We start from the raw sequence: 57,671 nt of genomic DNA, 5'->3' as shown, positions 1-57,671 counted from the left end.
CGGGTAGCGACACCACCGCCGTTATTACAGGCGATAGCCAATCAACGCTGTTGAAAACTGACACCACCGCCACTGGTACGGTAAGTCTGTTTGACCCTGACAACACATCGCAGCCGACGCTTCCCTCTCAAGTGTTTATCGGCAACTATGGCACCCTAACCACCAACAGCGATGGCACATGGAGCTATGTCGTCAATGCTTCAGCGGTTGCAACGCTTAACGATGGTGAGCAGGCGCAGGACAGTTTTACGATAACGGCCTCTGATGGTTCGCAGCATCAAATTGTAATGACAGTCACGGGCGACGAGGACGCGCCAGTCGTCTCGGGAGATTTCACCGCAGCGGCCACTGAAACCGACAGCGACGAGGCAGTTGCATCGGTCACGGGTACACTCGCCATCAGCGATGCAGATAACGCCGATACACCCAGCTTTGCTGATACCACGGTCAGCGGCAACTACGGCGCATTGGTGCTTACTGGCGGTCAATGGGTATATACCTGAACCGCGATGATTCTGGCCATCTTACTGCCAGCGATACGGTCACCGATACGCTGACACTCACTGCAAGCGATGGTACAGAACAACAAATCATCATCACTATCACGGGAAGCGATACAACAGCCATTATAACAGGCGATAGCCAGTCGACCTTGTTGAAAACTGACACTAGCGCCAACGGCATCGTCACTATTTATGACCCAGATGCGCCAACCCAGCCAACGATGCCTAATCAATCGTTTACAGGGAGCTACGGTACCTTAACCACCAACAGCAACGGCACATGGAGCTATGTCGTCAACCCAAATGCGGTCGCGGTGCTGAACGATAACGAGCAGGTTCAGGACAGCTTTACCATTAACGCTTCAGATGGCTCTCAACACCAGATGCAGATGACAGTGACAGGTGACGAAGACGCGCCAGTGGTCTCTGGTGTGTTTACTGCCGCCGCGACCGAAACCGACAGCGACCAAGCGGTGGCCTCCGTCGCGGGCACGCTGTCAATCAGCGATGCTGACCGCAGTCACTCACCTGTGTTTAACAACACGACATTGAGCGGTACCTACGGCGAACTGGTACTGGCCAATGGCCAGTGGACATATACTCTGGATCGCGCAGGTCATGCGGGTCAACTCACCACAGGTGACATCGTCACCGAAACAATGACGCTGACCGCTACCGATGGCACCGAGCAAACAATCAGTATTACCATCACAGGTACTGACACCACAGCGATTATCAGTGGCGACAAGCAAGCGACGCTGCAAAAGACCGATACCAGCGCTAGCGGTACCGTGAATCTGTTTGACCCTGATGCGACAACACAACCCACACTGCCTAACCAAACACATGTAGGTACTTACGGTATCCTGACCACCAACAGCGATGGCACATGGAGCTATGCTGTTAACCCAAGCGCGGTGGCCACGCTGAATGATAATGAGCAGGTTCAGGACAGCTTCACCATTACTGCTTCTGATGGCTCGCAGCATCAGATAGTTATGACGGTGACAGGTGATGAAGACATCCCTGTCGTCACAGGTGATTTCATCGCAGCAGCGACTGAAACCGACAGCGATGAGGCCGTCGCCTCGGTGTCAGGCACATTGGGGATCAGCGATGCCGACCGCAGCGATTCGCCCGTGTTCAATAACACCACAGTGAATGGCACCTACGGCGAACTGATACTGACTAATGGGCAGTGGACCTACACTTTGGATCGTGCTGGCCAGGCCGGCCAACTGACAACGGGTGATACTGTTACAGAAACAATCACTCTCACCGCTACCGACGGCACTGAGCAAACAATCGGTATTACCATTACAGGTACCGACACCACCGCCATTATCAGTGGCGACAAGCAATCTACACTGCTCAAGACCGATACCACCGCCAGCGGTACTGTCAGCCTATTTGATCCCGATGCGTCAATACAACCCACGCTGCCTAACCAAGCGCACACAGTACTTACGGTACTCTGACCACCAACAGCGATGGCACATGGAGCTATGTCGTCAACCCAGATGCGGTCGCGGCGCTAAACGATAACCAGCAGGCTCAGGACAGTTTCACTATCACCGCCTCTGACGGCTCGCAGCATCAAATAGTGATGACAGTGACTGGGGATGAAGACGCACCTGTTGTCTCCGGTGTTTTCAGTACAGCCGCCACAGAAACGGATAGCGATGAGGCAGTGGCCTCGGTCTCTGGGACGTTAGGGATCAGCGATGCCGATAATGCAGATAGCCCCAGTTTTACGGATACCACGGTGGATGGTACCTACGGCTCATTAGTGCTAACCAGCGGCCAATGGTCTATACTCTGAATCGCGATGACTCAGGCTACCTCACTGCCAGTGATACCGTCACAGACACGCTGACCCTCACCGCCACTGACGGTACTCAGCAACAAATTACCATCAGTATCACAGGTACCGACACCACCGCCATCATCAGTGGCAACAAGCAATCTACACTGCTCAAGACCGAAACGACCGCCAGCGGCACTGTCAGCCTGTTTGACCCCGATGCGTCAACACAACCCACACTGCCTAACCAAACGCACATAGGTACTTACGGCACACTGACGACCAACAGCGATGGTACTTGGAGCTATGTCGTTGACCCCAGTGCCATTAAAGCACTGAATGACGATGAACAGACTCAGGATACCTTTGCTGTCACGGCGTCTGATGGCTCAGAGCATCAAATCATCATTACAGTAACAGGTGATGAGGATGCATCCGTCATTAGCGGTGTGACCAGCGGAAGCGTTGCTGAAGATGATGCAGATCTCATCGCTCAGGGTCAGCTCTCGATTACAGATGAGGACACCAACGATAGTCCGAGCCTCATAAACACAACACTTACGGGGCAATACGGTACATTTGATCTTAATAATGGGCATTGGACATTTACCGCCAATAACAGTGCTCTGCAACCCTTAGACCAAGGTCAGACTGCGCAGGATACGTTTACCGTCAACGCCAGTGACGGCAACTCGGAGCTCGTCACTATAACATTGACAGGCGTCGAGGACGCCTCGTCAGTCGGTGGCACTCATACCGGATCTGTGACCGAAAATAGCCTCGGACCTTTCTCAATTTCTGCCGGAGCATTGGCAACAGGTGCGACAACCACCAGCAATACGTCAAGTCATATCCAAATCGCAGGCGTCCCCTACATACTGACAACTAACGTTGGTTACAACGGCCTAGTGACATTTCACCGTGTCGAAAACGACGGTTCGGTCACTGAATCAGACCGCATGTTTTATGACTCATCGCAGGGTACCGTTGCCACGACCTTGTCTGGAAGCATTACGAGCGATGTTCAGAGTTTTGGCCTCCCACTCGACGCCTTGGGTAACGGCCTGACTGCATCGAACATCTATGATGTGACTGGCCAGACAACCCTCTTTCTGACATCACAAAACAGCGGATCCATATCGGTGTGGCACATCTCCGACACTGGAGAGTTATCTTTCCATGGCGGGAAAACATTTGGCCACTCACAGCCTTCTACAAATGGCGGGATAGTTCGCGAAAATATCCTTTATGAAGCGCCGGGTGGCACCTTTTACATCTATGCCACGCGTCCACAGAACGACCGTATCGATGTCCTTACTTACAACCCAACAACGGGGGCTATCAGTGAAACGGGAACCACTATTTCTGCCGGAGACAATGTATCCAGTCTGGATTTACTGACGCATGGCGGTAATACCTATCTGTTCTCCGCATCAAACGATACGCTCAACGTTTATGCCATTGACGAAAGCAATGGCGGGCTGACGCTGGAAACCAGCAACACATTCGACCTAGGCAGTAACCACTCAGTCAATACTCACCAAACCGAAAATGGTGACAGTTTCATTCTCGCCAGCGGCGATGACAACAAAATATCGCACCTTTACCAGCTCGAAAACGACGGCTCAATCACCCAGCGAGACTCCTTAGATTCGGGTTTTTCCTATCATTCGTCTCCGACAGAAGTTGATAACCATCTGATCTTTGTGTGTGAGAGCGAATCAGGCGGTGTAGACCTTTTCACCATCGGCGCAAACCATCGATTCCAGCACTTGAAGCACCTCTCAGGCTTTGACAATGATGACGCTGTACCGCAGCTGGTTGTAACGGAAAACGGCAACTTCTATCTGGTGGATATCAACGGTGTGTTCACCTCACAAGCGCTGACCATCACTGATCTCACGCCGCAAGCCACTGGAACACTGACCATTTCAGACCCAGATGCTAACGACACACCGACATTTCAGAATACTAACGTTGACGGTACGTACGGCTCCTTATCACTGACAGATGGCACGTGGTTTATAGCGCAGCAGCACATAGCGTTGCGCCCCTGACTGACGGACAAGTAGTTCACGATACCCTGACGCTCACTGCAACAGATGGTACTCAGCAAAATGTCGTCATCACCCTCACTGGCGTTGATTTTAATGCGGCAACATCTCTAACCAGTCTTGCGGGTGACGGCATTATTAACAGCACGGAGGCCTCAGGCACCGTAAATATTGAAGGTCAGTTTGGCCATGCCATTGCTGGCGATACGGCAGAGTTCGTGGTTAATGGCAGTGTTTTCACTTATACATTCACCGAAACCGACATCCAAAATGGTGGTACGTTTACCATCGCCGTGAGTGGTCAAGATCTTGCTACGGTTACCACAGCAACACTCATGCTGATACGAGACGGTCAAACACTGCTTGAGAATGATTATACCTACTCGGTGGACACCGACGCCCCTCAGACACCCGCAACATCTGTGGCGCTTTCACAAATCGGAAACGCAACAAACACAATTGGTGCGGCAGATCTAAACAATGGCAACATCACTGTCGCGGGTTCCATTTCCGGCGAATTTACCACGGGCGACACTGTGACAGTGTCGGTAGCCGGCAGTGTGATCGCGACAGGGACTATCGCATCGAGCGGCGTATTTGATTTCGCAGTTGAAAATAGTCTGTTGATATCTGACACATCACTGACCGTGACTGTCAACGCCACTGATGTCGCTGGGAATGTCGGCCAAATCACTCATACATCTGCTTACACCTTTACCCTCACAGACTTCCTCAGCATCAATCCAATCAGCAATGACAACACCATTAACCTATCTGAATCAGGCGCAACTCTCCCAATATCTGGTCAGTTCTCACTCGCTCAAGTGGGTGACATTGCTCAAACCACGATTAATGGTCAGCAGTACAGCCATACTTTGACCTCTGACGACATCTCGAATGGCGGAGTGTTCTCTCTTGATGTAGCAGGATCGGTACTCGCTGATAACAACAACCTCACGGTCGAGATCTTCCGAAGTTCACAGAAACTTTTCAGCAAAGAACATAGCTACAGTACTGACTTGACTGCCCCCGGAGAGCTTGTCGAAGGCTCACAAGCAGTAGTCAACACCTACACATATAACCAACAAATAAAGCCGACTATCGCCAGTTTTTCTGACGGCAGCTATATCGTTGCATGGCAGTCGTTTGGGCAAGACGGAGACAGATGGGGAATATACGGTCAGCGATACGACGCATCGGGCACAAAACTGGGTAACGAATTCCAACTGCACAATAACACCTATAAAGATCAGGAAAGGGTAAAAATCGCCGTTTTCTCTGACGATACATTTATCATTGTTTATGACACCAATGCTAGCGATGACCACAACATAGCTGCCAGAAAGTTCAGTTCAGATGGTACGCCTCTGGGTTCTGAGTTCATCATCAATACCAACACCTATGGGACACAAGCAGAACCGGATATTACAGCACTGGCGAATGATCGCTTCGCTGTCACATGGCGCACCTCTGACGGCTCAGGAAATGGTGTTGCTTGCCAATTATTTAACGCCGACGGTTCAACGGTTGGCAATGAAGTACTGGTAAACACCTACACAACCAGCGGCCAAGAATGGCCGCAAATTGCACCTTTTTCTGATGGCGGCTACGTCATCACCTGGCAATCAAATGATCAAGATGGTCAATACAAAGGCGTATACGCACAACGCTTTGATCACCTTGGTAACAAAGTCGGTGTTGAAACACTTGTTAATACGACAACATCAGGCGAGCAAAGCGATCCTGCCGTCACGGCCCTCAATAATGATAGCTATGTGATCGTATGGCGAGACTATGATATTGCCGCAGGCACCTTCGATATTCAGGGACAGATTTTTTTGTCCGATGGCACTCCCTTAGGCAGCGAATTCCAGATTAATACCACCACTTCAATCAACAGTGACGACGAGCAAATAGACGACCCTCATGTTACCCATTTAAGTGATGGTGGCTTTGCAGTGACGTGGTCTGAAATCGTTTATACGTATAGCGAGAGAAATATTTATCTCCAAAGGTTCTCTGCGTCAGGTGACAAGGTAGGCGATGAAATCGCGGTATCCGAGAGCATAGGTGCACCCCAGGCGTCAGAGCCTTTCCTAACCACCACAAACAACGGACAACTGTTAGTAACATGGAGTCTTGATACTGGCGGAATTGATGACATCGTTGTCAAAAACTATACCTTATCTACAAGCCTGTCGATAACTGAGGTCGCTGGCGCTGATTTCATTGTTACAGAAAATGAGCTTGTCGCTGACAACGTCACCATAACAGGTAAAGCGAACGGTGAATTTTCTGCCGGAGATGCCGTCACAATCTGGGTTACGGGGACACAGATTGGCACAGGTAGCGTTGACGCCAATGGCGACTTTACAACAACAGTGCCAATCTCGACTCTTGTCGACACCAGCACATTAACAGTGAAATTGGCGGCATCTGACACGGCAGGCAATGTCAGCTCGATTTCATCAACCGCCGACTTCGCCATCGATCACGACAGCTTCCTTACCATTGATTCGGTCACTCCCGATAACATTGTGAATATTGCTGAGTCGCAAACGACTGTTGCAGTCACAGGTCTGTATTCAATTGCCAGTGCGGGTGATGTTGTTGATGTAACCTTGAATGGTGCGACCTACAGCCATACCGTTACCACGGCGGAAGCCAACGCAGGTGGGTATTTTACCCTCAGTGTGAATGGCTCTGATTTAGCGGCAGACAACAGCCTATTAGTATCTTTGAGTCATGGCGGTGCGCAAATTACGTCACAAACAACCGCCTACACTGTCGATGTTTCCGCACCCACAGCCTTAACAATAGGTAGTGAGCAAACCGCCAATACCTACCTCACAAACAATCAGCTCTACCCAGCCTCAGCCTACTTTTCTGACGGAAGTTTTGTCGTACTGTGGGAATCCGCATTGCAAGACGGCGACGGAATGGGCATTTTTGGCCAGCGTTACGATGCTTCTGGCAATAAAGCAGGAGCTGAATTTCAGTTAAACATCAGTACAACAGATTATCAGGACTCGGTTTCTGTCACTGTATTTTCCGATGATACATTTATCGCGGCTTGGAAATCCGAGCATCCCAGTGGTTCCAATACGACAGAGTTTGTTGGAAGAAAATATGACAGTGATGGCACACCACTGACTGGGGAATTCACTCTGAAGTCTTCATCAGAGTCTCAATATCAACCCCAAATCACCGCCCTACCAAACGACAGTTACATAACCACATGGGTGTCTAATGAAAAAAGCGCTACTTCAGACATCGTGTCACAGCATTTTGATGCAAATGGCAACAAGCAAGGTAGCGAGATTATTGTCTCTTCAGACACAAGCCGTAACCAGTGGGATCCAAAAGTTGCTGTATTCTCTGATGGTGGCTATGTCGTCACATGGTACGCATGGAGTGTGTATGATGGCGGTAACCTAGACTACCGGGTCTTCGCACAACGTTTTGACAGCAGTGGTAACAAACTTGGTGGTGTTGACACCGTTCACACCACACACAAAGGGGATAATCACTACCCTGATATCACGGTGTTAAAAGACGACAGTTACGTCATTGTCTGGCAAAGTGAAAACGATCGCTCCAACCCCACAACATACGACATTCATGGTCAACGCTTCTACAAAGACGGCACGCCTTTTGGTAGCGAATTTAAAGCCAATGCTGTGACAGCAGACTATGGCCAAAATGAGAAACTACAACGCCCATCAGTCACTGGTTTGAATGACGGCGGCTATGCTATTGCCTGGGAGTTTAAAGACACCTCACCCGATACCAGCAATATCCTCCTACAGCGGTTCTCACCCATCGGTGAGAAAATCGGTGATGAGTTGACCGTATCGACAGGCGAGGCTGGCTACACGGCACGACCACAACTATCGACTAACCCTGATGGCACCGTATTGGTTGCATGGGGCGAAAAAGTTGCTGGCTACGATGATGTTAAGACCAGAGCCTATTCGATGTCGACACACTTGTCGATCGAGGGTATTGGTAGCTCGGATTATATCGTTGACAATGCTGATCTCAGCGCAGGTAATATACCCGTTTCAGGTAAGGCAATCGGCGAATTTTCTGATGGAGACACAGTGACAATCTGGGTGGACGGTACTCAGATCGGCTCAGGTAACATCGATGCGTCCGGCAATTTCTCTGTCGGCGTGCCACTTTCCAGCATATCGTCACACACGGAACTAACGGCAAAACTGTCCGCCTCTGACACCGCTGGCAATATAGGTATCATACCAGCCACATCGTCTTACTCGATTGATATTGACAGTTTTCTGATTATCAATGCCTTAACTGGCGATAACACGATCAACATTACCGAGTCACAAGCCAGTGTCGATGTCACTGGTCAGTATGTATTAGCGAAAACTGGCGATACTGTTGATGTCGCGGTGAACGGCAACACATACACTCATACATTTACTAGCACGGAAGTTGCCGCAGGGGGTAGTTTTTCCATCTCGGTGAATGGTTCTGATTTGGCGGCCGACAGCGATATTGCAGTCTCGGTTTCAAGCGGGGGCTCAGACGTTGTCAGCAGAACACACCCATACAACATAGATCTCACCCCACCCTCTGTGCTTGGTGTCAGCGAAACCGTCACCGCTAACACGTATTTACCCAGCTTTCAGGGATTTCCAACCCTTGAGCACTTTTCCGACGGTAGCTATGTGGTGGCGTGGCAATCTTATGACCAAGATGGTGATGAATATGGTATTTTCGCCCAACATTTTGATGCCAAAGGGAACAAATCTGGCAGCGAATATCAATTAAATACCTCAATCGTCGATTTCCAGTCTGATGTCAGTCTCACCGTGTTCTCTGACGATTCCTTTATCGCAACTTGGCATAGCTATCACAATGGCGTTTCGAAGCCAGACCATGTTATGGGAAGAAAATTCAGTCAGGACGGCACCCCCTTGACTGACGAACTCAATTTCAATGTCTCCACATCAAGTAATTACCAACCGCGGGTCACAGCACTAGCCGACGATAGCTATGTGCTCTCATGGCACTCGTCAAGCGTCATCAAATCTCAGCGTTTTGATGCCGATGACACAAAGCAAGGCAGTGAAACAACCGTCAATACCTCACCAAATGCACGTTATGCTGAGAGTGATGCCTTCTCTGACGGCGGCTACATCATTACATGGTTTGCAGGCGATAATGTCGACGGACAATATGATGGTGTTGTCAAACAGCAGTTTGACAACAGTGGCAACAAAGTAGGCAGTGAAACCGTCGTCAAGACCCACGTAAGTGGTTATCAGGAATATCCGTCAGTAGCCGTATTAGCGGACGACAGTTATGTGGTGGTTTGGTTGAATGACAATCAGTACTCAAACACCTCAGACATTTGCGGCCAACGTTTCAATCGGGACGGGTCAAAAATTGGCAACGAGTTTACCATCAACGCTGAAGCCGCAGACAGTAACAACTATGAAGAAGTCAAATACCCTGACGTCACTCCCCTCAGTGATGGCGGTTTTGTGGTGGTCTGGGAGTATCTTGAATCCAATCTTGATAAAACGCATGTCCACGCCCAACGCTTTTCCGCCGATGGGCAAAAAGTGGGTAGCGAGCTGATTGCCTCACATAATGCCCCTGAAACCTATAGTGCCCGGCCGCATATTTCTGCATCAGACTCAGGAAAAGTGACCGTCGCTTGGGGCGAGTATGTCGATGGCACCAAAGATGTCATGCTCAAAACCTACTCGTTGCCCATCACCATAGAGGTTACCCAACTCTCGGGCACAGATTTTACCCTTGATAACACGGATAAAACCGCAGGTACCGTCACCATCGAAGGAAAAGTCTTTGGCGATTTCTCAGTTAACGATCCCTTTACGTTATCGATAGACGGTCATCAAATTGGGTCAGGGAATATAGACGATCAGGGTAACTTCACCGCAACTGTCGCCTTTTCTGACCTGAAAGACCATACGGCACTGGACGTCAGTGTGGCCGCCACTGACGAATCAGGCAATACAGGGACCGTATCATCTTCTGCCCCTTACACCGTCAATCATGATGTTTTCCTGACCATTGATGATGTCACCAACGACAACCTCATCAATATCGCCGAATCACAAACCACGGTTGGTATTACGGGTCAATATTCGATTGCCAGTGCTGGCGACATCATTGAAGTCTTGTCCAATGGCACCACCTATAGCCATACGATGACGGCTGCTGAAGCCAATGCAGGTGGGTATTTCACGGTGAACGTCAATGGTGCCGACTTAGCCGCAGAAAGAAGCATGACAGTGTCTGCGAAGAAAGGTGGCAACGAGGTTGTTGCACGTGCTCATGATTATAAACTCGACCTTTCTGCCCCGGCGGAGCTAGCCATAGGTAGCGAACAAACCGTTAATACTCATCAGGACGATATTCAGTGGAGCTCTAAGGTCGCACACTTTTCTGACAACAGTTTTGTCGTAGCGTGGGAATCAAGAGACCAAGATAGCGGTGATTGGGGTATTTTCGGCCAGCTTTATGACGCAGCTGGCAATAAACAAGGGAATGAGTTTCAGCTAAACACCGATACCGCGGAATATATTTGGTCGGTTGATCTTGCAGTGTTCTCCGATGACACCTTTATGGCCGTTTGGGGATCAGAGAATAGTACAGGCGATGTAAACAAGCATGCTGGGCGACGCTTTGATAGCGATGCGAATCCTCTAACGGATGAATTAGTACTCCACTCATCGTCATCTTCACAGTACTCACCCCGTATTTCTGCCTTGCCAGATGACCGTTATATTATGGCCTGGACATCAAGAGAATACAGTTCCAATTACAACCTTATTGCTCAGATTTTCAACACCGATGACACCAAGCAAGGCAGCGAAACATATATAACATCAGAAACAAATCAACACCTGTGGGAACCAAAAATCGCCGTATTTTCTGATGGTGGCTATGTTATTACATGGTACGGATTGCACACAGTGGGGAAATATCATGTTTTTGCACAACGTTTTGATAGCAACGGCAACAAGGCTGGCGACACAGATATCGTGCAAACAACGCTGTTGGGGCACAACGACTACCCAGACGTCACTGTGCTACCCGATGATAGCTATGTCATCGTTTGGCTAAGTGATAAAGAAGGGACGCCTACAACTCATGATGTCCACGGTAGACGCTATCACCGTGACGGCACGCCTTACGGTGATGACTTTATAATTAACACCACCTCTGCCGATGGCAGTCAAGGAGAAAACCTACGCCATCCGGCTGTCACCTCGCTAATTGATGGCGGGTTTGCGGTTACCTGGAACCTGACCGGCCCATCCAGCACCAGCAACGTTTATGTACAGCGGTTCTCATCAACCGGAGATAAGGTTGGCGATGTGTTGAACGTTTCTTCAGCTGATAACACCTCCGGCTCGACGGAGCTGGACCTTTCCACCGCATCGGATGGCACCCTTCTGGTCACCTGGGCAGACACTAGCAATGGAACAGATGATGTCAAGGTTCGCGCCTACGGCATGACATCTTTATCAATAACCAGCATTGGCGGCTCAGATTTCGACCTGAGCAACGATGACCTCACTTCAGGCCAGATCGCTATCGTGGGTAAGGTTATTGGTGAGTTTACCGACGGCGATCCCGTCACACTGAAGATAGGGAGTACGCAGGTTGGTACCGGAAGTGTAGACAGTGCTGGTATTTTCTCGATAAACGTACCGATGATTGACATGTTCAGCGGTACAACCTTAACCACTGAATTGGCCGCGTCTGACTCTGCCAACAACGTTGGGACAATCCAAACCTCCACCCCCTTCTCTATCGATTACGACAGTTTCCTTATTCTCGACGTGACTCCCGACAACGTCATAAATATTGCCGAGTCACAAACCACGGTCAGTGTATCAGGGCAATACACGGTCGCGAATGCAGGCGATGTTATTGAAGTCTCTGCCAATGGCACGACCCATAGCCATACGATGACTGCCGCTGAAGCAAGTGCGGGTGGGTATTTCACGATTGACGTCAATGGAGCCGATTTAGCCGCTGAAAGCAGTATCTCAGTGTCTGTCCAGCATGATGGTTCTGAGGTGATGAACCGTTCCCACAGCTACAACGTCGATCTCAACGACCCGTCCTCGATTCAGGCCAGCGAGACAACCACCGTTAATACACACTTAGAGAGCTTCCAAGGTATTTCGACCAACGCATACTTCTCTGATGGCAGCTATGTCGTCGCATGGCAATCCTATGATCAGGATGGTGATGACTATGGGGTTTTTGCCCAACACTATGATGCCGATGGCAACAAAGTTGGCACGGAATATCAGCTCAATGCCAACACCGCGAATACTCAATATGATATCAGTCTGACTGTACTGAGCGACGATTCGTTTGTCGCATCGTGGATTACCTATGCAGACAATGATAATGACATCGCTATCAGGAAGTTTGACCACTCAGGAAACGCATTAACTGACGAGTTAACACACGAAACAACCCATGGGGTTGGCCATCAACCCAGAGTCATCGCGCTCGCTGATGACAGCGTGTACTCACGTGGAATCACTCAAATGACATTGTTTCTCATGTTTTTAATGCTGATTTAAGTTCAAAAACTAACGACATCTCAGTCAACGCTTCTGACCATGCAAGTTTTTACCCGGAAACCGCGGCGTTTTCTGATGGTGGCTATGTCACCGTATGGCATGCCCACGATCTCGACGGCCACCAAAACGGCGTGGTGATGCAGCGTTTCGACGGGAATGGACAAAAGATTGGTAACCAAACCGTTGTCAATACGGCCATCACTGGCGACCAAGAGTATGCCTCCGTTACCGTGCTGGATGACAATAGTTATGTGGTGGTCTGGCTTAACGAAAACGCATCACAAAATACCACCGATATATCTGGACAGCGTTTCAGTCAAGACGGTACACCACTTGGCAGCGAGTTCACCGTCAACAACGTCACCGCCGATGGGGATCAGAGCGAAGTAATACAATACCCTGACATCGCCAGCCTCAGTGACGGTGGTTTTGCGGTTACTTGGGAGTTTGCTGATGCAGCCGACCAGTCAACAGACATAGTTGCGCAGCGTTTTTCTTCTGCAGGCCAAAAGGTCGGTGATAAAATCGTTGTTTCAGAAGATGCCACATGGTCATTAAACTCCCGCCCTCACATCTCAGGCTCAGACGACGGGAAAATGATGATCACGTGGGGCGATGTTACCAGCAACGAAGAAGACGTTAAGCTTAAAACTTACACCTTGCCCGTCATCATCAAGATCACCAGCATATCGGGCGCCGACTTTACCCTCGATAACACGGATAAAACCGCAGGCAATGTCACGATAGAAGGAAAAGCATCAGGCGACTATTCAACAGGTGATACCATTACCTTATGGATTGACAGCACACAGGTAGTTTCTGCCACCTTAGATGCAACAGGAAACTTCAGTGCTCAAGTAGCGTTTTCTGACATGGTCGATCACAGTGCATTACGTGCACAACTTGTCGCATCTGACTCCGCTGGCAACACAGCAACTACCTCTTCAGTTGACACGCATTACACGATCGAACACACAAGCTTCGTGACCATAAACCCGGTGACTCCCGATAACCAAGTTACCATTTCAGAAGCACAAAGCGCCATCAGCATCACAGGGCAATATTCTATCGGTAAAACAGGTGACGTTATTGAAGTGTCGTCCAACGGGAATACCTTCAGCCACACACTCACAAGCAGTGACGTCAGTGCAGGCGGTGTGTTTTCAATTGACATACTAGGTTCAGATCTTTACGCAGCTTCGTCACTTGACGTCAGTGTCTCTCGAAACGGGTCGACGCTTGGGACGAAAAATCATAGCTATCAGATTGACCCCATCGTTTCCTCTGTGTCTGACACAACGATTGATGAGGGTCAGAACACAACCATTACAGTCACTCTTAGCCATGCATCTCCCCTTGGCGGAAGAATTTGGCTCGACGCATTGAATGATTCTGCGCTGGGCGTTGATGACCACAGCGAGACCTTATATGTTGATTTCAACGACGGACATGGTTGGCGTGATAAGGGCGATTTCGCTTTAGGTCAGTGGGTTGATGTTCCCGCCAACACGTCCACATTCAGCGTGAAAGTCGCGACGGTGGATGACAATATCTACGAGGGCCCTGAGAGCTTTACCCTTCGCGCCAATGCGGAAGGTCAGTCTCAAGTGATAAGCACCGTCACGCTCAATGACAACGAATCGCCGCCAACTCTTCATGGAACGGGCGTTAGAATTCAACACGGCTCAGAGAATGCAGCAACTCACGACGAAGGTCCCGGCTGGCAATTTACGACCACACACCCTTCCGATGAAGACATGAATGTCACCATTGCGTTCAACGATTATTTCTACTCTGGCAGCTTTGGTAACTTTGAATCACAACTTTATGCCGAAGACATCAACGGAAACCCTCTTTCCCCTGTTGGAGCAAACGACGGACTCTGGAGCATTGGTAGCACTGTCTCAGGGACTAACTTTTTCGTCACACTGCCTGCCGGGCAGACTGCCCTCCGTGTCTTTATCAAACCGAAAGACGATAGTGTCTATGAGGGCAACGAACAAATATTCCCCTTCGCCTTCCTCAACGGCTCGCAGGGTAACGGACAAACAGCTACGTTAAACGACGACGCTGACAAACCAATAGTAAATGCTCTGACTAAAATTCAGGATGGCATTGAAGGAACGACCATGGCAGGTTGGACCTTAGCGCTATCAAACACATCCATCACTGATACTGTCGTGAGAGTGTATCTTGACGATACAATTCATCAAGTTTCCCAAGCAGATGATTACACCGATAGGGTATACATTTACTCAATGACAGATGCGATAGTTGGCGAGGCAATATTCAATGAAACGAACAAAGCTGATATTGCTGTACCCGCAGGTGAGACAGGCCTGAAGTTCTACATACAGCCCACAAACGACGATATTTACGAAGGCAACGAGACGATAAAGCTCAAAGCACGCGCTCTTTATAACCAGAGTGATTATGTTGCCTCCGAAGAAGCCTCTTTCAACGATGATGCCGACAAACCAACAGTAGTATCTGTTTCCGATGTCACAGTCGAGGAAGGACAGTATGCGACGGCTACCGTCACATTAAGTAACACATCCACCACAACGACCCGTGTTTGGGTGGATGCTTATCCTATATCAGCTAACGAAACTGATGACTGGAACAGCAGCGAGCTTTGGGTAAATTTTGACAGCAGCAGTTGGGTCAAGGTCGCAAGTGATTTTTATACGGGAAACTGGATTGACGTACCAGCAAACACCGCATCGTTTCAGTTACGTATGAGCACAACCAATGACAATGTCTATGAGAGCACTGAAGGATTCGTCATTGGGGCCAACGTCGAAGGACAAACTCAGGTAGGTGGTACTGTCACGCTCAATGACAATGAATCACCGCCAACTCTTCATGGAACAGGCGTAAAGATTCAAAACGGCATGGAGAATGCTACAACTCACGATGAGGGCCCTGGCTGGCAATTCACGACCACGCACCCTTCCGATGAAGACATGAATGTCACCATTGCGTTCAACGACAATTTTTACTCTGGCAGCTTTGGTAACTTTGAATCACAACTTTATACCGAAGATATTAATGGAAACCCTATCTCCCCTGTTGGTGCCAGCGACGGACTCTGGGACGTTGGTAGTTTTTCCTCAGGGGCTAACTTTTACGTCACCTTGCCTGCCGGGCAGACTGCCCTCCGTGTCTTTATCAAACCAAAAGACGACAATGTGTATGAGGGCAACGAAAAAATATTCCCCTTCGCTTTCCTCAATGGCTCGCAGGGTAACGGACAAATGGCCACGCTTGACGATGAGGCCGATAACCCAACCGTCACGTCGCTGACGACGCTCCCTCATCAAGGTGTTGAAGGCGGAGACTGGCCAGGCTGGACGCTGAACCTATCAAATACCTCTCAGTCAGACACTGTCGTCAGGCTTAACGTTGATGACGCCCTGCATCAGGCTACGTTCCTTGAGGACTACACGGGCACTATCGATATTTACAACATGGCTGATGTAAAGATAGGCACCGTAACCCTACAACTCAGCAATAACTGGGAGGCAGACATCGCTGTACCTGCTGGTCAGACTGGCTTGAAACTCTACGCCCACCCCACCAACGACGATATTTATGAAGGCAACGAGACGATAAAACTCAAAGCAAGGGCTTTGTCTACGCAGAGCAACTATATCGTCTCAGAAGAAGCGACTTTCAACGATGATGCCGATAAACCAACCGTGGCATCTGTTTCCGATATTACGGTTGAAGAAGGCAGCGATGCTGTTGTCACCGTAACCCTGAGTAATATGTCCACCTCTATAACTAGAGTTTGGTAGATGCTTACCCAGGTTCAGCTGATGAAGCCAATGACTGGAACAGCAATGATTTGTGGGTGAATTTCGATGGCACGAACTGGGTGCAGGCACCGGGTGATTTCTATTTGGGAAATTGGATCGACGTGCCTGCCAACACCGCATCTTTTCAGGTGCGGATGGGCACCACAAATAACAATGTCTTTGAAAATAACGAGGCATTCGACATTAAAGTGCGCACTGAACATGAAGCCTCCCTTGCCCAATCAGGCACAGTTACCATTACTGATGTCGATGACACACCAAATGTGACGAGTGTCTCCAGCCACACAGTCAGTGAGGGAGGCTATGTAGAACCGATTGCTGTCACTCTCAGCAATGCCTCGACATCTCCGATATCTATCGAACTAAATCTTGACGGTGGCACCTCATCTGCAGAAGACGGTGATTACTCTGGCGATGAATTTTGGATCCGTTATAACGGCGGAAGTTGGCAAAAATACGAACACGACATAGTTTATGGCCATGTTTTCAACGTGCCTGCAAACGTCGATGCGTTTGAAGCTAAGTTAGTAACCATTAATGACAACGTGTATGAAGGTGATGAAAATTTCTACGCGTGGTTTAGGGTCGACGGTGACACGTGGGATAGCGCAACTGACAAAGGCGTAATCACTATTACTGATGCTGACGATACACCGCGTGTTACCCAGATTTCTTACCTTTTAGACGTGACAGAAGGCCAAAGCCCTAATTGGAATAAATGGTCGCTACAACTTTCGAATGCCGCATCGTCGGACCATCTTGTTGAAATCGGCTTTAATGATTTTGAGCATTCCGCGACGTTCGGTTACGATTACTCGGGCAAGATTCACGTCTTCACTGCCGCAGGCACCTCTCTGGGCGAGTTCACGCTCAACGCTGGCAACGGCTATAAAACTTGGGTAACGGTGCCTTCTGGTGTATCGGAGCTGCATGTCAGCGCTGAGATACTGGATGATACGCTTTATGAAGGCCATGAAAACATTGCGATTTTGGCCCACACAGACGGGCAAAACTGGGTTAAGTCATCAGCCTCAATCATTTGGGATCACCCTGACAATCCCACAGTGTCATCAGTGACACACCTGCAAGATGGTGTAGAGGGTGGTGGTGCTTGGCCGGGCTGGACTCTCAACCTCTCAAATGCATCAATCTACGATACAGTTGTGAAACTCAATGTCCAAGATGCACTCCATCAAGCTACATTTTCGCAAGATTATTCTGGCGTCATCCGCATCTACTCTTTAGATAATGTTTATCAAGGCGAAATAACACTGAATGCCAGCAATAGCTGGGTGGCTGACATAACCGTATCAGCAGGCATAACGGGCCTGAAGTTATACGCAGAGCCGCTTAACGACAGCACGTACGAAGGAAATGAAACATTAAAAATCAGGCAAGAGCTGCCGATACGCAAACAAGTTGGGTTGACTCTGCAACGGCGGTGATTAATGATGACGCCGATATACCGCGTATCACTCAAATCGCAAATATTAACGGTACGGCAGAAGGAAGTACCTATCCTTGGAATAAATGGTCTGTTCAACTTTCTCACCCTGCCACGTCAGACCGAACCGTAGAACTGGCTTTTAACGATTCCGGCCATCAGGCGATGTTTGGTGACGATTACTCGGGAAGACTTCACGTCTATACATCCGCTGGCGGTTGGGTTGGTGAGTATTATTTAAATGCCAGCAACAGCTATACAGCATCCATCAACGTTCCTGCTGGTATTACTGACTTGCATGTCAATGCCGAAGTAAGCAATGACAACGTATATGAAGGAAATGAAACCTTCGTGATTTATGGCCGCACAGACGGCCAGGGTTGGGTCACATCCGCTGATTCAATCATTACTGATGACCAAGACATCCCTGTCGTTTCAACCATCAACTCTTTACAATCAGGTTCAGAGTCAAGCTGGCCCGGTTGGACACTTAACCTGTCCAACGCATCCACCACCTCCACCGTCATCAGACTGAATGTTAACGACGGCCTGCATACCGCGGATATTCTCAGTGATTACACGGGAAAACTCACTATCTGGAACAGCGCTGGCACCGTAAAAATCGGTGAATTGGTGCTCAATTCGAGTAACGCCTATGCCGCGGATATTGCTATCCCGGCGAATCACAGCAGCGTCCTCATTTATGCCGAGCCAATGAATGACGACATATACGAGGGCACAGAAACACTCACCATTCAAGCCAGAGCGCTTTACAATCAAGCCAGCTATATCACGTCGCAACCATCCAACATTGATGACAGTGACGACAGACCGAGTGTTACTTCAGTATCAGACTATACGGTTGTCGAAGGTGGATATGCAGAACCTGTAAACGTGACATTAAGCAAAGTTTCAGCGCTAACGACACGTGTAGAGGTCTATTTAGACGATGGTTCGGCAACAGTCGGAGGTGGTGATTTCTCAGAAAGCGAGTTCTGGGTGCGTTTCAATGGGGGCAGTTGGGTCAAACACTCGGGGACTATTGGCAGCGGCCACACCATTGACGTACCTGCGGGCGTAACATCATTCGAACTGAGTTTTGACACCCATGATGACAATATTTACGAGGGCAACGAGAACTATTCGGTATGGGTGAGAGTTGAGGGGGACAGTTGGAACGGAACGTCAGGTAGAGGGTACATTACGTTGAACGATGACGCTGATAAACCCACGGTTTCGTCTGTATCCAGCACCACAGTCACCGAAGGGCAAGATGCCATTGTCACAGTGTCGCTAACCAACGCCTCAACGAGTGCGACGTCGGTCTGGCTAGATGCATGGAATGGCTCGGCGTTGGGCGGCAACGTTGACCATTATGAAACACTTTATGTGGATTTTAATGATGGCAATGGCTGGCAAAACAAAGGGAGCTTTGCTTCAGGCCAGTGGCTGAGTGTCCCCGCCAACACGTCAAGCTTTAGTGTAAAAGTAGGCAGTGTAGATAATTCAGTAAATGAAGCCACGGAGAGCTTCACCATCAGGGCAAATGCAGAGAACCAATCACCCGTTATTGGCACAGTCACCATCAACGATAACGATCCGATGAGTGTCACGAGTGTATCAAACTTCACGGTGGCCGAGGGCGGTTACGCAGAGCCTGTTACCGTTACACTCAGTACAACCTCGACACAGACAACACGCGTTGAAATTAATCTAGATAATGGATCTGCGACAACAGCGGACGGCGATTACTCCGACAGTGAATTTTGGGTTCGCTACCCGGCTGGCAGTTGGCAAAAATATACGGCCGATGTTGGAAGCGGATATATTATTGACGTCCCTGCCGGTTATTCATCTTTCGAACTCAGCTTAAAAACACTGAATAACAATGTTTTTGAAGGCAACGAGAACTTTTCAGTGTGGGCAAGAGTTGAGGGTGAATCTTGGACCGGGAGCAAGCACAAAGGCGTTATAACGCTCACCGATGATTCTGATAAACCCACTGTTTCGTCTGTATCCAGCACCACAGTCACCGAAGGTCAAGACGCCTCTGTTACCGTTACGCTCAGTAACACCTCAACCAGCGCAACATCAATATGGCTCGATGCCTGGAATGGCTCGGCGTTGGGCGGCAACGTTGACCATTATGAAACACTTTATGTGAATTTTAACGACGGCAATGGCTGGCAAAACAAAGGGAGCTTTGCTTCAGGTCAGTGGCTGAGTGTCCCCGCCAACACGTCAAGCTTTAGTGTAAAAGTAGGCACTGTAGATAATTCAGTAAATGAGACCACGGAGAGCTTCACCATCAGGGCAAATGCAGAGAACCAATCACCCGTCATTGGCACAGTCACCATTAATGATAATGACCCGATACATGTCAGCAACGTGTCAAACGTGTCTGTCACCGAGAATGGCTATGCCTACCCTGTTGTCACTCTCAATAGGTCTTCAGATCAAACAACACGCGTTCAGATTGATCTTGACTCGGCATCTGCCGCAGCAGGCAGTGATTTTTCTGAGAGTGAGTTCTGGGTGCGTTTTGGTAGTGGAAGTTGGCAACACCATACTGGCAACATCGGGAGCGGCTACACAATAGATGTACCCGCTGGCCATTCCTCGTTTGACCTAAGCTTCAAAACACATGACGACAACGTTTATGAAGGCAACGAAACCTTTTCAGTCTGGGCGCGTGTAGAGGGCGATAGCTGGAATTCATCGTCAGGTAAAGGCGTTGTGACTATCAGTGATAATGATTCAGCGCCCGTACTGACATCAAACCTCAGTAACATTAACGCATGGGAAGGACATACCCCCTTCCACACGTTCACAATGAGCAGTCAATCGGCCAACACAACTAATGTCACTCTTCAGTACCAAAACGGCACTGCAAGTGCGGGCTACGATTTCAACAGCCAACTCAAGTATCGTGTGAGTGGGACATCCTCCTGGTCTAACTATACGTCGTCCGGCATTAACCTTGCGGCTAATACAAATTCCTTTGATGTATTGGTAGAAACGTATGAAGACAGCCATTACGAAGGCGGAGAAAAATATACCCTCAAGGCGTCGACACAATACCAAAGTGGTTGGGCATCTGCTGGTGTCACCATCTTCGATAATGACGCCGTAACGCGAAATAGCGAGGGGCTCTGGGATCTCAATGGTGTCAAACAACTACAAATCAGAATGCAAAATCTCTGGAATGGCGGTTGGCCGAAAATGCAAAGTAGCCTTGGCTACTATGTGATGGACAACAATGGAAACATCATTGATGTCGAGGTCATGATTTCAAGAATTGCCGACTACAATAACGGCAGCAAAAACGTCACCGCCTACGTCAATAATGCGGCATCCATGGGGCTGTTTCTAATTCCAGATGGTGCCAACTTCGGTTACACCACAGGCGATGCATCAATTTCACTGACCAATGACGGCGCAAAAATAACCCAAGGCAATAAAACTCACTATGTTCTTCTTTCCGAAGGATACAAAAATCATGGTGGTTTTGATAATGAGTTGATTTCAGGCACAGAATCAAAGTGGGAAGATATACCCGGCGGGTGGTTTACAATGCCTTGGCCCTTACCAGCCCTTGGTCCTGATTACGCGGACGTTAGCCTGAATGTTGAGGTGAAAGCGTATGACTTTGTTACACCGATTGTCATCGACCTCGATGGGGACGGCATTCAGACCTTGTCATCAGATGTTTCACACATTCATTTTGATTTAAATGCCGATGGTGTATCCAGAATCACTGGCTGGGTCAGTAACAGTGACGCCTTTCTCGTGTGGGATAAAAACCGGGATGGTGTAATTAATGACGGCAGTGAAATGTTCGGTGAAGGAACCCTACTCAGCAATGGCGAAAGGGCGCAGGACGGTTTTCAGGCACTTCGAGAGCACGATGTAAATGCAGATGGAAAAATTGACATTACAGATGCAATCTTCCCGAAACTGAATGTCTGGGTTGATAAAAACACCAATGGATTAACAGACGTTGGAGAACTTATCTCTCTTGCTGAAGCGAACATTGCTTCTCTCAACCTCAACTTAGAAACTTCGAATACGGTAAATAACGATAACCTCATTAGTTTAATCGGCAGCTACACAACAATTGACGGGAAAGAATATGAGTATGCCGACGTTTGGTTCCGACAACGCATGCCGGAGATTTCCGCCTCAGAGACTGCTGACACTTCGTCGACAGATGACACTGCACAAACTGAATTCGCTTCCCCTGATCTACAAAAAAATGCGCCAGTAAGCGGGTTTGTGCCTGATGATTTCTTTGCCAAGACCGAGAAAGACATACAAAGCATTGATACTGTCATTAATGCAACGGAAAGCCCCCGCATGTGGCCATATCCAGCTTTGGAAGAAGAACAGCAAGCGCTGGCGATTTTAAATGGTGCAACGCAGTCACGCGTCACTCTCCCACCAACGACCAGCTACCTTGAACCGCAAACCGTTCAGATTGCACGCCCAATGTTTGAGGGAAAAGCATCGGCAGGAGCTGAGGTCTCTATTGAGCTGCTCGAACAACAGCTACACACTCATGCCGACGATAACGGCGACTGGGCATTTACCCTGCCAGCAGGTATTTCATTGGCTGAAGGCGGAAATGATTACACTCTGTCTATCCAGCAACGCGATGGTTCCAGCGACATTATGTATGGCCGAGTTATCTTCGATCGTGAAGATTTCACCAACACAAAAAGCAAGAAGACAGGTTTTGCTGCGCCCGTTCATAGCAAAGCACCGTCGTTAGACATACCTGAAAATGCCGAAGTCGTGAGTGACCCCTACCCACTCTTTTATGGCGATACTGAACCAGGAGCGTAGTACAACTCTTTATGGGTGACCGGAATTACATGACCCGTTCAGATGTGGATGGCGACTGGAACATTAAAATACCCTGGACAGAGCCTATACCACCGGGGAACCACGAATACAGTATTGAAATTACGCTTGGTGACGGCAGCACTGACAAGCGTTCAGGGATAATTTCTTTCTCAGACAATACGCCTGAGATTAATCTCAAAGAATCAGAATCATCGAGAAACGCGGCTGAAGCAGACATCACGAGAGTGGAAGAAAGCGACGGCCGCACATCTGACACAACAGAAATGGATACTGTTTACTTCTCAACCTCTGATACCTACCTCGACGCTATGCGTGAGCAAGAAAATTCACGCACGGATGATGGCTTCTAACTCACCTTTTCCATCACGAAATTGTTCAACGACACACCACGAACCTCTACCTCATTGTCTCTAACAACATGAAATCCCATTCGCTCAAAGAATGGTCTGGCAGTGATGCTTACAAGGGAATGAATGCGGTCAATACCCCGCGCTTCCGCCAATTCGAATATATGGTTCATCAATGCCTGACCAACCCCCTGCCTCTGAACTTGCCAGTGGCAAAAGAATTGGTCAATCAAACCGTCGTCCTGAAGATCAGAGTAACCCACAATCTCATTTTCAATGATCGCAACAAAAGGTTGGTTGTGTTTACACATCGCCATCAGTTTATCTGCGTCATAGCTTTCAACGGCCCATGCCTCAACTTGTTGTTGACTGTAGTGCTGAATACAAACATTGCGTACAGAGTGAAAAAACACCTCGCGAATTTTTATTTCTTCACCCTGTCGGTAGGGCCGGATTTGAATCACTGACATCTCGCTTTCCAAAACTTTACTCTCTCAGCCACAATAGCCGCACTCGCAGAAAAGGCTTATTAGCCACACCGCGGAAAGACTTTCTCGCTAAACATTGAAAATGTCATGAGTCTTCACGCCCTGCCAATGGTATCCTGTGCGGAAAGTTTACAAAGAGAAAAAAGAAATGACTAAATTAACGGCTGACATTCAGGCAAACCTTTTGTTATTTGTCGAAGAAACGCAAAAATCACGCGTCGTTTGGAGCCTTGAAAATGAAGAAGGCTGGTTGGCTTGTGATTCTACTGAATTTGAAAACAGTGAAGTCATGCCTTTTTGGTCTTCAAAAGAAGATGCGGCCTTCCATAATGTTGAGGAGTGGGCTGATTTCGAAGTAAAAGAAATACCGCTGGACGTGTTTATTGAAGACTGGCTGATCACACTTGACGAAGACGGTGTGCTGGTTGGCATTAACTGGAATAAAAACCTTGAAGGTAAAGAGTTGGAGCCGGGCGAAGTAGCTAAGCTTTACCTCTAAACCAATACTCAGCGTTACATGGATTATTTCAAAAAAGCCACCAGTAACTCGGTGGCTTTTTTAGTGCCGGGGTTCCGTTTTGTGTGGGTGGAACCAGAAAGCAGAAAGCAGAAAAGCCGCTGTAATCAGCGGCTTTTTCAAATGTGGCGGAGAGATAGGGATTTGAACCCTAGATACGCTATTAACGTATGCCGGTTTTCAAGACCGGTGCTTTCAACCACTCAGCCATCTCTCCGTAAGCGGGCAGAATATTAAAACCGACAGAGCAAGATGTAAAGCCCAAAATCGAATTCACCCTGCTGATTGACCACGCATTCGACACATTGGTTCGGTTACGCTCAATTATCCCCAAGAGTTACTGTTTGATGATCAAAAAAGCGCAGGGTTTTCGCCCTGCGCTTTCGATTCAATGATTTTGAGTCAAGAATTAACCGAAACGACCGCTGATGTAGTCGCGAGTCAGTTTGTGCTCTGGGTCATTGAAGACTTTCTCAGTGGTGTTGATTTCAACCAGATTACCCAAATGGAAGTAAGCGGTTCTGTCAGACACACGTGAAGCCTGAGACATTGAGTGAGTCACGATGACAATACTGAAGTTTTCTTTCAGCTCTTCAATCAGATCTTCGATGATACCCGTCGCAATTGGGTCGAGCGCGGAACAAGGCTCATCCATCAGGATAATTTCAGGCGCAATCGCAATAGTACGAGCAATACACAGACGCTGTTGCTGACCACCTGACAACCCTGTTGCTGGTTGATACATACGGTCTTTCACTTCGTCCCACAAACCTGCACGACGAAGAGACTGCTCTACCACACCTTCAAGGTCATCTTTGTTATCAACAAGACCGTGAATACGTGGGCCATAGGCAACGTTGTCAAAAATTGACTTAGGAAACGGGTTTGGGCGTTGGAATACCATACCCACTTGCGAGCGAAGCTCAACAATCTCAGTATCTTTGTCGTAGATATCGCGGCCGTCTAGCACGATTGAACCTTTGACCTCACAACCTGGAACCGTGTCGTTCATGCGGTTGAGGCAACGCAGGAATGTGGATTTACCACAACCTGAAGGACCAATCATCGCCAGTACTTGTTTTTCGCCGATATCGAGGTTGATATTACGAATAGCGGGCTTTGCACCGTATTCATAATTCACACCAACATCACGTGCCGTCATTCTTGGTGAATCTACAAACTGAACGCCGCATGTCTCTTTTGGCGCAGCGTGACTTTGCAGAATCTTGGTTGCATCTTTTGAACTTGGCAGACCGCTTCCACTCATTACTGTTGTTGTCATCTTTTTGCTCCTACCACCGGCGCTCTAAACGCTTACGTAAAATTACAGCTACTGCATTCATGAAGGCCAGAAAGGCCAATAAAACCATGATTGCGCCGGATGTGTTTTCAATGAATCCTTTCTCAGGGCTATCTGCCCAGAGGTAAATTTGTACAGGAAGTGCTGTTGCAGCGTCTAACGGGCCACCGGGGACATCGACGATAAATGCAACCATGCCAATCATAATCAACGGAGCCGTCTCTCCTAACGCTTGCGCCATACCTATGATAGTACCTGTGAGCATTCCTGGCATCGCAAGTGGTAAAACGTGATGTAGAACCATTTGCATTTTCGATGCGCCAACTCCAAGTGCCGCATCACGCACTGAAGGTGGTACCGCTTTTATCGCTGCACGACTCGAAATGATGATGGTTGGCAAGGTCATAAGTGTGAGTACCAAACCACCCACTAACGGCGCCGAACGCGGCAAATCTGCAACGTTCAAGAAGACAGCAAGACCAAGCAAACCAAATACAATTGAAGGTACAGCAGCGAGGTTGTTGATATTAATTTCGATCAACTCCGTCGCACGGTTACGTGGAGCAAACTCTTCAAGATAAATCGCAGCAGCAACACCAATTGGGAAACTCAGTGCCAACGTCACCAACAAGGTGTAGAACGAACCCACAGTCGCCCCCCAAATGCCTGCAAGCTCTGGGTCACGGCTGTCACCGTTGGTGAAGAAGTGCTTGTTGAACACAGTTCGAACTCTATCGTCTTCAACTATTCTGTCAAACCAACCAATATGCTTATCTTTGAACTGGCGAGACGTTTCAGGAATATCGCGGCGAATATTGCCCTTGTTGAACTGGTTAAAGTTATCGCCCGCCTGCGCCCAATAGCTATAGGTCGTTCCAATCAGTTCAGGGTTGTTGATGACGGTATCCCTAAGGTCATATTCAGCACCGTTCGAGATGAACCTGTAAAGCTCTCGCTTATCTTTTCTGCCATCGACTGGAATAACCTCACGTAACGCATTACGAAGTGCTTTACGATAGCTACCCTGACCAAGTACTTGAGGGTCAACTTCTCCCTCTTTTAGGCCAAGAGTTTCAGCATCAAGCTGTACATCGAGTCGAATTTCAGTGGTATAAAACGCCGTATGACCTTTGAAAACGATCACCGTGATCATCACAAGCAAGAACGCAAACGCCATCAATATCGATGCGATACCATATGAACGAAAACGTGATTCTTTGTTTCTACGACGTTTAAGGCCCGCTTGGACCCTCTCCTTTTTGATCTTGGAGATCTCTAATAATTTATCAGTCATACTGCTCTCGATATTTCTTGACGATACGAAGTGCGACAAAGTTCAGCGCTAGAGTACCGACGAAGAGTGTCAATCCCAACGCAAATGCAGCGAGTGTTTTCGGACTGTCAAACTCTTGGTCGCCGACGAGCAAGGTTACGATTTGAACCGTGACTGTCGTAACCGACTCAAGTGGGTTAGCCGTCAGATTCGCCGACAGGCGACCGCCATAACAACGATCATGGTTTCGCCAATTGCGCGCGAAACTGCCAGTAGTAAGCCACCGACAATACCCGGCAGCGCCGCTGGAAGAACGACATTAATGATGGTTTCTGATTTTGTTGCACCAAGCCTAGAGAGCCATCACGAAGCGACTGAGGCACTGCAGTGATGACATCGTCTGACAGTGACGAGACGAAAGGTATGATCATCACACCCATTACAAGCCCGGCAGCAAGAGCACTTTCTGCCGATGCACTATCAAATCCAATGGCATGTGCAAAATCACGGATGAGCGGTGCAACAGTCAACGCGGCAAATACGCCGTAAACTACGGTCGGGACACCCGCGAGTATCTCAAGGACTGGCTTAACAACGTTTCTGACACGAGGAGACGAGTATTCAGAAAGATAAATAGCACTCATCAAGCCAACTGGGGCCGCAACCAACATCGCGATGAATGAAATCATCAGTGTGCCGGTAAATAATGGAACCGCACCAAAAGCGCCACTGGCGCCTTGCTGGTCACTGCGCAGAGCTATTTGCGGCGACCACTCAATACCGAAAATAAAATCGGTGATGGGAACCATCTGGAAGAAGCGTAACGCTTCAAAAAGTACCGAAAGAACAATACCCAGAGAGGTCAAAATTGCCAACGTTGAACATGCCAGCAAGAAGCCTTGTAACACGAACTCAACGTAGTGTTGAGCTTTAAAACGAGGACGAATGAATTTCCAACCTGCGGCACAGCCAGCTAGAGATAAAGAAACCAAAGCAACAGCCTTAATCAGGTTTCCGGTGTGGTTAAGCTGAGTGTAATGAGCCGCTGCATCTAGAAGAGCAGGATCTTCAGACTGGAGGATGCCTTTAGCGATATTTACAATTTGGCTAAATAGAAGATTGGTATTTCCCGTTGAGCTCTGGTGAGCTTCTGGCAGCTGTGCCAGCACCAAAGATTGAACCAAAGAAGGTTCGACGGCGTTCCAAATGAGAAAAAGGATTAAAGCGGGAACGGCTGCAAGAATAGCAGCGAAAGAACCGTAATAAGATGGACGCGAGTGAAAAGATTTCAATCCGCCCTGTGCGACTGCCAGCTCTTTGGAACGCTTACGCGCTACCAAAAATGCACTTATCGCTAAAAACAAAATTAACGCCATTAACGTCGACGCTTGCATACATACTCCGAAACAACAAGAGTGAATTGTACAAGGCCGGGTGCGCTTACCCGGCCTCTTAACCTAGCCTGAATTACAGGTTAGGAGTTAAATCTACAGCACTGTTACGAACAACTTTCCATTCGCGAGCTGCCAGTGGAATCAGACCACGGTCAGTCAGGTAGCCTTCATCACCGATTGCATCTTCAGATGTGAAAGAAGTAACGTACTCTTTCAGACCTGGAACAACGTTCTGGTGTGCTTTCTTCACGTAGAAGTAAAGAGAGCGAGACACTGGGTATGAGCCGTCACCGATAGCATTAAAGCTTGGTGCAACACCTGCAATCTTAGAGCCCTGCACTTTGTCAGAGTTTTGATCCAGGAAGCTGAAGCCGAAGATACCGAAAGCTTGTGGATTTGCATCAAGCTTCTGAACGATCAGGTTGTCGTTCTCACCTGCTTCGATGAACGCACCGTCTTCACGAATACCGTGACAAACTGCTTTGTACTTCTTCTTGTCTTGCTTCTTAAGAGCAGCAAGTTCTGGGTATTTCTTACAACCGCCTTCCATCGCAAGCTCTACGAATGCATCGCGAGTACCTGACGTTGGTGGTGGACCAAGAACTTCGATTTTAGTAGCAGGAAGAGATGGGTTTACATCTTTCCACGTTTTGTTTGGGTTAGGAATCAGGTTACCGTTCGCATCAGGAACAACTTTAGCCAGTGCAGTAAAGATGTCTTTCAGCTCAACATTGAATTGCTCGCTCTTCTTAGAGTTAGCGAATGCGATGCCGTCATAACCGATTTTGATTTCAACGATATCGTTTACGCCGTTCTTCGCACAAAGCTCAACTTCAGAGCTCTTGATTTTGCGAGAAGCGTTAGTGATATCTGGCGTGTTTTCGCCTACACCTGCACAAAACAGTTTAAGACCGCCGCCTGAACCCGTTGATTCAATTTTTGGAACAGCAAAAGACGATGTGCGGCCAAAGCGCTCAGCAACAACTGTAGCGAACGGGTAAACCGTCGATGAACCAACAATACTGATATAGTCACGAGATGCAGCGTGTGCATTACCCGCCATAAGTGCTGTCAGGCCAACAGTAGTCGCAGCCATCAGTGCCTTTAATTTCACATCAACCTCCAAGTCGATAGTTCTTTAGTAGATTCAAACAACCTTGTCTGTATCCATGTTTAGTCAATTTACGCCATACAAGTTAGAAATTTTCGGTTACACAAAACTGACTTTTTTATGAAGGTTTGATTACAGCGGGTCGCGTGATGAGTTTTTAGAGAGGAGCATCAGATTAAATCACAGCCTCACCGAAAGCGAAATTAGTTATAAATATCTGATTTTTATCAAATTAAAGACTGTTCATCTTACGAGGAACATTACTGACTGATCAATAGACAGATAAAAGCATCTATTATTCGCGCTATCAGTATAATGGACGTACTTCACATTTATTTTTCGAAAGTGTTACAGGTAACGATTAAGAAACTCCTTTTAACAAGAGGAGCTGGCAAGCTCTGAACGGAAACTAAAAAGATGCTGGGCTGTCGCGAAACGACGCTATTAACCTGCCTGAGGTATAAAGAAAGTAAACGTTGATATACCCTTGACTACCATCAGTCACGTACGTCCATGGTCTGCAAAGACAAAAGAGTAGTAGTAATCACAACATCACCGCTTTAAAAATAGTCAAAATAAGATAAATGCACTCTTATCGATACCTTTAGATAAACTAAGCGTCAATTTTTTATTTAATTAAAGCTGTTCTTTTTATTTGTGTCGTTATAAACGTCATTATTTTGGCGACTGTATCATTTATTCTCTTATTTGATAAAACATGAAGCAGATCCAATTAAATATCTATATTAATCAGCATATCTTCGAGCTATGCTAAATTTAACTCATGATACTTCTTAATTAAATATTGTAAAAAAAGACAATTCATATACTATCCGCCTCGGCTTACATTCAAAAACTCCGAGTACACAACAATCATTTAACGCATACGTTACATCAAGTTAAAAAATCAAAGAATACAGATTTTTTATTTATTCCAAGGCCATTTTTATTCAATTATTAAATCAATAACATTAAGGCTTGTTAGATGATTAAAACGATTTTTATAGATTTTGATGGTGTTATAAGGCATTGGGCTAACCATGACATCAAGTCAGCAGAAATGAAAAGTGGACTGCCAGAAGGGACTCTTTTTAAATATGCTTTTGATAATCAATTCTTATTGCCAGCGATAACAGGTAAGCAGTCCCATAGAGACTGGGTAATCAAGGTAGAAGACGCGATATCTCGCGACTTTGACAAAGACGCCGCAATCACACTTACTCAAGCATGGCTTAAAGCAGATTGCTTCGTTGATAGAGGGTTTCTGGACAAGGTGAGAAAGTCGATTCCTGAGGCGAAAATGGTTTTAGTGACGAATGCGACCGATAAACTTGATGAAGACCTTTCATCACATCACTTGCTCTACAGCTTTGACTTAGTCATTAACTCGGCCACCATCGGTATCGCTAAACCCGACCCCAGTTTTTTTCAACATGCATTGAAGCTAATGAAAACCGAGCCTGAATATGCTGTATTTATTGACGATCAGTTGAAAAATGTTAGGGAAGCAGAAAAACATGGTATGCATGGCATTCACCATACTGACAAAGTGCAAACACTTATTAATCTAAATACCCTTTCGCGCTGTAGTTTCGCGTATCATTAAAATATTGGTTGGCCATAATATGGCCAACCAATAAATTCATAAAAACGTTGCTATTTCCTCAAACTCTTTTTTCTTCGTAGCATGCTCAGGAATTGTAGCGCCCTCTTCAGGGTAACCCGCAATAATCAGCATATATGGACGGTCATTATCGTTATCATTATCTCTACCACATACTTTTTTGAGAAAGCTCATTGGTTTTGGTGTATGCGTTAATGTAACTAAACCTGCATTATGTAATGCCTGAATCAGGAAGCCTGTCGCGATCCCAACAGATTCATGTACGTAATAGTTGGTCTGCTCGTTATCATTCTCGATACCACCGCGTTTTTGTGAAAAAATAGCAATTAACCACGGGGCTTTCTCTAGATATGGTTTGTGTGCGTCAGTTCCAAGGGGTTTAAGCGCATCTAACCATTCTTCACCTGCCCTTCCCTCATAAAATGTTCTCTCTAATGCTTCTGCTTCTTCTCTTATTTGTGATTTGACTGACCTATCACTAATTGCAACAAAATGCCAAGGCTGATGATTGGCACCACTAGGCGCTGTTGCGGCTGCTTTAATACATTCTTCTATAATCTCTTTAGCAACAGGTTTGTCGGAAAAATCGCGAATTGTGTGTCTACGACGAATATTGAAGTAATGTGCTTTTGCTCGTGCCAGCATTTCATCTTCGGGGTATGACACATAATCCTCAAGTGGATAGTGATGTTCTGCCTGATTCATAAATTATCCTTATTTTACAGAGTGTTGAATACACTGCGCTTTATTCTCGCATTCTGGTAAACTCACAATAAGTTATTACTTTGAGTAATTAATAGGCAATATTCTAACTTTTAATTCAATACAGGAACACTTCGACAAAATCATATGTGCTATGTTTAAACCCACAATAAAAATGTGTAGTTCGTCGCAGGTAAGTTCAAATAAAACAAATTAAACCTATAAAACGTAAGTTTAGTTGCAGGAAGAGTAAAACTAGACAAGAGTTAACCTGAGCGATTACTCAAATAAATACAATTTAAATATAAATGACATTTAAGAAATTTTGAGTATGTTATGGAAAATAAGCTTTTAAGTTTTCGAATGCAATTGTTTGCATCAGTAATCCGAGCGGGTAGTTTTACTGTCGCAGCGGAACAATTGAACCTCACAAAATCAGGCCTAAGCCAGCATATTACGGCTCTTGAGCAAGAACTCGGTGTGCAGTTAATGCACAGAACGACAAGGAAGCTCACCCTTTCGCATGCTGGTGAAATATTCTTCGACCGCTGTGTTGAACTCGAAAACCTTTTACGCATCGCCGTAGATGAATTAAACGAAACACAGTCAACGATATGTGGAAGCCTGACTTTAACAGCGCCTGAAGGGTTAGTCAGACCCGTTATTTCTCCCGTTGTCATTCAGTTAATGGCCAAGCATCCAGAGTTAACCATCGACCTTATTGTGTCAGACAAACAACTCGACCTCGTTCAGGGCAATATCGATGTCGCTATTCGAGCAGGCAAGTTAGTGGATAGTGCCAGTAAAGCCAGAAGGATTGGCGAAATAAACGAGCACTGGTACATAAACAAAAACATCGTATGTTCTGAATCTGTCGCTGAAATCGTATTACCATGGCAGAACAGCTCTTCTGAAAAACAACTTAAAGTCAGTACATTTCCAGCGGCTATTGAATTCGTGCTTCAAGGTGCAGGTATAGCACTTATACCTGACATCACAGTGTTGGATTTCATTGATGATGGCACCTTAGTGAAGGTAGAACATCCAGGTGAACCGGGTCTCAAGCAAGAGAGAATTCCTGTCTACGCAATGCACAACTACCAAAACCACACGCCTAGGAACGTTCAGTACGTCATCGCAGCAATAGAAGATGCCCTACAAAACTTGACAAAAAAGCTAGACAATATGTCCTAGTGTGTGAATCACCATAATGCACTCATCAGCCCGCCTCTGATCGCCTAGAGGCGGTCGGAGTAAAAGCAAAGTCAAACACAAAGTCTAAATATATAGTCCGAGTTAACGTTTTCTTTACGTCACATATCTACACTCTCGCCGCTGTTCCTAATCTACTTCAAACTATTTGAAAGTCATTTACGTGAATATTCATTAGATATGATTATCACATCAATTTTCAGCAGTGAACACCAACATGGATTAATTAATCAAAATAATACTTCAGTATAAGTAAATATAGTGGTTTATTGTTTCATTTTGTTCAGTGTTCACTTTTTAATATCAGCAGGTGATCGTTTATTCAACTATTCGCATTGAAATTTAAACAATAAGCAACATAATTGTCTAGGTTAACACTTAATTAACAGCAGAATCACACACGGAACACAGTGAACTGAGGACAAGAAAATGCACAATAAGTTTCTGATTGAAGCTTTTCAAACGCCTGATAACGTTGCCGAGGTCTTGGGCGGCTACTATGACGAACTGCCTAGTGATCCATATGTCGATAGTGATATTCGATTTCGTTCGTACGCTCATTTTCAAGCACATGAAGGTGGTTTAACAGAAAGGTTGCCACACAAACCATTCACGCAGTCTTCTCAGTTCAACCGTGTTGTCGGTGATATTGAGCGCCATTTCGAACCCATGAGTGATGAAATGGTACAAACAGCAGAGTTTCGTCACCTTGTAGACTCTTTTGTCGAGCGTACTGGTATCGATAAGGTTAATGGTCATTTCGATGTACACCAAATCCGCGTCACTTGCGATGAAGATGCAACAAGCGCGCCTGCACCAGAGGGAATTCATCAGGATGGATTTCGTTATGTCGGTATTTTCTGTGTGCAACGTAGAAATATTTCTGGCGGCTACACGCAAATATTTTCGTCGCCTGTCGATCAGCACCCGCACTTAAACACGGTACTGGAAGAAAATCAGTTCATCATTCTGAATGACAGCCGTTACTTCCACCATATTTCCGAAACACTCTCAAGTAAAGCAGGCGAAAAAGGAGTTAGAGATGTCTTCGTCTTCACTGCAGATTAAGCAAAAAATTGAAGAAATCAGAGCGGGATTTCCCGCTCTTCAGCAGTCTATAAATGGGTTCACCCCAGCCTATTTTGACGGTCCCGGCGGGACACAGTTACCTGCGACAGTGCAGGCTGCATTCTCAAATTATCTGGCTTCCGGCAATTCCAATTTAGGCGGACAATTCTCAGTCAGCCGTAATACAGTTGAATTGGTTAATAACGCTAGGGAACATGCAGCAGCCATGCTGAATGCCCCGTCCAGAGACGAAATTGTCTTCGGCGCAAATATGACGTCAATGACATTGCATTTCAGTCGTTCAATTGCTCGCACTTGGAAAGCGGGTGATGAAATCATTCTCAGCGATGCAGACCATGGTGCAAACCGCTCGTGCTGGGCGATGGCCGCGGAAGAAAGAGGCGTAACGGTTCATTACCTACCGGTAACAGGCAAGACATGTGAGCTAGACATTGCCAAGCTTGATGAATTGCTGTCGGACAAAACGCGTTTGGTTGCGGTCACAGCGGCAAGCAACCTGAGTGGCACTACCGTTGATATTGATACTGTTGTTAAGAAAGCTAAAGCCGCTGGCGCTGTGGCGTTTATTGATGCCGTTCATCTACTGCCCCACCAGCTGGTTGACGTGCAGGCACTAGGTGCTGACTTTGTTGCTGCCTCAGCGTATAAGTTTTTTGGTCCCCACCTAGGCCTAATATGGGGACATTCGGAGCTTCTTAACTCTTTGACACCTTATAAAGTAGAACCAGCACCAAACTATGCGCCGAACTGTTGGGAAACCGGAACGCTAAACTTTGAGGCGATTTCGGCATTCGTAGAGGCTGTCAAATATCTTGCATCGCTCGGCGAAGGTGAAGATTTACGTTCTCAGTTAGTCTCAGGTTACGAGCAGATCCATGCTTACGAAACCAGCCTCGCTGAGTACTTTCTGAATGCACTATCACAACATGACGACATTGAGCTTATCGGCCAACCTTCTGCTCAAGGCAGAACGGCAACGTTTGCTCTTCGTTTCGGTGATACGCCTCCCGCAGAGGTCGCAGCGCATCTAGGTGAACAGGAAATCTATGCATGGACAGGTCACCTATACGCTGACAGATTGACAGATGCTTTAAACATCACGGATAAAGGTGGCATTCTGCGTGTTGGCTTGATGCACTACAACACCACCGAAGAAATTGACCGTTTATTCGTAGCACTGGCAAAAATTGTCAGTTAAATTCATAAAAAATGAGGGGGTATCCGTCCCCTCATTCATCATCATGCGCTTAGTTTACCCCGCTAAAACTGCTGCAATATCTTAAAACTTCATAAAAATCGAATTATTCACCTCAAAAACATTCCTCACTGAGAACCGATCAATAACGAATAAGTCAATTCAACTCTGTTAACACCCTTTTGGTAAAATCTAGGGTGATAATTACTATTAAACAGAATCATACATGATGTTTTCAAATTTATGAGAGGTGATTCTGTCAATCGAAAGGCATTACATTGACCAGAGTACTTTGAAAAGACAATTCAGAGACTAACTGACAGAATATTCTATAACTACTTGATAGCGAATTTATTCATTTGATTTAAAGGGTAAAGATTGGACTATTTTTGTTTTGAACAAATTAACTCTTTAAAAGAGCCATTAGCAATAACGTTTGACGACGAAAACTTTGCTTATCAGATAGGGAGAAACCTTTTAAAGTACAGAAAAATTGCTGATATTAATCAGCAGGTCATGGCGGAAGCTTTTGGTGTATCGATTGCACAATATAGGAAGTACGAAAAAGGTGAAGATTGTCCCAAAATGCATTCAGTTGCAAGATGGTCAATCATCACTGGCTCGCCAAATACACTCCTTCTTAGTGATACTGACTATGCTCAATATGTGAGTATCCCCGAAAAAGTATGGGAGCTCGTCCCATTCTTATGTGCCTTATCTCATTCGAGTGATTTAGTTTTCAACTCTTTATTTTCATTGAGCCGAGAAATTGTAGACGTAGCATCTGAACAAGAGGTATTTTTCGGTGATGTACCTGATTTAAGCAATATACTTATTGACATTGAGTCGAACTATTATGTGAAAGTTGCTAAAAACATGAAGCTAATTCGTGATTGCCTTGAACTATCGCAAGATTCATTATCTGAGCTTTTAGGTATATCTCTCTCAGCATATCAGCAATATGAAAAGCAAATTAACTCCCCAAGAATATCTTTTTCTTTCTTTGCGCGTTCTCATTCAATTTTGCAGCTGAATAGTCGCTGGGCGACGACAGGAAAAACTGAATTTTCTAAATTTAATCTTAGAAGGAATCATCGAATTTCCCTAATGTTACCAATAATTAATTCCTCTTCACGTCATCAAAAGGTTTCGATACAGGAAATATTTAAGTCCGTATCACAGTCATTAATTAATGAACAGCTAGATAGCGAAATTTCAAAGTATGAATCATTGAAAAGTAATTGAAAATAGGCTGAGTTTACAAAAAATCAATAATCTCAGCCTGCGTATATCAAACGGCTAATGGTGAAGCATGTCGCCATACTCCATGTTTCCACCTTAAACTGCACACAATACAGCGTAAGTATTCATCGACTAAAAGTGCAAGCCAAACACCAACTAGCCCATAGTCAAATACAACTGAAAACAAGAAGACAAGTGGTAGACACACTAACCACATACTGGCGATAGATAGCGTTACCGGGTATTTTGCATCTCCTGATACCACAAGGCTGTTTACAATCACCATATTCACAGCGCCAGCAGGGTGACGAAGTAGGTCAATAAAAAGCAAAGTTGAGCCTAGCACCCATATATCTCTGTCCTGAGTGAATATTTGGAAAGCGAAGTCAGAGCTTAACCATATAATTAAGATCATGGCTGCACTTCCCAATATACTGAGTCTAATACTTTGGCGAATTTGTTCACCTATTCTTGTAAAATCACCAGCACCTAAAAGATGAGAGACAATAATTCTATTTCCAACGCCTATTGCTTGCGAGTATATAACTGGTATAAGTATCAAGTTCAATGTATATATTCTTGTTGATATAGCTAGAGTACCAAGTGAAATAACAGTTACAGTGATAAAAAAACGATTAAATTCATATGACATCGGCTCCATTGTTGCAGGGATACCTATTTTCATTGATTGACTTAAATACTGTTTCATTTCCAAAAATGAACCATGAAAATTAAATTTCACTTTTTTATTTAAATGAACAAAGTAAATAACAATAGATAGACCAACCAAGTAAGATAAAGCAGATGCAAGCGCTACATACTGTACACCATCAAAGCCAAAATCTAACCAACCAAAAATAAAAATTGAGTTTAAAATAATATTTAATATATTAGCAATGAGTGTGGAGTACATATTCAGATTTGTCCATCCATTGATATTTAGGATACTTCCATAACCAATTTGAATAGACTTTATGAGTAGTGCTGGTGCAAAAATCAACAAATATGAACTTGTTAATATGTTCATATCGTCATTAAGCCCCATCCACTTTCCAATATCTTGGTGAAGTAATAAGTAAACTAACGTCACGCATAAGCCAATTGAAAAGTTGAAGATAATAGTAAAATAATAATTTGCCGCTAGCCTTTTATACATATTTGCGCCAAGCATCTGACCTAAAACGCCAGTCGTCCCAATCGATAGAGAGTGTAAAATGACAATTGGGATTACGATAACTGGCATAAGAGTACCAATTGCCGCTGCTGAAGAATCAGAGATGCTATTTAAAAATAGAACGTCAGTAAATGTTATTAGATATGTAAGAAGAACTTCGATAAAGATTGGCCATGTTATCTTTACTAGACCTTTCTCTATAACGATATTACTTGATGAGTTTTGCGTTTTTGTTTTTTTTTCATTTTTCTTACTTTTTTAACTAAATATTCACAAACATAATGTGTATTCAAATCTCTGTTTTTTATCTTAGAATCAACTTTGCCTACTTTGATAGATCTTATCCATTCTTCAATCATTGCATAAAATCCTTTTGCGTATAAAATATCGGACCACTCAGGCAAATTAAGCATACTTGAACTTTCATTTTCATGGACCACGCCATTAAAAAAGTCACTGAACTGATAAGTTTTATTTGCAGTTGAAAACTCTAAGGTTTCAATCGTTTTACCATATTCTCTATTCATACTCCCACTAAACAAGCAGTATCTGCTTTCCCATGAGATATTAACTTTCGATAGCATCCCCATATTTGACAGGTAATTTACATGTATAGAGTCAGGTGATGTGTCACCTAATATATTTAGTGAATCTACTACATGTATCATATCATTAAAGATAAAATCTCTTGGTGACGAAGGATGTTTGTATCTATTTTTTTCCATTGAAAATCTTGAATCCTTTCACTATTAAGGTACTTACTCCACAGGGGACTATACCGACGATTAAAACCAATGAATAAAGGCGTAGACTTTTTCTCCGCAATATTATGTAAATTTTCATATTCTGAATATAACATTGCAGCTGGTTTATCAACAAATACTGCTATGCCAATGTTTAGGAAATAGTGTGCGATTTCAAAATGCGATTGACTTGTTGTATGAATCATTACAGCATCTATGTTCATATCTTTAAGTTTTTTATAATCAATAACAATCTGGTTTATCTTGAATTCTTCCGCTACTAACTTGACAAGCTCTTCTTTTCTTCCGCATAGAATTAACTCCATTTCAGGAGTGCGCGACAATATAGGTAAATATGCTTTACGAGCAATATCTCCTATTCCAATTAAAGCTATCTTCATAAGTAGAATTTCAACTTAAGTAAATTAGTATTTATCTCTTAATTTTAAATAATTAATATACACTTCAATGTTGTGGCACTTACCAATCAGAGACATTTACATCGTATTTGAAAGATTGCTTTCCTAACATGGGAAAACATAACAACTTACAGTAATTTTTTTACTATGATTCAACATGTTTTTTCTTATTGTTTAATCGTATCTCGAATATATAGATTCGTGAGGTTTACCCAATACGTGACGCTTGAGGTTTTATGCCTGTGTTTTGCTTAAAGTCGTTGAGAAATATGCTGGGCCTTCAAAGCCAATACAACAGGCTATCTGATCAATATGTGCCTGCGTGTAGATGAGCCTGCGGTTTGCCTCATCCAGTAGCTTCACCAGAGCATTTTCCTCGCGCAATAATTTTCACTTGGAGCCGACAGATTCGGGCCTAAATAGAAATACCCGTCTCACGATCATATTTGCTCATTAGCTATTTTTAACTGATGCTTTTTAGTCGGCCGATAGGCTGAAAAGCTGATCTGAAGGAAAATCACGTCCCCATTATCATCAGGCAAGAGCATAAATCTGCCGACTATATCGTGAGGTTTGAGTACCGAATTATTCGTGCTCACGAAAATCTCACTGATGCCGCGATTAATTCTTACACTGACTTTTATTGTGGGATACCAATTAGTTAGTCACCACAACGCGAAGTGTCTGGCGACTTTGACAAAGACGATCGAAATGACAGAATTTCATGCGCTGCACTCATTCTTGCTACGTACAACAGTTGTTAACTCTGCCACAATCTGGTGCACAAACTTTGAGCTTTGACGCGTTGCTCGTATCTGTTATCTGCCATAGTAAACCAGCCTTGTGGACGACGACGAGAGACATAATGGTCCATTTAAGAAGGGGCAATATAACAAGTGCTCATGGTTCGAACGCGTTTGTTGAAAATAATCACTAGGGATGGAAACAATCTATGAAAGACGAAACACTTGCGATACATCACGGATATACCACGGATCCAACAACCAAAAGTGTTGCCACGCCAATTTATCAAACCGTAGCTTATGAATTCGACAATGCTCAGCATGGTGCGGATTTATTTAACCTCGAAGTTCCCGGCAATATCTATACACGCATCATGAACCCAACCAATGATGTGTTAGAACAACGGATGGCTGCGTTAGAGGGTGGTATCGCATCGTTAGTCGTTAGTGCCGGTAGTGCTGCGATCAATTATGCCATCCTTACTCTCGCTCAAGCTGGTGACAATATCGTCTCTACACCGCAACTCTATGGCGGTACTTATACGCTGTTTGCCCACATGCTGCCTAATCAGGGCATCGAAGTAAGATTTGCAAAAGATGACAGCCCTGAAAGCCTCGCCGAGCTGATCGATGAGAATACCAAAGCCGTGTATTGCGAAAGCATCGGTAACCCAGCAGGTAACATTGTCGATATCGCCGGAATCGCTGACCTTGCCCACGCACAAGGCGTTCCTGTCATCGTTGATAATACCGTTGCGACACCAGTGTTATGTAAGCCAATCCAACACGGTGCAGATATCGTGGTTCACTCGTTGACCAAGTATATCGGTGGCCACGGTACCACCCTGGGGGGTGTGATTGTTGATTCGGGCACATTCCCTTGGGATCAGCATAAAGAACGCTTCCCAGTCCTTAATCAGCCAGAGCCTTCTTATCACGGCGTTGTTTACACAGAAGCGTTTGGTCCAGCTGCCTTTATTGGACGCGCGCGCACTGTGCCGCTGCGTAACACTGGTGCAGCGCTCTCACCCATGAATGCTTTCATGTTAATGCAAGGTCTTGAAACTCTTCCACTTCGTATGGAAAGACATGTCGAAAATGCAGTTAAAGTGGCCCAGTATCTCGAATCTAACGACAAGGTTAGTTGGGTAAGCTATGCAGGTCTTGAATCGTCTGAGTACTACCCTCTGGCAGAGAAGTACATGGGCGGTAAACCCTCTGCCATTCTTTCGTTTGGTCTTAAAGACGGCTACGACGCAGGCGTTCGCTTCTTTGATGCCCTTCAAATGATCAAACGACTGGTAAACATTGGGGATGCGAAATCACTGGCATGTCACCCAGCATCAACTACACACCGCCAGTTAACACCAGAAGAACAAGCTCAAGCAGGTGTCACACCAGAGATGATTCGGATATCGGTGGGTATTGAGCACATTGATGACATTATTGCTGATATCGAGCAAGCACTGAACGCTTAAGGCGTTTATTTAGCTCAACGGTCACCACCTCCATAGGAGGTGGTTTAAAACTGATAATGAAAAGAAGCCCAGTTGGACTTCTTTTTTTATCTTGGTGGTGGAAACGACTCATCAAAGTAAGGGCGCTGACAACATCACCACAGCAACATGAACAACCATGAACCATAACACCAAGCTAGAAAAAATGTAGAACGTAAATCTCAGATGTACATTATTAACAGTACAGTGGATCAAACTATGTATTCCCCTAAGACAGACATACGCCCACGCCGCTATTGAAAGTACCTCATCAACCAAACCCGACTGAATCGCCATTACGCTTATCACGTAGAAAAGCACAGGCAACTCAAAGAGGTTTTTAAGATTATCTGAAGGATATGAAACCTCTTCAGGCATTAGTTCAACCAGCGCAGAAGATTTCCCCAATTTCGCGTAGTCAACATGATGCGTCATAATGTAGGACAAACGGCGGATATACATGTAAACCCATACGACAAAGGTCAGTGAAATCATCGCTAATACCTGAAGCCATAATGTCGTTGTCAGTAACTCTTGCAACACTACTCATCACCCCTCAAAAATCGATAAGTTGTCTTTATTTTTATTGGAATAAATCACCAGCGTGCCAGCTAATTTGTCGTGCCAGCCTTGCTTACGTTGATCAATAGCTATCCAGAATAATCCCAGCCCAAACGGCACCGACGCGATAATGTAACCCAAATATCGAACAACATATTGTGTTGTTGTCGGCCTTAGCCCCGTTTGTGCATCAACGATTTTGGCCGAAAGCACCATTTTTCCAGGAGTTGCCGCGCGGTAAGACCAAAAGAGGATCGTGACGATAAAAGGTAGAACAACCCTCACGAACATATCCGTACTCCCCAGAAAAATTTTTTCAGAATGCAGGTATTGTTCTCCATAGACCGAGTAAAGGATCGGTACCGTCACAATCGCCATCAACACACCGTCGATGAGCGATGCAACCACACGTGGGAAAAAACCTACATAGTGATGCTGATGTTGATTATCTGATTCTTCGTCCATTTAGACTACCAGCAGGCTCAGTAAATAATTGTGCAGATACCAATAATAATACCTGCTATCAAGCATTTGTGATGACTCAATATTTGTTCATCACTCAGAGTCTCAGCATCACACTGAAGGAAAATAAGCATTAAATCGCGAGTAAGCGTTCATAAATAGGTGTAAATATGCGTAAAGAGACTTTCCACGTCGACCAAAAGCTCTTTATTGTTAGTCCCTGTTTAGGAGCAGATACCACGTATTTTCACCACCGACTATGCAAACGGGGTAAGAATGGCAGTAATGAGTGACATCGACAACTCACCCAAACGGATTCACAGACTTCTGTGTCAGGCAACCTTTGGGGCAAACAAGAAAGACCTAGAAGCAGTGAAAGTCATCGGCTTCAGGCAGTGGTATGAGAACCAAAGTAAGGTCAAGCCAAGTCTACACCTCCCCTTATCCATTGAGTTCACACCGGACTTTGAAAAAAAGAACAGAGTGAGAGGCACAGCAAGACTTGGCGCTTGGTGGAGAAACAGTCTGGAAGGTGAAGATCAGGTCAGACAAAGAATGGCCTTTGCTCTGAGCCAGATTTTCGTCGTCTCTGAGAACGGAGCCAGTAACCATCAACTCTTGGCGAGTTACTACGATTTACTCGTAAAACATGCCCTAGAGAACTTCCGGGATCTTTTTTACGACGTGACGCTACATATTGCCATGGGTCGTTTCCTGACATTGCGCGGCAGTCGGAAAGCCAACATCAAAAAGAATACCTTCCCAGACGAAAACTATGCCCGCGAATGTATGCAGCTTTTCACGCTGGGTTTATGGCTGTTGAATGATGACGGCACACCAAAATTGGATCAATCAGGCCGAAAGATCCCTGCCTACACACAGGAAGATGTCGAAGAGTTGTCGCGAGTTCTCACGGGTTGGAGTGGCGGAAGCAGCACCTCTCCCATGGTCTCGAAGAGCAGACACCACGATAAAGGGGAAAAGACAGTATTGGGGGCAATTTTCAAACCCAAACAATCCGCTGAACAAGACCTGTCACAAGCCGTGGACTTGCTGTTCAATCATCCAAATACGCCACCATTTATCGCTAACCTTCTGATAAAACGCTTCGTGGCCAGTAACCCTAGACCTGAGTTTATCCAGCGTGTCGCCACGGTATTTAAAAATAACGGTAAAGGTGTAAGAGGTGATCTCAAAGCAACGCTGTTCGCCATTCTCACCGATCCAGATGCAGTGAACGGCGTTGCGCCGGCAACGACGAAGCAGCAAGGCATCGCCACTTTGGTAAGTTAAAAGAGCCGATCATTGCCATTGCCAATCAAGCCCGGGCATTGGGCATGCGCTCGCAAAGAAAAGTCTGGCGAGACATCAGCACCGCAAAAAAGCTAGGCCAAGCTCCCTTAGCTGCACCGTCTGTGTTTAATTTCTACACACCTGATTTTGCACCACAGGGCGAGATTTCAGACATAGGACTCACCGCACCCGAATTCAAACTAACGACCTCAAATTATTTGTTGCAAATCCAAAACCTTATCTGGCAAATGAGTGGAGCGACTGGCGGGGGCAGGAAGAAATTGTGGGCTTACGATGCTTCTGATTTTCTTAAAGCGCAGAAGACGTCGACAGATTTGGTTGCACTGGTGGACGAGCGATTTTTTGGTCAGACAATGTCCGATGCGCTTCGACAACGACTGATAAAGCTCTTAGACAACTCCCTTAATAGAAAGCCCGCGCTAAGCAGAGTTCGCGGCACCCTATATGTGGCTCTGACATCCCCAGAGTTTTTTGCTGAGGAGGCTATCGTATGAAGACAAGCAGAAGACAATTCCTGAAAACATCAGCAGCATTGACCGCAGCATCGAGCGTCACGCCGTCAATCAGCATAGCCTCTGAGCCGCAGGATCACAAAGCATTAGTTATCGTCTTTCTTTTTGGCGGCAACGATGCTTATAACACTTTGATTCCTCTCTCACAGGCAGGGTATGAGACCTATAAAAAGGTTCGTCCCTCGTTGGCCTTGAGTAGAAATGATGTGATAGATACAGGCCTTCGAACAGAGAACGGTGAGCCACTTGGTATTCACAAGGCAATGGAAAAGCTTGTGCCTTTCTTCAAGCGCGGAGAAGCTTCAGCCATCATTAATAGCGGCCAGCTTATCGAACCTACCAAGGCATCAGACATCAAAGCCAAACGCGTGACACTTCCTGACTTTTTGATGGCACACAACACCCAGCAGGCAATGTGGCAAACAGGCGCAAGTAACCTTGGGCTCTCCCTTGGCTGGGCGGGTCGAGTCATGGATTCACTTAATCCTACAAGTGATCTATCACCGCTATTTTCCGTCAAAGGTGATTCGCTTCTAACCCGAGGAGATCGCCTGCCTCAGACCATCGTCAGTAAGAGCGGTGTCGGTGAATATGAAGCATGGCACCAGTCAGCACTTCGAGATGGCTACTTCGAACACTTTTCTGATGCGGGTTACAGTAATCTGTATTCGGAAAACTATGCGAGAAAAATGCGTGACAGTGTATTGGAGAACGAAAGCCTCAGGGAAATTCTCCAGAAACACACAGTGAAAGGCAACTACCCACAGAGCGATTTGGGTGGCCAATTAGCCATGGTAGAAAGGCTGATTGATGCACGCCACTCTCTCAAACAACCCAGACAGGTATTTTTTGTGGGCATGGGGGGATTTGATACCCATCATGACCAGCGAGAAAAGCATCCCATACTGCTTAAGCAGGTCAGCGAAGCGTTAGCCAGTTTCCAAGAGTCACTTGTTAAACTCGGCATCTCAGATCAAGTCATCACCCTGACGATGTCGGATTTTGGCCGACGAGCTCAGGCTAACGAGACTGGCACAGACCACGGTTGGGGTGGACATCAGTTTATATTGGGCGGCGCGGTCAAGGGGGGAAAAGCATTTGGTCGATGGCCAGATCTCTCTCAAGGCAGTGAGAGTGACTACAAAAACGGCAGGATAATTCCCGGTATTGCATCGGATCAAGTAAACGCGGACCTCTGTAGTTGGCTGGGTGTGAGCAGCACCATCATTCAGGACATTTTCCCGAACCTCATCAACTTCAGAGATACACCGCTGTCGATTATATGATCGTTGATTTCCCATCTCATCCGTTAATGGTTTTTAAGAGGCAAAAAAAGCGCTTATAAGCTATCTTGATAAGCGCTTTTCTAAATGAAAACTAGGTTCAAAAGCGGTCTGCACCACTTTGGCTGATACCGCCGCCCGTTGCAGCATTGTATTCACGCTGCAAAATAGACGTATCGCTTCTGACGCTTGACGATTTCCCTTCAGTTCCGCCTGTCGAACCATTGAACGTCTTGGTCGAACTGGATATCTGCGGCTTTGCTGATTTTGAGGCGACTGCCGCAATGACGGTCGGCTGTGTTGCCGCTCGTTGTGCGAAATTAACGTGCCTTATCGGCTGCTGCTGCGGTTGCTGGGGTTGTTGCTGAGCCTGTTGCGGCTGAGGTGCAGGCTGCCTTGGCTGATTGTTATTAAGCAGAAAATCGTAACCTTTTCCGTTAAAAACATTGCCGTGCCATCCACCAATACCTTGACTCGCTGACGTTCCAGCGTTTACAAAACCCGTAGGGCTTACGCTACCGCCCAGGGCCATTGTTTGTGGTCCCAAGCCCCCTAAATTCATATCAACTCTCCTCACCATCTGACACAGTTACCAGTAATGTGTGTTTACTGGGCTGCATTGAATTAAAAAAGACAAACGCTAAAAAGTACGTTTAGTCTTTTTACTTTAAAGGTGAGTGACCTGGAGAAGGAGATAGTTCCATATTGATAGACAAAATTTAAATCGGCCTCCATTTTTCCTTATTATTTAGTAGCTTCTAATCAATGTATTGTCCTAATTTTTGGTACTTTAGGAAAAATCCGTCAGGGAATGCAAAATCTACTGGTTAGTCAACAGCCATAAACACAACGGGACACTGAGAATACTGAATACCGTAGAGAACAAAATCGATGTAGCTACTTCAGGCATAATCCTCTGATAGCGCTGAGAAAAAATATATGCATTCACACCAATCGGCATAGAAGCCATCACAGTTGCGGTAACCGTCCATGTTTCACTCAAACCAAATACATACGTGCTGAATAGATACACCAGCAGAGGTAGCATCAGGTTTTTAAACACCACCAGAAGCAACGGAACCCTTGAGCTAAATGTTAACGGAAATTGACTGATCGACGCGCCCAAGACGAACAACGTCAGAGGTATCGCCGCTTCAGAGAACAGGGAAAGCGAAGCACTCAGCAAATCGGGCAGTGAGAATGGCAAAACATTGACCAAAAGACCGCTGAAGATGGCAAGTGTAATTGGGTTTTTCAGTATCTCACTAAAAATTCGCACAACCGATAGAAGCACTTTTTTACGGTCAAAACGTCCACGTTCAGCAAAGAAAAACCCAAGTAAATAGATGGTTAGCGCATGAACTGATATCAACATGAACAGGGGAAGCATTGCGTCATCCCCCAGCGTATAGTGGATAACAGGTATACCAATAACAACCGCATTTGAAAACGTTGCAGAAAAGCCCAGTACACTCTGTGTTTCGCACTCATCGCTAAATAGATACCTCGCGATAAACGCTGTTAACGAGAAAACAATGAATACTGACAGGTAATAAGAGAGTAATAGGCTCCATTCAATATTATCCGGCACGGCGAGCGTCGACATTTTAGTAAACAACATCACCGGAATAGCCATTGAGAAGGTAAATTTAGAAAGTGACTGAATATCTGAGCGGGATAACTTTCCTGATTTTGCGGTCAGGAAACCAAAAAGTGACACCAGAAAAACAGGTAAAATAGAAACAACAACTAACATCTTCTAACCCAGAAATTTATATCGAACAGCCGATTTGCGTACCTCTAATAAAGGAAATGGCTAAGATTGATTGATAACTCAGCCGTTCATCTTACAAGAATGAGAGGCAATGGTTTAAAACGAAGTTGAGACGCTAGGCGTGGTCACCAATTAGCGTATCAGAGAAATGGTTTAAAACCGCCTCGCTATCAACGCTGATCGCCACAGACTGACTTGGTCTTTGTTCCCACGCATCATTTGAAAAGACTCTACTTTCTGTTTTCTGGATCGTCATCCCCTCAGCGCCTCCCTCTTCTACAACTACAATCGGTCCTTCTCTGAGTTCAAATAACTCGGGCCGAGACACGTAAACCAACGCAGCGGGGTCGTGTAAGTAACAGGCTTTTCGTTTTAACTCAGTTTCGTAAAAGCCAAGATAAAACTGACTGACATCATAAATAAAGCGCCCTTTTTCACCTGCATGATCTCGAAGTGTTTCGATATAGTGCTCTTCACACGCTATCTCGTGTGTCACATCAAGACCGATAACAACCACTGGCCAGTTTGCAGCAAAAACAATATTTGCAGCATGAGGGTCGTCATGAACATTTGCCTCCGCAACAGGCGAAACATTACCTCTATGCCCGTTTTCACCAAAAGCACCGCCCATAATCACAACGTTCTTAACCAGTGAGACGGCTTCGGGTGCATTCTGAACAAGCAGCGCGAGATTAGTAAGAGGCCCCACAGCCACCAACGTGATTTCACCCGGGTTAGCAGTAATTTTTTTGGCCATGTACTGCCAAGCCGTTTCTTCTTCAGCGACTGATTTTGGTGCGTCTGCAACGACACTGCCAAGACCATGCTCACCATGCACAATAACTGTCGGTCCATTCGGGGTCTTTATCAGTGGAGCAGCGGCACCGCATGCAACATCAAAAGAAGCATTGAATTTATCCTTGATGAACAGAGCATTTCGGGTTGTGTCTTCAATTGTGGCGTTACCGAAGACTGTGGTAATGCCCATTAACTTAAGATGTTTGTTCGCCAACACATACATGATTGCCATTGCATCGTCGATACCCGGATCCGTGTCCAGAATAATTGTTTCAGCCATCCTTGCCTCATTCATCCAGCCATCTCAATCAATGGTGTCTGGTTGCATCGTTAGTATTGTCACGATGTTACAACATTCACCTTTTTACGACCCGAGTTTCGAGGCGTTGAGAAAGTCGAATGTGATCGCACGCATCCTACCTTACCTTGAGCTTTATTTTGCTTAACTTTGATTACTGTTCATCCAGCTCGTACGACATTAACGTGTACCCCTAAAACAAGTCAGTCAAAGAACAGACAAATAAGAGAAAGCAATGAATACAGATACGGCCCAGAGGCCAGCCATCAAGACAAAAAGTTCCCCTTCCCTTACCTTCTGCCTGCAGCCCATTATTGATATTAAAACGTTAAAAACGCATGCACTTGAACTGTTAACACGTGTCAAACTCCAATCTGGAGAATGCCTAAACAGCGAACCTTTCTTTGCAAATCTAAACGAAGTCAGCCTGCAAACCATCATCCGAGACCAGATCACCGCACTCAACGAACAAGCTGATATCTACAACTCAGCAAATTTGACAATTTCTATCAATATTCCGATGCGTTACTTTGTGCAACCTAAGTACATGGAAGAAGTCATCAACATGGCGCGTTTCCCACTGGCGATAGAAGTGACAGAAATCGATACGTTCACTGGCCAACACCTGCAATTCTGGGATTCAGCGGCACTGCTAAAAGAACATGGCTACCAGATTTGGCTGGACGACTATCTGCCCTCCCCGGTCAATGATCTAGTGCTCAATCTTATTCGCTGGGATGCCATCAAAATCGACCAGCGCTTTCTCTACAGCAACATCGACAAACCCGATGCAATGAAAGCACTGCTTGAAACAGTAATATTGCATTGCAAAGACATCGTCACGGAAGGCATTGAAACAAGCTATATGCACTGCCAGCTCAAAGCGTACGACATTTACGCGCAAGGGTTTTACTACGCAAGACCACTAGACATGGACATGAGCTTCACAAACTATGCGTTGAGAAACCAGTAAAGCCCCACAAAGCTTATAGCGAGAAACCATATTGTGCAGGGAGCTCCCATTCCTTGTGCTGAAAGCTTCGCAAAGAGAAATCTACTTGTTTATGACCACCAAAACCTCACCACCAGCCTCTGTATTACTGATAACAACCTGACCGGATAACAGCATGGTTAGCTCATAAATCAAAACTAAACCGATGCCAAATCCATCGGCATTTTTAATTAAAGACGTATCTTTATTTCTGAATGTTGCGACCACATCGTCAGGAAAACCCGGACCATCATCGTTGATTCGAATAACGTCATGATGAGGATAAGACTTGAAGGAAACATCAACACAGCTTTTGGTATAGCGAAAAGCATTAGACAAACTGTTTTGCAAAAGTATGGTAACCAGCTTCTTGTCAGAAATGAGGGTCTGATTACAGTTCACAAACCGATAGCACTTGTCTTCTGGAATCAGCGCTAAAGAGTCGATAAGCACCGATTCAAACGTAAACTGCTCTTTGTGCAACTCTACCTCGTTATTCAGGATCTTATAAAGATGGAGGCTACTTTCACATATTAGGTTAAGGTTAGAGACCTGCCCTGACAGCTTATTGCGCAGAAACTTACTGTCACCCTCATGTTGCGACAAAATATCTGTGGTTAACTGAATTGCAGCTAACGGCGTTCTGATGTCATGAGGTAAAGAACCGAAGATCAGTTTCTTCTTGCGCTGCAACCGTAAAATCGAATCTGCCATTGCATGTTGATTGGCAATCAGAGATTTCACCGGCTCAGGTCCGTGCAAACGAACCCTACGTCTCAGGTCTCCGCACGACAACGCACTTGAAAGCTCCTCAAGCCGACCTAACCCGCGAGACCACGAAAATAAGATTCCCCCCATCACCAGCAAGGTACAGCCAAGTTGTAGTAAGAGATCAACCGTCCAAATCCTAAATGCATAGGCTCTGCTGACAAAAACATACGGGTCGTCTTTTTCCAGCTTCATCGCCACGGGCGTGCCTCCATCCGAGAACCCTTGCATTGGCGGATAGGCTGAGATTTTCTCTACATCTGTATCAATCAGACAAATGAATGAATCTGAGCACGTTTCGCCATCTTTGCATGAGTATGAAATCTCTTCAGCAGAATTTAAGACACCTGGTTTGCATATTGAGGGCGTATCTGGTGAGAATTCCTCAACCCAAAGGGTTAAGTAAGCTTCAGAAACTGCTTTTGCGAAAATAAAGCCAAGAAGAACAGAAAGTGTGATTTGTAAAAAAAATGTTCTCATTGTTTTTCAATATCTCGGGTTAAATAAAATCCTCTACTTCGCTTATTTTTTATTAACTCCTGACCAACAAAATATTTACTTATTTTCTTTCTTAACGAGGACAAACGCATATATATCGATTTATCATCAGCATTTGCTTCGTAACCATGAATATCAAAGAATAAATCGTGTACTGACTTTGGTTCATCGCTTTGAGCAAGTATCTCCAAAATTTCAAACTCGGAGGGTAATAAATGAACGGTTATATCTTGATAAAGAAGTTGGCTCTCTTTCATCGAAAGGATAAGTTTTTCTTGTAATTTCACAGTGGGAGAAATAAGTCGTTTAATTCTTTCTTTCAGCACATTAGCTCTGATTGGCTTTCTAATGTAATCATCAGCGCCAAGAACCAATGCGTTTGTCTCTGAAAGCTCGCTATCATTAGCAGTCATCATGATAACCGGGGTAAGAATCGATGCATCCCTTAAAGAAGTCAGTATTTCAAACCCCGTATGAACAGGTAACTGAATATCAAGCAATATAAGACGGGGCGTTTTTTCTATAACCAGATTCAACGCATTTTCACCAGAGTTATGACGAAAAACTGAATAGTTTTCAACCGTACTTAAAAAGTAGGTCAACATATCACCAAGTTCTTTATCATCTTCAATGATAAGAATATCTATACACATATTTTTTATTCTTTATAAATAGAGAATCTTGAGTGATTTATGAACAAAACCAGCATCAACATTTAATTTAAATTATTATTATATATTAACAATATAACAACAGAGTGAATCGTAAGATATGATTCAATTGAATATCATCGCTATTTTACATTTTTGATGATGTTATCAAAGGCGAAATGTCTATTTTTCTGACTTCAATCATCCAGAAAGTTTAAAAGGCCATGCATTTAATTATTGATATGTGCCGTATTTACTCAGGCCTATCCGGGACAGTATGTGTTTGAACAGGTAGCATACGTTTCAAACTACACTATTAATGAAACGTGCAACTTGTTGAACATTAACAGCACAAACACAACTGGAGCGAACTGTGACCATTTCGGTTGGAATCATTGGTTTTGGAACCATTGGCCAAAGGATTTACCAAGCACTATCAAAACATTCTTCATTTCACGTTTCGTGTGTCTACGATTCCGATTTAGAAAAACTGAAAGCGCTCGATAGCGGCACGGACGCACTCTCATCACCCGATGAAATGTTTACTCGCAGTGATGTTGATCTTGTCTATGTTGGCACGCCACCAGCAAGCCATATCGATTATTGCTACAAAGCAATCGAGGCGAAGAAGGCTATCTGGGTTGAAAAACCGCTCGCTGTCGACATAGAAGCAGCAGAAAAACTGGTTGAAGATGTCGAGAAAAGCGGCCTACCTGCTGTCGTAAACCTCCCCGGAGCAGCCAGTCCCTCACTTGATACGCTAAAGCTACTGCTCTCAGATATCCCCCAGGAAGAGATCGAAAATGTTGAGATGCAAATTCACTTCAGCCAGTGGCCGCGTAAATGGCAGGAAAATGCCAGTAGTTGGCTCAGCTTAAAAGAGCAAGGTGGCTTTCTGCGCGAAGTCGTTACGCATTTCTTTTTTATGCACCAGCGATTGCTTGGCTCCATGACGCTTGAAAACGCAGAGGTGAACTACCCCGACGACAGATCGTCTGAAACCTTTGTCAATGCTGACTACCTCTCGGGCAATATCCCGGTCAGGTTGGAAGCATCAAGTGATGTCGTCGCCGAAGATTACCTCGAATGGAAACTTACGGGAAAACATAAATCTATTCGTGAACTGAATTGGCGGATGATCGAAGTTAAAGAGGGCGACACGTGGAAAGAAGTCACCGTCAATGGCGAGCACCAATACCTAAGCGAACTAATCAAACTCATGGCTGGCGAAAAGAACAAATTGGCGACGCTCCGTGAAGCACTTGAAGTACAAAAAATGATAGAGAGGACTTTGGCGGAAGGCGACACTTAACTTCATCCCTATCTAAACGCGCTATGAGGCACTTTCATGTATACGCTGTTTTACTTTCCACGAAATGCCAGCTTTGCGCCGCACATGTTATTGGCACACCTCGGTGTGCCCTATCAACTTGAATTAGTCGATAGAAAATCGGCGGCACAAAAGTCTGATGCTTACCTCGCTCTGAATCCAACAGGACGAATTCCTACCTTGGTAGACGATCAGACTGTGCTGTTTGAGAGTGCAGCAATCTGTTTATACCTCAGTGAAAAACATCCAGAGAGTCATTTGATACCATCACTGGGCACGACTGAGCGCGCCACCTTTCATCAGTGGCTGTTTTATCTCACCGCCAGTTTGCAACCAGAACTAATGATGTATTTTTATCCCGAGCGTCATACAGAGTCAGACGGCGATTCGCAAGCAATCAAACGCGCGCAGGAGGAACGACTGACGGAGATGTTTGCCTTGCTGGATAAAACATTGGCTAACTCAGCGTTTCTTTGCGGCAACACACTGACAGCCTGCGACTACTTTTTGTTCATGCTTGCGCATTGGGGAAGCGGTTTGTCTGCGCCACCCTTGTCGTTCCCAAACCTCAGGCGCTTTCTTGCCAGATGGCCAATCAACCTGCAGTAAAAACGGTGTGCGACAAAGAAGGAACATCACTTAAGATGTATATTAATCAATAAGGTACATGTTCCACACTTTGGATTTAAATCACAAAAACGTTGCATGACATGACAATGAATTGTGATAAATTATGATTTTAGTCAGCCAGTTAACATCCATTTTTGATCTGATTGGCTATGAGAAAACTACCCAATGTTATTCCTTACGCCGCTGTGAATATATATTTTGTTTACGCCAATGTTTGCCTAACCAGTCATGGTGATATGACTAGGCAGATTTGTAGTCGGCATGTAAAAAAGGAAAATGACAATGGAAAGCTTCTGCGAAACGTGTAATGCATACACTAAGCATACTCAGCACTTTCAAGAGAAAAAAGACCGTTACCCAAACACATTTTGGGGTGGTGTTAAGAAAGTGATATGGGAAACATTCATAATTGGTGGTTCCACTGACATGTTGGTGAAAAAGCTAGATGAACTCGATTTAGTGGTCACTTGCAAAACATGTGGCACTAAAAAGATTGAAAATCAGGGTCGAGATGGCGAATAAGCGTGAAAGAATTTTTGCAGAATCGCGGCACGAAGCCGCGGTTCATAAATCAACTAACCCGAAGCCAATAAACGCTCTATTTCCTCAAAAATTGACATGCACACCTTGTCATTTCAGAGGCGGGTCAAGCCGCATTGCTTTCGTCGCTGCCATCACTCTGATTACAAACTGCTGCGCTTCTTTATAAGGCAGGTCTCTGACAAGCTGCCTGAACACCTGCTTACGACTCAACATATTTATCTTTCTATTGAACCCTTCAATATCTCCCTGCGGATGTTCAAAGACCTTCAACAACTGGTCTAAACCGATTTTGTAAGCGGTAACAGCACATAATAAGCGGCTATCTCTGTCCTTTATGTCGGAAAAAGTTGTGTTGACCAACGCCGATAGATAGTTTGTGCCGTAGAAAATGTTGACGGCAGCAACATACAAGGCATCGGCGGTGGGCAATGTCGCCCGACGAAAAACCAGTTCAGAGACAATAAGCCCTGCACTGTGCGGCGACACCTGCATAATCCCGTAGGCAGCGCCCGCGTATTTAGAGACCGGGTTAAACCCCGTCTCTACCTGAGAAATTGCCAGCAAAAAACCTAATTCAACATTGGTCAAATCAGCATGAAATCGAAAATGGTCAAGATATAACGCATATTCTCTAGACCAGAAATACGGCGGAAACACAACTTTATGTCGCTGAATAGCTTCGTATTTACTGACCTGTGTATCATTAAGCTGCATTGCCAAGCGTCTCTTACGCTCTTTAATGTTTGCTTCAATTTTCCTCTGAGTACTTTGCTTATTGTGCCGGCTCAGCAGTAAGTTTCTATCAACAGCACTCAACTGTTGTTCTCGATGGCTGTCGATTTCAGCGAAGAGGATCGCAGGCTTAATAGCTTTTTGTTGCTCGATGACTCCCTCAGACAGGCTGAACAGTGTGATTAACCCGTGACGAAGCAGGAATCGATAATTCCAATCTCCGATAGATTCAGGAAGCAAGTATCCGCTTATATCAGCGAGGCGGTTATTTGCATCAGATTTCAGCAGCTCAAATTCAATGTGGCGAGAAACATAGTCGACAATAAGTCGAAAATTATGCTGCTTCCCATAAAAAACATAGCGCTCAGGGGAAGACTGTATGGGTTGCATCCAAACCCTGAGTAGTTCCTCTCTTCGTGTATCAAAACCACTTAGGTAGAGAGACTGTGTGTTTTTCCTTTGGTAGAAATCTTGTTGAGAAAACTCTGAACTACTGCTGCGTGCAATAGAGAGAATATCAATGGTAGGCACGTTGTCCGTCGCATAAAAGGCCAACGCAGTGAGTGAATAACTCATCACGCATCCTATCAAAACAAGAAAATGAGCCTGTTTTTGCATTTCAGACAAAGTAAATTTATTAATACTTGCAGTGTAGTGCAGTCAGGAAAAGTCGAAGTCCAGCATCAACGACTTATGATGGTTTCATTCAATGAGATGTGCAAAATGTGAAGACACATCACTGCTATCAAACTCAACGCTTAGATCAAGAAAGACTGTTAATTCCCATTGAATGATGGCAGACGGAGAGCCCGCACCAACAGAAATAAACCATTGAATAAATTACACTTAACTGAAATTGATAATGTTATCATTTCACATTCTTGTATCTCTTCTTTTGTTTTTATCAATACAGTGTTTTATCTCGTTGATAAACCATTCATTTAGCAAATAATAGCGCCCAATGCTGAGCTCAAACCTGACGATTATGCCCCCTGCCGGAGGGCGTCAGCAAAATCAAAAAGAGCACAAAGCAAAAGGCCTGACCTTGAGCCGTTGTAATGGAAACATAAGCCCAAAAGACATGGTTTCCCCAAAAGAAAGGAATCATTCAGTGCCGTGATTATTCTGCTCAACGCACTGTGTTTACTATATCAACAAAGGAAAACACACCATGAGACTGGAAAAACAGGATGTGAGTTTCAGTATCAACAATGTCACCAAGCAACTTTGTCTGGCTCTGGGCCTGATTGCAGCGACACCGCACGTCGCCATCGCCAACCAAGATCAAAGTACCCTAGCGACACCACTTACGCTGGGAACACCCGATGCCTTCATTCAAAGTGTCGGAATCGCGCCGTCAGCTCTGTCAAGGAGTGCTTTGTCGAGTAAGCCCCTTAGTCTTGCAGGTGCGGAACTAACACTACCAGACAGTCAGGGGAAATTACTGACTGCTGTCACTGAAAACCTTTTCGTAGAAGCAGATGGCACCCTGTCTATTGATGGTGAAATCGCCTCGATTCCGGGTTCGCGGTTTATTCTTCAGGGAAACAAGGACGCCGTTTATGGCTGGGTCATCCTGAATGACAACGACGCTTACGAATACCGTACAGAGAATGGTGAAGTCTCGGTATCTGCAATTGCCAAAACCGATGTCTTGCCAGATTGTCACTTCGGCAACCACTCACACCGTGATGTACCGGCTGGCGCGCAATTTTCGCTCCCCGCTGCGGAGGATGCGCCCCCTCATATCGGTGATTACAATGGCGAGCATGTTGGTAAACTGCAAAGCCGACCAGGCTCTCAGTATGTCCTGCTGATAGACACACGAAATGTGATGGCAAATGGCGAACCCTATGATGTGTCAAAAGAGTTCATCTGGACCACATGGCAGATTGTCGCTGCCAGCTTTTCCATGCTGGACATCAACGTCACGACGGACAGAGACATATATAACCGCGCTGCGCCAAGTAAACGTGGTGGCGGTACCATGTATCGTCAGACAGGTCGCTCTTCGTGCGCGTTCGCGTTTGGCACATCCACCTTCTGTACTCTTTACCGAGAAGATGATGCGTACGGGCAAGGCCGTATCGCCGCCCATGAGTTTGGCCATCTGTTCCACCTTAGCCATGACGGCGGCCAGCCGGGTGGCGAATACCATGAAGGCATCGCAGATTACCAGTGGGTGCCTGTTATGGGTAACATCTGGTTTGGTACCAACTGGCGCGACCCACTTTATCAATGGAGTAAAGGTGAATATAACGGCGCATCCAACCGTGAAGATGACTTCGCCATTCTTCAACGCTTTGTTCCTTTCAAGTCCGATGATATATCAGGTACTAAGCCACTCGATATCTCTGCCTCAGGTGCCGTACTGGCAGAGAACAATAGCGGCCAGATTGAAAGAAATACAGATTCAGATACCTTCACTTTCACCATTGGCGAAAACGGAGGTCGGGTAAATCTGTCGATTGATCGCGCTGAGCATATTGGTGGTGGCTTGCTGGATGTTTCCGCTGTTATTCGTAACAGTGCAGGTCAGACAGTGGCTCAGTCAAACAACCCTGTTGACCGCAGTGCCTCCTTCAATGAAAGCCTCAACGCAGGTGACTACTCACTGGTCATTTCAGGCGGTGCTGAGGGCACACCACAACACGGCTTCTCCAAATATTCATCGCTGGGATACTACACAATCAGTGGAACCCTCTCCGGTAAAGGAACGGGCGAGAACCAGGCACCGGATGCTGACTTCACCACGCAGAAGTCCGGTCTCTCTGTCAACTTCATCAATGCGTCGACTGACGATAAAGGGGTTGTCAGCTACTCTTGGCGTTTTGGTGATCAGACAACCTCTAACATCAAAGACCCTCTTCATGCTTACGCAGAATCAGGCACCTACACAGTGACGCTCAGCGTTGCAGATCAGGAAGGACTATCTGACACCATCAGTAAGTCCGTAACTGTCGTATCAGGCACTGACAACACGGCACCTGACGCGCAGTTCAACGTAACAACCGACAAGCTGACGGCAAGATTCACCAGCACCGCAACTGACGATAAAGCAGTAACCTCTCACCAATGGCAGTTTGGCGACGGTGCCGAGTCATTTGACGTGAATCCTGTTCACACGTATGCATCGGCGGACGTTATAACGTAAGCCTGACAGTGCTAGATCAAGAAGGACTAGAAGATTCAGTAACCTCAACCGTCACAGTCCAAGATGACGCAACGACGTGTGATGTAAAGGCCTGGAGTGCAACAACTTCCTATAGCAAAGGTGACCGTGTCTCGTTCAAAGGGCATATCTATGAGGCGGTATGGTGGTCGACTGGCGCTGCGCCCGATGTATACAGCAATGTCTGG

The 57,671-nt window shown here is 45.7% G+C and carries 42 protein-coding genes, 1 tRNA gene and 2 pseudogenes (1 of these 45 running past the window's edge); 25 read left to right on the top strand and 20 right to left on the bottom strand.

Annotated elements, in window-relative coordinates; genetic code table 11:
- The 9 genes and pseudogenes from CS022_RS19365 to CS022_RS19325 all read left to right on the top strand — a co-directional run.
- On the top strand, positions 1–503 hold the 3' end of the coding sequence (locus tag CS022_RS19365) for a VCBS domain-containing protein (protein ID WP_129122948.1). Its footprint begins 2,956 nt before the window's first position; only the last 503 of its 3,459 coding nucleotides appear in the window; its start codon lies beyond the left edge, outside the window; it ends in the stop codon at positions 501–503.
- Positions 488–1,981, top strand: coding sequence for a VCBS domain-containing protein (locus CS022_RS19360; protein ID WP_129122947.1), 1,494 nt, complete (start codon positions 488–490; stop codon positions 1,979–1,981). Before CS022_RS19365 ends, CS022_RS19360 begins: the two co-directional genes overlap by 16 nt.
- Complete coding sequence (locus tag CS022_RS26720) at positions 1,978–2,325, top strand: VCBS domain-containing protein (protein WP_235869758.1); 348 nt, start codon at positions 1,978–1,980, stop codon at positions 2,323–2,325. Before CS022_RS19360 ends, CS022_RS26720 begins: the two co-directional genes overlap by 4 nt.
- Positions 2,310–4,405 (top strand): annotated as a pseudogene (locus tag CS022_RS19350) (VCBS domain-containing protein); the annotation flags it as partial. The gene CS022_RS26720 and the pseudogene CS022_RS19350, both read left to right, overlap by 16 nt.
- Positions 4,406–4,696: 291 nt before the next feature.
- Positions 4,697–12,967, top strand: a complete 8,271-nt coding sequence (locus CS022_RS19345; protein ID WP_408057269.1) for an Ig-like domain-containing protein — start codon at positions 4,697–4,699, stop codon at positions 12,965–12,967.
- 137 nt (positions 12,968–13,104) lie between these two features.
- Entirely contained in the window at positions 13,105–16,767 is a 3,663-nt protein-coding gene (locus CS022_RS19340; RefSeq protein ID WP_129123615.1) for a Calx-beta domain-containing protein, read from the top strand.
- A complete protein-coding gene (locus CS022_RS19335; RefSeq protein WP_129123614.1) occupies positions 16,761–18,233 on the top strand; it encodes a hypothetical protein in 1,473 nt (490 codons plus the stop codon). The genes CS022_RS19340 and CS022_RS19335 overlap by 7 nt, the downstream gene beginning before the upstream one ends.
- Positions 18,230–23,077 (top strand): Calx-beta domain-containing protein, encoded by a 4,848-nt coding sequence (locus tag CS022_RS19330; RefSeq protein ID WP_129122945.1) that lies wholly within the window; start codon positions 18,230–18,232, stop codon positions 23,075–23,077. The genes CS022_RS19335 and CS022_RS19330 overlap by 4 nt, the downstream gene beginning before the upstream one ends.
- Before the next feature lie 29 nt (positions 23,078–23,106).
- Positions 23,107–23,448, top strand: coding sequence for a hypothetical protein (locus tag CS022_RS19325; protein WP_129122944.1), 342 nt, complete (start codon positions 23,107–23,109; stop codon positions 23,446–23,448).
- On the opposite strand, the gene CS022_RS19320 is transcribed toward CS022_RS19325, so the two are convergent.
- Positions 23,445–23,909: a GNAT family N-acetyltransferase gene (locus tag CS022_RS19320; RefSeq protein WP_129122952.1), complete on the bottom strand. Its 465-nt coding sequence runs from the start codon at positions 23,907–23,909 to the stop codon at positions 23,445–23,447. The genes CS022_RS19325 and CS022_RS19320 overlap by 4 nt on opposite strands.
- A gap of 172 nt (positions 23,910–24,081) precedes the next feature.
- Here CS022_RS19320 and CS022_RS19315 point away from each other — a divergent pair, with 172 nt between their 5' ends.
- Positions 24,082–24,432: a DUF2750 domain-containing protein gene (locus CS022_RS19315; RefSeq protein ID WP_129122943.1), complete on the top strand. Its 351-nt coding sequence runs from the start codon at positions 24,082–24,084 to the stop codon at positions 24,430–24,432.
- 144 nt (positions 24,433–24,576) lie between these two features.
- Here CS022_RS19315 and CS022_RS19310 read toward each other — a convergent pair.
- The 7 genes and pseudogenes from CS022_RS19310 to CS022_RS19290 form a co-directional block, all read right to left on the bottom strand.
- Positions 24,577–24,667, bottom strand: a tRNA-Ser gene (locus CS022_RS19310).
- A gap of 192 nt (positions 24,668–24,859) precedes the next feature.
- Entirely contained in the window at positions 24,860–25,612 is a 753-nt protein-coding gene (gene pstB, locus CS022_RS19305) for a phosphate ABC transporter ATP-binding protein PstB (RefSeq protein ID WP_235869529.1), read from the bottom strand.
- Positions 25,613–25,742: 130 nt separating this feature from the next.
- The gene (gene pstA / locus CS022_RS19300; RefSeq protein ID WP_129123613.1) at positions 25,743–27,044 is read right to left on the bottom strand and encodes a phosphate ABC transporter permease PstA; all 1,302 of its coding nucleotides are present in this window, start codon (positions 27,042–27,044) and stop codon (positions 25,743–25,745) included.
- Positions 27,037–27,177: a hypothetical protein gene (locus tag CS022_RS28250; protein WP_235869523.1), complete on the bottom strand. Its 141-nt coding sequence runs from the start codon at positions 27,175–27,177 to the stop codon at positions 27,037–27,039. Before CS022_RS28250 ends, pstA begins: the two co-directional genes overlap by 8 nt.
- Before the next feature lie 50 nt (positions 27,178–27,227).
- On the bottom strand, positions 27,228–27,323 hold the full coding sequence (locus CS022_RS28245) for a hypothetical protein (protein WP_235869528.1): 96 nt from the start codon (positions 27,321–27,323) through the stop codon (positions 27,228–27,230).
- 623 nt (positions 27,324–27,946) lie between these two features.
- Positions 27,947–28,399, bottom strand: a pseudogene (locus CS022_RS28240) (phosphate ABC transporter permease family protein); the annotation flags it as partial.
- A gap of 91 nt (positions 28,400–28,490) precedes the next feature.
- Entirely contained in the window at positions 28,491–29,531 is a 1,041-nt protein-coding gene (locus CS022_RS19290) for a substrate-binding domain-containing protein (RefSeq protein ID WP_129122942.1), read from the bottom strand.
- A 982-nt stretch (positions 29,532–30,513) separates the two neighbouring features.
- On the opposite strand from CS022_RS19290, the gene CS022_RS19285 reads away from it, so the two are divergent.
- Entirely contained in the window at positions 30,514–31,134 is a 621-nt protein-coding gene (locus CS022_RS19285; RefSeq protein WP_129122941.1) for an HAD-IA family hydrolase, read from the top strand.
- A gap of 36 nt (positions 31,135–31,170) precedes the next feature.
- Here the strand turns inward: CS022_RS19285 and CS022_RS19280 are convergent, their stop codons facing one another.
- Entirely contained in the window at positions 31,171–31,857 is a 687-nt protein-coding gene (locus tag CS022_RS19280) for a nitroreductase family protein (protein WP_129122940.1), read from the bottom strand.
- Between the two features lie 333 nt (positions 31,858–32,190).
- Here CS022_RS19280 and CS022_RS19275 point away from each other — a divergent pair, with 333 nt between their 5' ends.
- The 4 genes from CS022_RS19275 (at position 32,191) to CS022_RS19260 (ending at position 36,595) form a co-directional block, all read left to right on the top strand.
- Entirely contained in the window at positions 32,191–33,048 is an 858-nt protein-coding gene (locus CS022_RS19275; protein ID WP_129123612.1) for a LysR family transcriptional regulator, read from the top strand.
- 447 nt (positions 33,049–33,495) lie between these two features.
- A complete protein-coding gene (locus CS022_RS19270; protein WP_129122937.1) occupies positions 33,496–34,134 on the top strand; it encodes a 2OG-Fe dioxygenase family protein in 639 nt (212 codons plus the stop codon).
- On the top strand, positions 34,109–35,353 hold the full coding sequence (locus CS022_RS19265; RefSeq protein WP_129122936.1) for a cysteine desulfurase-like protein: 1,245 nt from the start codon (positions 34,109–34,111) through the stop codon (positions 35,351–35,353). The genes CS022_RS19270 and CS022_RS19265 overlap by 26 nt, the downstream gene beginning before the upstream one ends.
- A 375-nt stretch (positions 35,354–35,728) precedes the next feature.
- Complete coding sequence (locus CS022_RS19260) at positions 35,729–36,595, top strand: helix-turn-helix domain-containing protein (RefSeq protein ID WP_129122935.1); 867 nt, start codon at positions 35,729–35,731, stop codon at positions 36,593–36,595.
- A 46-nt stretch (positions 36,596–36,641) separates the two neighbouring features.
- On the opposite strand, the gene CS022_RS19255 is transcribed toward CS022_RS19260, so the two are convergent.
- The 3 genes from CS022_RS19255 to CS022_RS19245 are packed head-to-tail and all read right to left on the bottom strand — an operon-like array spanning position 36,642 to position 38,910.
- Complete coding sequence (locus tag CS022_RS19255; RefSeq protein WP_268967915.1) at positions 36,642–37,928, bottom strand: MATE family efflux transporter; 1,287 nt, start codon at positions 37,926–37,928, stop codon at positions 36,642–36,644.
- Positions 37,929–37,963: 35 nt separating this feature from the next.
- Positions 37,964–38,491, bottom strand: a complete 528-nt coding sequence (locus tag CS022_RS19250) for a hypothetical protein (protein WP_129123610.1) — start codon at positions 38,489–38,491, stop codon at positions 37,964–37,966.
- Complete coding sequence (locus CS022_RS19245) at positions 38,431–38,910, bottom strand: Gfo/Idh/MocA family protein (protein WP_129122932.1); 480 nt, start codon at positions 38,908–38,910, stop codon at positions 38,431–38,433. Before CS022_RS19245 ends, CS022_RS19250 begins: the two co-directional genes overlap by 61 nt.
- A gap of 970 nt (positions 38,911–39,880) precedes the next feature.
- Here CS022_RS19245 and CS022_RS19240 point away from each other — a divergent pair.
- Positions 39,881–41,149, top strand: coding sequence for an O-acetylhomoserine aminocarboxypropyltransferase/cysteine synthase family protein (locus CS022_RS19240; protein ID WP_129122931.1), 1,269 nt, complete (start codon positions 39,881–39,883; stop codon positions 41,147–41,149).
- Between the two features lie 111 nt (positions 41,150–41,260).
- Here the strand turns inward: CS022_RS19240 and CS022_RS19235 are convergent, their stop codons facing one another.
- Together CS022_RS19235 and CS022_RS19230 are read right to left on the bottom strand one after the other, a co-directional pair.
- A complete protein-coding gene (locus CS022_RS19235) occupies positions 41,261–41,710 on the bottom strand; it encodes an MAPEG family protein (RefSeq protein ID WP_129122930.1) in 450 nt (149 codons plus the stop codon).
- A 6-nt stretch (positions 41,711–41,716) separates the two neighbouring features.
- On the bottom strand, positions 41,717–42,193 hold the full coding sequence (locus tag CS022_RS19230; RefSeq protein ID WP_129122929.1) for an RDD family protein: 477 nt from the start codon (positions 42,191–42,193) through the stop codon (positions 41,717–41,719).
- A gap of 273 nt (positions 42,194–42,466) precedes the next feature.
- On the opposite strand from CS022_RS19230, the gene CS022_RS19225 reads away from it, so the two are divergent.
- The 3 genes from CS022_RS19225 to CS022_RS19220 are packed head-to-tail and all read left to right on the top strand — an operon-like array spanning position 42,467 to position 45,302.
- Entirely contained in the window at positions 42,467–43,483 is a 1,017-nt protein-coding gene (locus CS022_RS19225; protein WP_201746292.1) for a DUF1800 domain-containing protein, read from the top strand.
- Positions 43,484–43,521: 38 nt separating this feature from the next.
- Entirely contained in the window at positions 43,522–43,998 is a 477-nt protein-coding gene (locus tag CS022_RS25510; protein ID WP_408057248.1) for a DUF1800 family protein, read from the top strand.
- Positions 43,995–45,302 carry a DUF1501 domain-containing protein gene (locus CS022_RS19220; RefSeq protein ID WP_129122928.1) on the top strand — a complete coding sequence of 436 codons (1,308 nt, stop codon included), beginning with the start codon at positions 43,995–43,997 and terminating at the stop codon, positions 45,300–45,302. Before CS022_RS25510 ends, CS022_RS19220 begins: the two co-directional genes overlap by 4 nt.
- 97 nt (positions 45,303–45,399) lie before the next feature.
- Here the strand turns inward: CS022_RS19220 and CS022_RS19215 are convergent, their stop codons facing one another.
- The 3 genes from CS022_RS19215 to CS022_RS19205 form a co-directional block, all read right to left on the bottom strand.
- Positions 45,400–45,861, bottom strand: coding sequence for a hypothetical protein (locus CS022_RS19215; protein WP_129122927.1), 462 nt, complete (start codon positions 45,859–45,861; stop codon positions 45,400–45,402).
- 258 nt (positions 45,862–46,119) lie between these two features.
- The gene (locus tag CS022_RS19210; protein WP_129122926.1) at positions 46,120–47,055 is read right to left on the bottom strand and encodes an AEC family transporter; all 936 of its coding nucleotides are present in this window, start codon (positions 47,053–47,055) and stop codon (positions 46,120–46,122) included.
- Between the two features lie 133 nt (positions 47,056–47,188).
- Entirely contained in the window at positions 47,189–48,151 is a 963-nt protein-coding gene (locus tag CS022_RS19205; protein ID WP_129122925.1) for a nucleoside hydrolase, read from the bottom strand.
- 253 nt (positions 48,152–48,404) lie between these two features.
- On the opposite strand from CS022_RS19205, the gene CS022_RS19200 reads away from it, so the two are divergent.
- Entirely contained in the window at positions 48,405–49,142 is a 738-nt protein-coding gene (locus CS022_RS19200) for an EAL domain-containing protein (protein WP_129122924.1), read from the top strand.
- Positions 49,143–49,223: 81 nt separating this feature from the next.
- On the opposite strand, the gene CS022_RS19195 is transcribed toward CS022_RS19200, so the two are convergent.
- Positions 49,224–50,408 (bottom strand): sensor histidine kinase, encoded by a 1,185-nt coding sequence (locus tag CS022_RS19195; RefSeq protein ID WP_129122923.1) that lies wholly within the window; start codon positions 50,406–50,408, stop codon positions 49,224–49,226.
- A complete protein-coding gene (locus CS022_RS19190; protein WP_129122922.1) occupies positions 50,405–51,079 on the bottom strand; it encodes a response regulator transcription factor in 675 nt (224 codons plus the stop codon). The genes CS022_RS19195 and CS022_RS19190 overlap by 4 nt, the downstream gene beginning before the upstream one ends.
- A 370-nt stretch (positions 51,080–51,449) precedes the next feature.
- On the opposite strand from CS022_RS19190, the gene CS022_RS19185 reads away from it, so the two are divergent.
- From CS022_RS19185 to CS022_RS19175, 3 genes are all read left to right on the top strand, one after another.
- Positions 51,450–52,388 (top strand): Gfo/Idh/MocA family protein, encoded by a 939-nt coding sequence (locus CS022_RS19185; RefSeq protein ID WP_161569649.1) that lies wholly within the window; start codon positions 51,450–51,452, stop codon positions 52,386–52,388.
- Between the two features lie 36 nt (positions 52,389–52,424).
- Positions 52,425–53,015: a glutathione S-transferase family protein gene (locus CS022_RS19180; RefSeq protein ID WP_235869522.1), complete on the top strand. Its 591-nt coding sequence runs from the start codon at positions 52,425–52,427 to the stop codon at positions 53,013–53,015.
- 303 nt (positions 53,016–53,318) lie between these two features.
- Positions 53,319–53,558 (top strand): hypothetical protein, encoded by a 240-nt coding sequence (locus tag CS022_RS19175; RefSeq protein WP_129122920.1) that lies wholly within the window; start codon positions 53,319–53,321, stop codon positions 53,556–53,558.
- A 108-nt stretch (positions 53,559–53,666) separates the two neighbouring features.
- Here the strand turns inward: CS022_RS19175 and CS022_RS19170 are convergent, their stop codons facing one another.
- On the bottom strand, positions 53,667–54,887 hold the full coding sequence (locus CS022_RS19170) for a transglycosylase SLT domain-containing protein (RefSeq protein ID WP_161569648.1): 1,221 nt from the start codon (positions 54,885–54,887) through the stop codon (positions 53,667–53,669).
- A 595-nt stretch (positions 54,888–55,482) separates the two neighbouring features.
- Here CS022_RS19170 and CS022_RS19165 point away from each other — a divergent pair.
- Together CS022_RS19165 and CS022_RS19160 are read left to right on the top strand one after the other, a co-directional pair.
- A complete protein-coding gene (locus CS022_RS19165; protein ID WP_129123609.1) occupies positions 55,483–57,465 on the top strand; it encodes a PKD domain-containing protein in 1,983 nt (660 codons plus the stop codon).
- 8 nt (positions 57,466–57,473) lie between these two features.
- Positions 57,474–57,671: carbohydrate-binding protein (locus tag CS022_RS19160; protein ID WP_328590413.1), on the top strand; the 198-nt coding region annotated here is incomplete at its 3' end.

It is taken from the genome of Veronia nyctiphanis (assembly GCF_004116385.1).
Taxonomy (GTDB): Bacteria; Pseudomonadota; Gammaproteobacteria; order Enterobacterales; family Vibrionaceae; genus Veronia; species Veronia nyctiphanis.
Note: the sequence above shows the minus strand (reverse complement) of the source record. Positions and strands in the feature narration are given on the sequence as shown.

What these genes read in the sequence shown, in the direction of transcription:
- CS022_RS19360 (WP_129122947.1), top strand. Translation starts at nt 488, where the DNA reads ATGGGTATATACCTGAACCGCGATGATTCTGGCCATCTTACTGCCAGC.
- CS022_RS19345 (WP_408057269.1), top strand. Translation starts at nt 4,697, where the DNA reads ATGCTGATACGAGACGGTCAAACACTGCTTGAGAATGATTATACCTAC.
- CS022_RS19340 (WP_129123615.1), top strand. Translation starts at nt 13,105, where the DNA reads ATGCAGCGTTTCGACGGGAATGGACAAAAGATTGGTAACCAAACCGTT.
- CS022_RS19325 (WP_129122944.1), top strand. Translation starts at nt 23,107, where the DNA reads ATGACCCGTTCAGATGTGGATGGCGACTGGAACATTAAAATACCCTGG.
- CS022_RS19315 (WP_129122943.1), top strand. Translation starts at nt 24,082, where the DNA reads ATGACTAAATTAACGGCTGACATTCAGGCAAACCTTTTGTTATTTGTC.
- pstB (WP_235869529.1), bottom strand. Translation starts at nt 25,612, where the DNA reads ATGACGGCACGTGATGTTGGTGTGAATTATGAATACGGTGCAAAGCCC.
- pstA (WP_129123613.1), bottom strand. Translation starts at nt 27,044, where the DNA reads ATGACTGATAAATTATTAGAGATCTCCAAGATCAAAAAGGAGAGGGTC.
- CS022_RS19285 (WP_129122941.1), top strand. Translation starts at nt 30,514, where the DNA reads ATGATTAAAACGATTTTTATAGATTTTGATGGTGTTATAAGGCATTGG.
- CS022_RS19280 (WP_129122940.1), bottom strand. Translation starts at nt 31,857, where the DNA reads ATGAATCAGGCAGAACATCACTATCCACTTGAGGATTATGTGTCATAC.
- CS022_RS19275 (WP_129123612.1), top strand. Translation starts at nt 32,191, where the DNA reads ATGGAAAATAAGCTTTTAAGTTTTCGAATGCAATTGTTTGCATCAGTA.
- CS022_RS19270 (WP_129122937.1), top strand. Translation starts at nt 33,496, where the DNA reads ATGCACAATAAGTTTCTGATTGAAGCTTTTCAAACGCCTGATAACGTT.
- CS022_RS19265 (WP_129122936.1), top strand. Translation starts at nt 34,109, where the DNA reads ATGTCTTCGTCTTCACTGCAGATTAAGCAAAAAATTGAAGAAATCAGA.
- CS022_RS19250 (WP_129123610.1), bottom strand. Translation starts at nt 38,491, where the DNA reads ATGGAAAAAAATAGATACAAACATCCTTCGTCACCAAGAGATTTTATC.
- CS022_RS19245 (WP_129122932.1), bottom strand. Translation starts at nt 38,910, where the DNA reads ATGAAGATAGCTTTAATTGGAATAGGAGATATTGCTCGTAAAGCATAT.
- CS022_RS19240 (WP_129122931.1), top strand. Translation starts at nt 39,881, where the DNA reads ATGAAAGACGAAACACTTGCGATACATCACGGATATACCACGGATCCA.
- CS022_RS19230 (WP_129122929.1), bottom strand. Translation starts at nt 42,193, where the DNA reads ATGGACGAAGAATCAGATAATCAACATCAGCATCACTATGTAGGTTTT.
- CS022_RS19225 (WP_201746292.1), top strand. Translation starts at nt 42,467, where the DNA reads ATGGCAGTAATGAGTGACATCGACAACTCACCCAAACGGATTCACAGA.
- CS022_RS19220 (WP_129122928.1), top strand. Translation starts at nt 43,995, where the DNA reads ATGAAGACAAGCAGAAGACAATTCCTGAAAACATCAGCAGCATTGACC.
- CS022_RS19215 (WP_129122927.1), bottom strand. Translation starts at nt 45,861, where the DNA reads ATGAATTTAGGGGGCTTGGGACCACAAACAATGGCCCTGGGCGGTAGC.
- CS022_RS19210 (WP_129122926.1), bottom strand. Translation starts at nt 47,055, where the DNA reads ATGTTAGTTGTTGTTTCTATTTTACCTGTTTTTCTGGTGTCACTTTTT.
- CS022_RS19205 (WP_129122925.1), bottom strand. Translation starts at nt 48,151, where the DNA reads ATGGCTGAAACAATTATTCTGGACACGGATCCGGGTATCGACGATGCA.
- CS022_RS19200 (WP_129122924.1), top strand. Translation starts at nt 48,405, where the DNA reads ATGAATACAGATACGGCCCAGAGGCCAGCCATCAAGACAAAAAGTTCC.
- CS022_RS19195 (WP_129122923.1), bottom strand. Translation starts at nt 50,408, where the DNA reads ATGAGAACATTTTTTTTACAAATCACACTTTCTGTTCTTCTTGGCTTT.
- CS022_RS19190 (WP_129122922.1), bottom strand. Translation starts at nt 51,079, where the DNA reads ATGTGTATAGATATTCTTATCATTGAAGATGATAAAGAACTTGGTGAT.
- CS022_RS19180 (WP_235869522.1), top strand. Translation starts at nt 52,425, where the DNA reads ATGTATACGCTGTTTTACTTTCCACGAAATGCCAGCTTTGCGCCGCAC.
- CS022_RS19175 (WP_129122920.1), top strand. Translation starts at nt 53,319, where the DNA reads ATGGAAAGCTTCTGCGAAACGTGTAATGCATACACTAAGCATACTCAG.
- CS022_RS19170 (WP_161569648.1), bottom strand. Translation starts at nt 54,887, where the DNA reads ATGAGTTATTCACTCACTGCGTTGGCCTTTTATGCGACGGACAACGTG.
- CS022_RS19165 (WP_129123609.1), top strand. Translation starts at nt 55,483, where the DNA reads ATGAGACTGGAAAAACAGGATGTGAGTTTCAGTATCAACAATGTCACC.